Origin of the sequence: Microcoleus sp. AT3-A2, assembly GCF_036705685.1 — a bacterium.
Taxonomy (GTDB): domain Bacteria; phylum Cyanobacteriota; class Cyanobacteriia; order Cyanobacteriales; family Microcoleaceae; genus Microcoleus.
Map to the genome: position 1 here is coordinate 57,672 of NZ_JAUBVF010000018.1, position 47,111 is coordinate 104,782.

A 47,111-nucleotide genomic window follows, 5' to 3' on the forward strand; every position below is an offset into this window, starting at 1 on the left:
CCTCAACCCTAAACTCTCCCTCGACTATCTGTTACAAACCTACTTATGCCTAATAAAAACTCCCTGCAAACAGAGTTTAAATTTAGCCTTCCTAGAGGCTTAGTAGATGACGGCGGAAAAATTCACTCCCAAGGATTTATGCGCCTTGCTACTGCCAAAGATGAAATTTCCGTTCAAAAAAACCCTTTAGTTCAGGATAATCCAGCTTATGGATTTTTAGTGATGCTTTCCCTCGTCATTACCAGTTTTGGCGATTTATCTGAAGTCACGCCTGAAAAGTTAGAAAATCTTTTTACCTACGATCTTGCCTATTTAAGAGAGTTTTATAATCGAATTAACCAACAAGGGCTCGCATCTATTCCTGTTAAATGTCCCAGATGCAGTAACGCCTTTAATGTGGAGCTTGAACTATCGGGGGAGTCCCAGGCTACCCCCTAGACCAAGTTTATGAGGAGGTAGCCTGCATCGCATTTCATTTCCACTGGTCTTTAGAAGACATTTTGAATTTAGAACACGCTAATCGCCGACTTTGGGTAAGACAAATCGGTTTATTGAACCAAAAGGATTGAACGGGAGTTTTATATGCGATCGCTTTGTCTGTAAAGCTTTGCAACAATAAAAGGAAACGGCTCTTTTCTTGCCTGAGCAACCGTGTTTGAAGGTAAATGAATTAGGCTGGCGACTTGCCACCCCTGAAAGAAATGCTGCCACCGCAAAACTTGATAGTTTCATGGGTTAGTATCTTTAGTTTCTAGGAGAATATCATTAATTTAAAGTCGTGAGAGTCAAACTGCTCGCGATCGCCCATTCGTGCCGATCGGACGCTCTGGAGCCTTGATGTAATACAAACCAGTCGGATCTCGCCCCTGTGACAGTGAAGCTGCGGATTAACTCAAACCTTTTATTTCCCAGGCTTTCAGCATAGGGCTGCTTGTAATATGGGTTGGCTTGTTGCGGATTAACTCAAACCTTTTATTTCCCTATGCTTTCAGCTGAACTTCCCCCCTGCAAAAAACTCGAAACTGTCTCACTGTGCGACTCAATAGCATTTCTGAGTCGCGGCACATGGGTACGATCGATGAAACCTTGATGTGGCAATAGTTTCAGTCGATGCTTTTTCTGTTGTCATCAGATGACGATCGCCCGAGCGCGACAAGTCTTACATGGGTACAAAATATAGAGCCAAAAAGCTGAAAATCGCTTGCAGAAAAATAGTTTCAGACGTTTAAACTTCCCTTCGTGAGGGGAAGTTCAGTTTAATTACCGCATTGGGAAACTGACGGAGTATTTTCAATTTCCCAATATCAAACCCATTCTGAATGATTTGTACGGGATGGAAGCTAAGGTACTGAGTGAGATCCATCTGAGTATTCTTAAAGAGTGTTAATGTTCTTCAAATAGGTTCAGGATGGGTGTAGCCAAAATATTTTTGGTTCTCCGGGAGTTGAGTTGATAAGTTTATCGGTATTAAAGAAACCGATCGCTAATTCCGAATTTAGTGCCAGTAAACGAGAGCCTCATTATAAAGCCTGTTCGATCGCCCGCCGCGCCAATTCCACCTGTTCCACAGCATCCAGATAAGCTAGCGCTGCTGCATCCCAAACCACTTTTCTCTGCATCCTGTTCAAGACGATTTTCCCAAACTCGTACACCGTGCCGAAGCTTTGCAGCCTGAGAATTCGCTCAGCTATTGAGCAAAAACTCGGCGTTGGGTTCAATATCGCCACCACATCTGAGTGAAGGAGCGATACCACCTCTGAACCCATATCGACTTTCAAAGTCGCTCCAACTTCCACAATCCGGCCCCAAAATTCATTCCACTTCCTTTCCGCTATTTTTTCTTTAGGAATAAAAGGGATTTTGACAATAACCCATGCCCCCGCGCTGTCTGGACCAAAGCGCGTTTTGACTCCCTCACCCGTAATTGGTTCGCAAGGAGTGCAAGTTTTACGTTCTCCACCGCAATCGCCTTCTTGAACCGGCTCGCTACTACTGCGGCCCTCGGTTTCCTTTGAGGCGGAGGATTTTCTCAAAGCAGCCTTAATCAGAGCTTTAGCTTGTTTGGGGGTTTTCGCTGCTCCCGACGAGAGCGCCGCCAACGCCACTACTCGCTTGTCCTCCTGCATCTTCGCAAGTTGATACCCTACATCTATGCTGTGGTTATTAATAATGTCCAACCACTTTGCAGCCAATTCGGGGCTGTCTCTCTTGAGCTCGTCGGCAGCTTTGACGGCAATGCGCCCTTTCCTGTAGTTCCTGCCGCACCCCAAGCCGACTATAGCCGCCACGATATTTTCCGTCAGTTCCATTTCCCTTGGAGTCAGACCTAAGTCGATAGGGTTCAATGGAAAATTTTCCATCAGCGGTTGCTGGTTGTCCTTTAAGGGCGGCTCTGCTGAGCCAGCAGCTTGGTGGCGAGCTTTCTTAGCAGCGTGTCTGTTCCTCAGCTCTCTAGCTATAGGCTCCACAACAATTCCTTCCCGAATTCTCTGTACTGGACTTTGGTGGCGGTGGCGGTTTTCTGCTACCAAGACGAACAGCTCGTCATCTTCAGTCTGGAAGTGGCAGACAATAACTGGGACAGACTTCCAGCCCAGCGCTGCCAGCGCCCTCCACCGCCGATGGCCGCTGACGATCGTGCCATCTGTTTTGACGGTCAGCGGTTGGACGTAGCGTTTGAGTTGGATCAACTCTACCAGGTCAGCAATACTTTCGGTGCACCCGTAAATTTCCTCATTGCGAGGGTGAGGCTTGAGTTGGTCAAGACCAATATACTGAATCGCGTCGCTGACTGAGAGCGACACAGTTTCATTTTTATTCATTTGGATAGCCCTGGTTGTTTATTTGGGGATTGGGGCTTTGTACCTTTGCCTGCTAAACCCAATAAGGTTTCCTAACAGAAAGCTGGGGTTATTCTCTGTCGGGGCGGCGCGGGCTGTATCGGCAGGTCGCCTTCACTGTCAAAAGGTTCGCTGTCTTTACATTCTTAAGAATAGCATATTTCTTAAACTAGCAATGCGCTACTTAACGATCTAACAAAAGACTATTTTATCTAAAGCTTTTTAAATGTTTATTGATTGTTATGCTTGATTGATTATTACGCTCTACCTTCATATAGCGGTTCTCAGAAAGATTCGCGGACGTTGTTGGGCTTGGGCCCAATAAGTCTGGGTGGTTATGTAAGCTGTCAGTCATACCTCATCTTTTTGAGAAAGGCTATATAAAAAATGTACAAATAATTAAAATAAATTATCCTCTATTAAATAACCGCCATGAAAGTAACAAAGCTGTTTATTAAACCTCTACACGGAGTGCCTGTCAAAGAATGCAATTCGCTTGCCGCTTGTAAAAACCTACCTAAATCTACTCACAAGCAAATTTATAGAGGTATAAGTCGGCGGTGTAACTTTTGGTCAATCGGAGTTAACGCACTAAGCTTGAATAATGTCCGGCATTGCGGCTCGACATTATCCTTAAGATGCGAGTTAATTATTGTGTAGCTGTTCGCTTACCCTCCGGCGCGGTTGGGGGAGCGATTTGGAGTGACCTTAGTTTAATTAAAAAGTTTTATAATGTGTTTGGGTAAAAAATTAAAAAGTTCCCCCGTTTAACTTCTTGCATTAGTTAAACGAGGGAAACGAACACTCGCGTTCGTCCCTACATCGCTTCTACTGAGACTGTTGGCGAATTCGTAGGGAGTGTCACCTAGAATGAAGCATTTGGGCGATCGCCCCCAGTGAGTCAACAGCTATGTGGTCAATTAGAAATTGAGCCAATATCCGCCATTTTTATGGGTGAGGGGTTTAACCCCTTGTTAATTGACCAACACTATCTTCTACATCGCCCCTACATCGCTTCTACTCCGCGCTTCCTTGCTTTCGCAAGGAGAAAACAGTTGGGCGATCGCCAGAATTGCAGGCAACATGGAATCCCCTTTACGCCCAAGCTTCAGCGAACCCTCTAAATCAAGCAGCAGGGACACCGCAGACGAAAGGGATGTTAGAGAAGCAGCAGCTACTTCTTTTCTCAGAAAGTACACTCGCTTCGGGTTGGCAATTTGACAAATCCGGGCAATTTCAGCGTCTTGCTTAACTCCTCCAACTATCGCCGCTTTTACCCACAACCAAGTTCTAAATTGAGCAATCAGCGTCGCACAAATCGCCAGCGGGAAAGTTTCTATTGCCAAAAGGTCAAGCAGCAAGTAGACTGCTCTCTTAGAGTTATTTTCCCTCAGCGCTTCGGCAAGCTGGAGGCTATTTTGAGTGGTTGAAGGAACCAGCGATCGCACAGAGTTTAAAGTGAGGGAAGCGCCACTGCTGTAAGTTGCCAACTTGTGCAGTTCTGATTCAGCGCGAGCCGGATTGTTGCCGATCGCAATCGCCAAGTAATCAATAGCATTTGAGTTCAGCGACAGCCCTATTGCCAAAGCTTGAGTTCGGATCGATCGGGCAACGAGATCCGTTCGCCAGGGGGGAATAAGGTCGAACTCAAACAGCTTAGCTTGAGAAAGCAAGAATTTTGCCACCTTCAGGCGTTTGTCAATGGAAGGCGCTACAAAAACCAGGTGCGTCTTTTCCGGCACCTGCGGGAGCAACTGGAGAACCTCCAGCGCCTCTTCAGTAAACTGTTTGAAATTACACCCTTCTACCACCACTAACTTTGCTTTTTCCGTTCCCAAGGCGGGAGTTAAGGCGCAGTCAACCGCCTCATTCAATGCCGAAGCATCAAAGCGGTGATAATTGAAACTCATCCAAGCGGGGTCGAGGTTCTTTTTAAAGGCAGAAAGCTTTTTGTGAATCGCGTGGAGGTCATCCCCTATCAGCAAGCTAATCATGGGTTCTTCTCCTCGAACAACACTTGATAGCGGACGCCCGTTGCAGCCAGAAATATCTTCTGCACCTTAGCGGAGTTCCGGTTGAACTTGTCCAGGTATTGGGCGGGCACGGCCAGCACCGCTTTCTTTTCCGTCAGTGCTACCAGGGAAGCGGCACAGAGTAAAGCGCGGTTCTTCTCAGAAGTTGCACTTAGCACTTTTTCCCAAATGGCTCGCTCTTTGGAACGGGGCGATCGCAACTTGGAGGAGGTGGGCAGCTTCTGGGTGCGGTCGGGCTGCCTGGGGTTAGCAAGAGCGCCAAGAGCGACGTGGGGTTTTAATTGTGGCACCTTTGCCAATCCCAGCAAGCAGAGTTCCAGCCACAGCGTTGGGTGAGCGCTTTTGCTGAGCTGCCATTCCGAAGCCTGCAACTGTTCGAGCCCAGCAGCGATCGCATTGCAGTCCCAAGCAGAGGCAATTTCCATCAGGGCCGAGTGCGAAATGCCGCTAACTAGCATTAGCGAACAGTCTGGCACGTTCGTTGCAAGCAACAAGTCCCGGTAGCAGGCTAGCAGCGACGCCAGCAGCATTTTAGGGCTTTTCCCGCTGTCAATGAGTTCGCGGGACAGTTGCAGCAGCTTCAGCGCGTCACCGGCGCGGGTCGATTTCAAAATTGCAACTAAATCCGACTCCGGTATCCGCCCCGACAGCTCCAATACGTGAGAGCTGGTAATTTCCTCTCCTAATAAGCTCAACTGATCGAGCAACTGCAAGGCGTCCCTCATCCCGCCATTCGCGGCGCGGGCGATCGCAATTTTAGCTTCTTCGGCAATTGCAATTGACTCTTTCTGGGCTACCATTGTTAGCTGTTTGACAATGGCTGGGATTGGCAGCGATCGAAACAGAAACGTTTGGCAGCGGCTGTTAATTGTTGGCAGCACTTTGTGTTGCTCTGTTGTACACAAGATGAACACTACATGATGCGGAGGTTCTTCCAAACATTTTAGAAGAGCGTTAAAAGCTTGGGAACTTAGGCAGTGAACTTCATCTAAAATAAACACTCGGTAGCGGCTGATAACTGGTGCGAAGTGCGATCGCTCGATCAGGGCGCGAGCGTCATCCACGCCGTTGTGGGAAGCCGCGTCAATTTCAGCAACGTCTAAGCTGCTGCCTTTTTCAATCGAGCGGCAGGATTGGCACTTGCCGCACGGCTTTACTGTGGGTTTGTCTGCACTGGTGCAGTTGAGAGATTTAGCTAAAATACGGGCCGTTGAAGTTTTGCCCGTTCCCCGTTCGCCGGCGAACAAGTAAGCCGGAGCAATTTTATTAGTTTTGACCGCATTGGAAAGTGTCCTTTGGATGTACTCCTGTCCGGCCAGTTCAGACAAGCTACGAGGGCGGTATTTTTGAGGCAATGCTGCGTACATGATTGAATGGTTAGGTGTAATTGTTTGCTGAGAATTAGAGTCATATTTGCGGAGTTTGCACTCAGAACAAGAGAGAAGTAAAAAACTCAATATTTTTACTTCTGCCAAGCGAGCCTTTTATGCAAAAGACATCATTCTTTAAAAATCGGCATTAACAAGTATTTGGCATCCATTAGGATGTTGGGCTTGGAGGGGTTGCCAGCAGGAACTAAAATGGCGGGACCGTCGCGCTGAGTGAGGTGCATTTGGAGTTGGGAACTAGCGATCGCTTTTGCACCTTCCAACAGGTATTTTATGTTGAATGAAATTGACCAATTGCCGTCTGAGTTAACGTGCGCCGCCATCTGTTCCAAACCGTTTCCAAATTCTCTGAAAAGCGACAGTGACACTTGCTGTGCTTCGCTATTAATGCGGATGCTGAGCGTTTTTTCTTTCTTGTCTGCCAGCACAGCAATTCTCTCTATAGCTTTGATGAAAGGTGCTTTTTCCAGCGTTACCTGATGTTGGAAATCCTGCTGCAAGAACTCGTGATAAGCTGGGTATGCGCCTTCTAAACAGCGCGTTACTAAGCGCTGCGCTCCCCACCGGAATTCTATCAAAGCGCTCTCAGTGCTGTAAGAAAGCTCTACTGGGTCAGCGGATGTCCTGCTCGATAAAATTCGCTCTAGTTCGGCCAGCGATTTAGCTGGGACTGTAAGCTCTAGAGGCTGTGCAATTTCCGCTTGTTTCTTCTTAGAAAAACCTTGAATTGAAGTATTGAGGACAACCAAACGGTGGCCGTCTGTGGCAGCAAATTCGAGGCTATCTTGGCAGATTTTGAAGTAAACACCTGTCAGGATGTGCTTGCCTTCATCGGTAGCGGTGGCAAATAGTGACCCTTTCAGCCCTTCTTTCAACGTTTCAGCGGGGATGCAAATTGTTTGCGCTGTTTTTACTTCAGGAATAGCAGGGAATTCTTCACTCGAAATCCCTCGAACTTGATAGCGACCGCAAGCAGCAATTAGGGTAGCAACTGGACTGTTGCTAACAGCCTCTGGCAAGGTGATGTTATTCCCGCTATCTTCGCTATCTTCACCTTCGCGATTCAAGGCTTCGCGACTGACCAAAGTGATATCTCCGGGCGAGAATTTCCCGACAATATCACTGAGAAGTCCGACTGGAATAGTCATGTCGCCGGGAGATTGAACGTTGGCCTCAAAGGAGGTTTGAATAGCCAATCTCATGTCGAAGACGGTAAGTTGGACTCGCTGCGTTTTTTTGCAAGCAACTAAGAGGACATTTCCTAACACGGGGTGGGTGGGTTTTGCTGGGACAGCTTTGCTGACAAGTTCGAGATGGTTGGCTAAATTGTCTTGCGTGCAGACGAGCTTAATTTCTGCTGGCAAAAGCTGGGGAGAATCGCCTGCGCTATTGGAGGAATTGCGAGCGGATTTTTCTTCAATTTTTGGTTCATCTTCGACCAAAGGTTCGGTTTGTTCTAAGGGAACACTTGCCTTGGGTTTTGTTTTGGAAAATCCGCTCTCTTTTTTTCGGTTTTTAGCTGTCGCGGTGCGGGATTTGGTTTGCATCTTTGTGCGTTAAAATAGCTGCTAAGCGGGGGGAGCGTTAGCTGCCCAGAGAATAGCTCGCACGACTCAGCTTGTTACTCAATCTACCAACCATAACCTCAATCACCCTACTAAATCTGTACTATTGAGTGACATCCCAAAGGTGCAAATGAGCAAGCTTGTCAACAACCTGAAAACGGTTAGTAGTCGGTTAATTAGAAAAGAATTTTCCGCCCAAGTTAACAAGTTTTACTACAAACCTGTCTTCTGGACGGGGGCTTACTTTGTCTCTAGTTGTGGTAGCGTTACTTTTGAGAAACGATGAGGCCTATGTCCAAAGCCAAGAGATGCTCCAGAATAATAATGTTGCTAACGCTTTGTTTATTTGGCTTCAATTCCTCTGCCACCAAGCTAACGCTATGGTGGCAGTACCCTTTCAGCATTTTCCGATGGAAACTTGTCATGTGTGGCGTGGTCTTTGAGTGGGTGTAACTTCTCCCCACCTAAATCGGAAATTTAGGTGGAGAGGGTTCAACTCTAAAAGCGCGGTTCACCCAATATAAAATGGGTTCACTTACTAAGAAAAACCCGGTGCTTCGCACGGCTACAACTCACGTACATAAGCTGATTGTGCGCTCGAATGCTGTCGCGGTACTCTTTGAGAAATTGAGCTTTTTGACTAGGACAAACCCGAGCGAGGTACAGCAATTTAGTAGCGACCTTTCTGCCGATATCACTGCTATCAATTCCCACCTCCGTGAAAGTAGAGCCTTGAGAATTGTGTACAGTAATTGCCCAACAATTTCTCATATCTGCAAAGATTTCACAATGGTCGTACCATGCCTTCCATAAGCTCGGATTGCTTTTAGCATTTTGCAGCAACCTAGCATTGTCCTGTTGGAATCGGCAAGCGTCACTTTCGTGGAGGATGTAAATTTGGCGTTGGTCGCCTGCATCGGTTTTAACCTGGAGATTCCAGGCTTTATAGCCAGAGTACCTATCCTCTTGAAATTCGGCAATTTCCACTTCTGCTGATGTGGGCAGGATGACGGTTTTGCCGTCGGGAGCAATAACGGGAGCTTTAGCAATCAACCTCTCTCCAATAATAAATCTGGGAGCATTTTTTCCGTAGATTTTGGCTCTGATTTTGCTATTCCAGTAGGCGACGCGCTCGTTAGTGTAGCAGAGGATGCGAAAGCAATCAGGGTCTTGAGGGAAAGTAGAAGAGAACTTTTTTAAGGCGTATTTCAGCAGCGTTTTTTCTCTGACTAAGAAGGCTCCGTTTTTTTTATCAAGGCTGAATTTGGAGAAGGGTTTGAACGCCTCTTTGCTCTTGACAGCCGTGCGGCAAGCTGTTACGAATTCTAGCAGGGGGCTGCCCGCACCTTGCCGGACGACCTCTGTTAAAACGGCTTTTTCAGGCACGCTGAAGGATTGAGATTTTTTCTCTTCTATTTCGCCCTTATTAACAGGAGGCAATTGTGCGGGATCGCCCATGACGATGAGCTGCCGATTGCTGCCGATGAGTAAAGCGCTAGCAATTCTTTCTTGAATGATATTCCACAGTTCTGCTGTAACCATACTGCACTCATCGAGAAAAATGGTGTCGTACAGGTGAAGGAAAGAAGGAGAAACTTGTTTGAGGATTTTATTTTGCCCCTGTTTGACTGGAGCTAACCCCAATAGCTGGTGGATGGTCATAAAGTCTACTCCTCTCAGTCCTTTTTCAGCAGCCATCCGTCGCAATACGCCTACAGCTTTATTGGTGGGAGCAGTGAAAGCGACTCTCTTTCCGGCGCTGACTAATTGTTCTGCTACCAGGTTGACAAGGGTTGATTTTCCCGTACCTGCATATCCAAATAGCCCGAATACCCGTTTAGAACTTGCTACAAATTGTTCGAGGAGTTGGAGGGCGTTGTTTTGTTGAGAAGTTAATTGAAAATTCGGTTTTACCAGTGTTTGAATCATAGGGTTGGTTTCTTCTACTATCTTTCAAACACTAATCAGCGGTAGCTGAAATTTACACATTGACACTCCGGGCGCCTGAAGGCACGAGGATTCTTAAGACATTTCGATCTTAATATCCCGCGCAAGCGTGCGGGTTCTTGGGCGCAATCCTTTTGCCTTAAAAGGTGGGCTGCTATCCTTGTCTTGCAACAAGCTCCTCAAGCGTTTAGGGATTTAAAAAATCCCTGGTTTCGCGGAGTCCCCGCGTACCATTTTTAAAGCTCTATCTCTGATGGTTTTTGCCGCTCCGATATCTGCGTGCTGGTAATAGCCACATTCCACACAGATGAATTTTTATCCATCTCTGTTTGACTTGTCAATATGGCCGCAATTTCTGCATTCTGTGCTGGAGTGTTTGGGATTGACTTTGATGGTGACTTTGCCTTGCTTTGCAGCCAGATACTCAATCTTTAGAATCAATTCACCCCAACCTGCATCTGATATCGAACGATTTAAACCTTTCTTTCTCGATTGCCCGTTTTTGAGGAACCTCCCTGTCTTTTCGTCAATTTTTACCTGACATCGGTGCTTCATCCCTGAAATATTTAAGTTTTCTATGGCAATCGCATCTACGTTACGAGATACTATCTTGTTAGCTACTTTCCATTGATAAGCGTGACGCCGTTCACCGATCTTTTGATGTAACCGCCCTACTTTTTTAGCTGCTTTATGGCGATTTTTGCTCCCTTTGATTTTGCGGTTAATTCTTTTCTGTCTGATTTTTAGGGTGCGTTTAGCTTTTTTGGATGTGGAAAACTTAGGATTTTCAATTTGACATCCATCAGATAGATGAACTAGCTTGGTAATTCCTAAGTCACATCCAATTACTTTCACCACATCCTTGAGAGATTTTGCTATTGTATAGGGAACAGATTTGTTCTCTATCCTCAGGGACACATACCAACCATTTTGACGCTTCCTGACAGCACAAGCCTTGATAGTAAAACCATCGGGAATTGAACGTGAGTTATAGAATCGCATCCACCCTAGCTTGGGTAAATAGATTTTATTGCCTTTGACTTTGATGCCCATTACAAAAGTAAAGGACGTAAAGTTACTCCGGTTTTTGAATCTAGGGAATCCTCTACCTTCAAAGAAGTTTTTGTAGGCGGTATCTAAGCGTTTAACATTCTGTTGTAAAACTGTTGAGTCAATTCCACTATACCAAGGTCTAGCTGTTTTTAAGTCAGGTAGTGCTGTGATTTGAATGTCGCCAGCACTGCGACGAGGGTTCTTAGTCTTACCTGAAGCATCGGTTTTTGAGGATTTCCAAGGATTTCCTGTTGCACCATTTTTACTGACATAGCAGGTTAATGGGGATACCTCGCTTTGAGTTCTAAGAGCGCAGTAATTTCCTTGGATGAATTGTTGGTTATAGTGGGTAATTCTGTCGTTGAGACACCAATTGTAGTGGCTTCTTAACATATCTACCCAGTGAGACATTTTTGAGTCTTGTGTTCGATTGGGACGCAGTTTGTAAACATAGTTTGTGAGCAAGATTTAGTTACCTGTATTTGAAAAATGAACTGGTTTAATTCTAGTCTAAAAACTTACTTGATTCAAAATATTTCGCAATTTTTAATTTTTTAATAATTTAAATTTTTGCCGACCTACTTGAATTAAAGCCGTCAAGCGAAGGACGGGGTTTTCAACCCAGTTTTCTGATAACTATAACAAAACTTACGCATAACCTCTATATGTAGGGTGAGCCATAAGCACCTTACCGCTACCAATAGTGTATTTAAACACTTGGGGCGTAAGTCTTGTATAATTTGTTCTGTTGATTTGACTGCTACTCAAATTTTACATAGTTAGGACTTATGCACCCATCAAAAACTCTCCCAGTTATCAGTTGGATTGATAACTAGGAGAAATTGTGGAGAAGCGGAGTTATTAATCTAATGCAGGTACTTTGACTAATTCGACTTCAAAATAAGCTTGACCCATCAATCTTGAGGCAAAACTGGCTGTTCTTGACTATCAAAAATAATCACAAATGTGCGATGTTTAACCAACCGTTGCAAAACCCGCAGATGCTCATCTGCATCGTTTCTCTTGCGGAATCGCGCCACAACAATACGCTGGCAATTAGGAAGTAAGCGAATTAAGCACCACGGGTGCAACTTCTCAAAATAGGTCATTTTAACCTCCTGATAACAGTAACAAATTGTGTTTGTGTTTGATTACCTGCCATTACCTTAATTGAAACAATATTGTCAAAGACAGGTCACGGTGATATTGACAATTGACTATATTTGTGCTGAAACCAGCTCAAATTATTTTTTGATGCTGAAAAGGCTTGATGTATATAAAATCAAAAACAATAGTGGCGCGTCTATTTGGAAATGAGGCATTAGAAATCTCCTCAGAAACTCGCAGGGGAGAAGGGGAGAAGGGAGAAGGGGAGAGGGGGAGAAAGAGTTTCTTTGATCCATAACGGGTGCTGGGCCTCCGTGAAACGCTTTGAAGTTTATCAATTTGAGAAAACACGGGCAATTGTTCAATGCACTAATTTCAAGCAGACGCGCCACTACTAATGCACGCTATTATCTTCAGAAAGCCGACATAGCAAGGTTGCCAGTGCCTCTGGAATTTCCTCAAAATGTTCCAGCAGAAAGTCCATTACTGCCAAATGGCGCAAATCAACAGCAGTAGGAAATCTTCGATTTTTTCCCTTTTTAAACCAACCCCGCACTGTAGAATTAGAACGGGAACAAATAAAAGCGATTTCCTCGTAACTCACCGCCCACTTGCCATAAAACTGCTTCGGCGTCATTCCCAATTGGCATTGGCTGTAAGCTGCAATTAAATTGCGCTCTCTATCTGTCAAAGTCTGCGGCTTTTTCATCCTCAAACCCCTCCAAATCTTCCTCCCGCGCCGTATCAAACTGACACCAAGCTGCGCTCTTGGAATTAGCAGCCAGCCAAATTATGTAGCACCACATCCAACAGTACCGGCGCGGTTCGCAGTTGTAAAATTTGCCAATAACTATCCCCCAATCAGCTTCTTCGCCAACACCCGTCCAGCGCACCATCTCCCCGCACTCAAAGCGCGGCCTGTGAATTTTGGCAAAATTAGCAGGCAATTCGATTGAAGGTGGCATCCCCTTCAAATCTCTTAGCAACAGCGCCGAAATCAAATCTCGACTTCCTTTTAAGATTGACATAAGTTCATAGCTGTGAATCGATTGCACCTGACTTTTTTTGACAGGTTTTCAGGCAAATTTATTGATAAAGAAATAGCAGCGCGATCTTCCCCTAAATCAATCAACTGAAATCAAGCTGTGTAAATTCCTTTCTCCGGCATAATTGCCCTGTTTTGAAGTTAAATGCTAAGCCGTGACCCGGGCAGGTTCCTAAATTAGGGTGCTTGGTATTTGGCAAAAGTTTATAACCTTTGTGGGGGCAAATATTACCAGGCAGCAAGGAGCAATTCGAGTAAGCTTCCTCCAAGCGTGGCAAGAAGTTGTAGTCGGCTGAAAGGATTGGTATATTGCGGTAGCACAAGCGCACCACTTGTTTTATTTCGATAACTTCACAAGCTAATTGAACTCGTGCTTGCCAATCTTCAGCAGTTTCCCCATCTGTGAAGAATAAGTTGATAAGTCGGTCATGCCAAAAGCGAAAGTCAAAGTGATAGTGGAGCGGTTCAAACTTGAAAATTTCTGCATCAGAGTGTGGGCGCTCAGGAAGTATAGGAATCCAGAAAGGGATGATTTTCCATGGAAATCTTGATTCAAAACTGGGAGGACACCAGCTTTTAACGCATTGTACAAGCGCTCTTTCTCCAATGGCTACTACTTGATTCTGTGTTTTATTTTTGTTACGGAAATAGGCAGAGTTTTTGGCCATTAATTAGTGTTACTAGGAATTGGCACTAATACCAATCTCTCTCATAGTTACAAGGAAAGATTGCGTTCGCTTAATGGTAATGATTCTGTTGTCAAAAAATTTTAGGGATGCGTTGCAAAAATCTTTGCAGTACAGAAATCGCTGTCCAATTACCTTTATTAGCAGCTTCGAGATATCGCCGGAGCAAATCTTCAGTTACTTGTTGGTCAAGCCAATGCCCCAATTCCACTAGCTCCTGCTTTTGTTGTTGATTGTGCCCTGCCAACAACTCAAACATCCCCAACTTCTGGAACGTGGAAATGTCAAAGTTTGCCAGTTCTTCCTCAATCCTTTGCCGTTGCTGTTCAACCTCTTCTGGTGACAGAGTGGGCAGCGGCGGGTGCTGGATATTGAGAAATTTCTCTACTTCTGGGTAATCTCCGACATACATCTTTTCTTCCAAGCGATCGCACACAATTGCATGGGTGGGAAATTCATCATCGGAACCGAGGTGGTATGGTTCCAGCTCGAGGGCGAGAGCGGGATGTTCAGTAAGTGGCTCGTACACGGCATAGTAACTGAAAGTCCCTAACCCTCTACCATCAGTCCAAGTAGCTTTGCTGCCCATATAAAACATGGCGAAGTATCGGGAATCAGCAACGATACCCACCATTTCTGGCAGCATGGGCGGTAGTGGTACTGGCAGTAAATTCAAGTTTTGTCCGTTCATGGCGAGATAGCCTCCCTCTTTGAATTTTGTGTGGTTAATTGAAAGGGAGCCAGTTAACTGAAATAGAAGTCAATCATAATTCTTAACAGCTAACTGGCTTTTTTGAGGGCGATCGCCCGTGATGAAGGCTTTCCTAGGTGAATGCGTTCGCTATTGTTAAGAATGGATGAAACTTAAATGAGCAGGTCACTCCCAATAGCGGCGATAGCCGCTCTTTGACCAGCCCGCTGGCTGAGTGCGATCCTCTTCTCCGGCTGTGCTAACGACGTATTTACATCATCCTAGGTGCTCGCGATCGATCAGAAACAAGATTTATTGTCGTGAGCGGTTGAAAAAAATCAGATCGAGCGATCCTCTTCTCCGGCTGCGCTAACGTCGTCAACCAAATGGAAGGTGTTTGAGAGCCTTCTTCACGCGCGCGTGACAGGGCTGCCGCTCTTTGACAAGGCCAAACCTGTCTTGTACTGATAAATTTGTCAGTTCAATCTTCTGACTATCAATGAATATCCCTAGATTTTTACAAGGGCTTTTCGCCCGAAAATAGCTTAACTCTTTGAGCTTTTTTTTAGTGATATAGTAGTCGCTACCAATCAAAATTACCCCAAATATCTAACTTTTAAGGGGTAAATATTGGCGGTTTGTGGGTGTAATGACAATCAGGATTCCGGTGTATTTACTGCTGGTGTCGCACTGATAAGTACCTTCGGCTTGTTGATTGGTGGAGTCATTTTTAATGATTTGGGCAGTTCCTAGCATTTGCAGCAGTAAGTATATATCTATCTGCCCTTTGACTGGTTCCGTAAGATAGTTTTTATGGAGTTATGGGGATTACGTCAATTACAACTCAAGAGTCAGGAAAGCTTATTCACACCTCACTCTTGAGCAGGCGGCTCAAACCAGTCAGGATTGTCGCGGATAGCAGTTGCCTTTGTTTTAGCTCAAATACATCCGGGAAGAAATGGGTAGCCATCGCGAGCCTTCGCGAGCCTTGCGTCCAAATATCGCCTGAATTCAAAGAAGACTTACGGGAGAGCCCTTCAACTGTTGAAACAATCTGGCGAACCAAAGTCGCGATAGCTTCACTTCAGAATCCCGAGTGCCTTGACAAGCTGTTCCGGCTGCACTTCTAAATAGCGCTGGAGGCTCGACAAATTTTTGTGACCTGATATCTCCATAATTACCCGCAGTGGCACCCCAGCATTGCTCAAGTTCGTGAGTGCTGTCCGCCTCATCGAATGTGTGGAAGCTCCCTTAATTCTTACCCGTTTGCAAGCTTCTTTAAAAATCAAGTCTGCCTGAGAGCGTGTCAAAGGCTTCGTACCCTCTCGCCCCGGAAACAAAAAACCCGCATCTGGATTGTAAGCCAATAAAAACTTAGCCAACATGGGATGTAGCGGCAGCGTTCGCGTTGCTGACTTGCCCTTAGTTGTCGCTTTCCGCAGCGTCACCACACCGCCAACAATGTCCTGAGTTGTTAAAGCTAACGCCTCTGAAATACGACAGGCACAATAAAAGGTCACAGCAAACAAAAGCCTATCCCTTGCTGTAACAAAACCCCGGTCGAACAGCCTAGATATTTCGGCGGGCGTCAAAATCTTAGCACGCCCGTTGCCTTGAACCTTCACGGCGCAGCCCTCCAAAATGAAAGCTCCCTTATTATTGGACGAAAGTGTCTTTTCGTCAAGTCTGCCGAAAAGCTTTTATCGCTTGATGGGCCACTTGCGGGGCGCTGCGCCGAGGATGCCTCCGCCCGCGTCCTTTATTGCAGTTAGATTGGCTTTTATTGCTACTCAACTGACTTAAATTCTCAGGCAAATTGATAATTGGCAAGGTGGCGATCGCATCTATGAGGTCTAGGAAGGTAACAGGTTTAAGTGCCGCCATAACAGTACGCTCAAATAGAAGTGGCGCTTGTAATAATTTGATTATACTATTTTTTGATTCACTTTGCAAGTTGTTTTGCTAGTTTTGTTCCCCTTTAATAAAAAATTAGGATTTTCTTGGAAAATCGCTTATTCAGGTCAAAAGAACTGCCCAAGCCTTCGTAAGGCTTGGGCATTGTTATAAGTTTCGGAGGGTAAACGAGTACGCTGGTTGGTTGAGAAACTTTTCGTTCGCTGTTAGGACACTGAACGCGCACTTTCACCTAGTTCGGAAGTAGCAGATGCTAGAGTATTTGCAATCACCGCTTTGGGAGCAAGCTTGAGGATGATAGGCATCACAATTAGGGGAGAATTTTCCAGCCGATTTTTGATTTGAGCCTGCAACCATTCAATAGAGGAATCAGAGCCGTTAACTTTTTGCTTGAACCCCAGTTCTGGCGCAGCAGCTTTGATGGCGCTAGCAATTTTGCGAGCTTGCCTAAGTGAAATTATTGAAGTATTAACGGCAGGAACTGAGGTTGTGCTTGCGCCTGAATGTGCGGCAAAATCAATTGGTTTTGCTGGTTTGTTTGGTGTTTTTTTGCCTGTGGTCTGATGGCGAGTGTGATGGGATCTGGCTGGTTTCTCAATTTCAATTGTTGCTCCATTTACGGCACTGCCAATACCATCGGATGGTGTTGCGACTGTTGACACATTTACTTGGGTTCGATTGTCTGTGAGTTCTTCTTGGGCTGCTTCAGGTTTGTGCAGGAATACTGAGGCTAAGCAAAAGAGAGTGGTAAAAAGGAAAGGGGGAAATAGTACATCGTTGATAGTTTGGATAGTCATATTAACAGAAAACTCCAAATCAAAATTTTCGCGGTAAGCATTGCTAACCTTTTTTAGATTGCAACAGTTGACAACATGGTGCAGCATGGCTACACGGGCTGAAAAAACGGATAATTAACTTCAGCCTTTTGGATGATTAACTGAGGAGAAATACACCTCCTCTGATAATTAATTCAACAGTCCCGGCCTGCTGTACGAGGATCTAAGCGGTTTCAGGAAAGCGAAAAGTTGTGTTTTCTTTCTTTGCGATCGCCTCGCGCGTGACGGGCGCCAATGCGAGGGGACAGTGGCGAGTGAGCGTTCAGTCGCCACAATTAGCACTCTCTGCGGAAAGTGGTTTCAGTAGCTCGCTTTGTTTGTAGGCCGGGTGCGGGAATTGTTAGTTCAGCTGTCTTCCACTCCGCGACGGTAGGCGCGGAGATAAAAGTTAATCAAAAATTAATCGGACATTACTGTCATTTCACCCCTAACTTGGCACGCTAGATGGAACCATAAAATTGCACTAATAATGCCTGCAATGCTTAGAACTTCGTACCGCTGCTATAGAGGGAGCAAGCGCATAACTTACGTATACAAAAGCAGTAGCTTGCTGGAAGGATAAAGTGGCTACTGCTTTCGTTATGGGTGAAGTGACAATTACCGAATGAGCAACTTAAAAAGTATGTTGAGCAGCAGGCAACTCCTGAATAAATACTGAGCATCAATCGCGATCGCCATAAGAGACTCATCCTGTCCCCTCTTCTGCAAGCTCTAAGCGGTGTGCGTAAGTGTTGACGAATTGCCCCGAAAACAGGGATTTCACCATTACCTGAGCCCCAGAAACAGCTCTAACGACATATTTCTGAACCTCACCGCAGAACCTCACCACCGAGCCAACTTTCAGCTCAAACGGTGCTATTTGGGGTACTTTTGCCTCATAAGTGGGAATAGCGTGATTTTCGGGTTCTATCGCCTGATATGAAGCTGCAACTCCCATCTCTTCAGTTGTTAATGTCTCCCCAGGTGCAGCTTCCACTCCGAACACTTGAGTAGTGTGAGCCCATTCCTCATCCAGAGGCGACACACCCTCAGATATCTCTATATTATTATCCGACCCTGTGCCAACAGTTCCCACCTCATTATTTTGTTGAGATAAACCAAGAGGCGGCACAACCTCAGATATCCCTATATTATTATCCAACCCTGTGCCAGCAGTTCCCACCTCATTAATCTGTTGAGATAAACCAAGGGGAGGCACACCCGATGACATCTCTATATTATTATCCGACCCTGTGCCACTAGAAACCCCTTCTAAACACTCTCGTGCACCTTCCGCCGACACTGCCTCTTTATCCCGCTGCTGCCAAACCTCAAAAATCGCCTCCCTGCCATCCTGGGGAAACTCAAACTGGTAAACCCTAATACGTTTGGGCCGACCTTTAGCATCTCGTTCCTCCGACCTTTCTTGGCGAACCCGCCGCAAAGTAAAGCCCAGCTTACCCCTTAAAATATACTGCACCACCTCCATTGGTGTCATCTGAGGACTGACACTAATACCCAGAAAATCCTTAATATCAACACTGCACTGCTTCACTTGTTCCGCAAAAGCTATCACATCCGCGTCAGTCCCCCGGTACTCCCGGTTAACATTAAACAACGACTTTATCCCCAACGCCTTCAAAGCTTCCACACTTGCCGTCAGCAAACGCAAATCTTGAGGACACACCTTTCCTTGCCCCCTTTCCAGATGCCCCGCCAAGTGATTTTTATCTCGAAATCTGACCAACTCCGGGTCATAAATTAAATAGTAATGTAAGCGAATTTGAGGCAGCCAGCCAGCATCATCCTTCAACTTAAGTTCAGGTGTGATGGGCACTCCATAAGTCTCTTGTAATTGATACTTGCGCTGCTGGTTTAGTTCATCACGAGTCTTAGCCCGTTTGTCCTTCAATTCTAAGTATTTAGAAAGAGTAATGTCAGAAGCATTATTAACAGCCTGCGCTTCTAACAATTTATTCTCTTCCTTGATAGATGTCGCTTCTGCACGGATGCAAGCTGCTACCGTTTCCCGGCTATCTAACTCCGACTTTAATTTGCGGTCTTGCGACTCTAGTTCTTCCAATAAATCCCAATTTTGAGCATTGTTTGCTGCAAGCTGTCGTAACAGCAAAACTTTGAGTTCTTGTTGTAATTGATTCTCTCGACATAGCGAAACAGAATGCCCTTCAGCTTTTAAAGCTTCCCAAATTGCCTCCCTGTAGTTCCACATCCCAGCATTAATTCTCGCCCCCATTTTAGCCCAAGTCCGCAAGTGAATTGGGTCGTAAGCTTCATCAATGTCAAAATCCACGTTTTGCAACAATTTGAGATTGGTTGTGATGACTTTTTTTTGAGATTTGAGAATTGCTTGGTAACTCGAACTGCCATTGCCAATTTTGCCCACACCAAAGGGCGCAGTCCAGACAAACCAAGGCACTGTTTCATCTCGAACTCGCGCTAGTGCTTGCAAAGCGTCATTGACAGCAATTGCTCCTTTAAAAATGCCGAAAACCGCTGTAAAATGATGGCGAAGGTCAATGCTAACTCCTGTGCCAATTGTGGGGCTAGCGATGATGATATCATAGTTTTGTATGAGCGTATTTAGTTGGTCAATGCAACCGTAAGCGGGATGATTTGGATCTGATACTGATTCGCTATCAATCCTGAGAATTCGCTGATGAGGAAAGCGTTTTTGTAGTTGTGTTTCAAGGTTGCGACAAGACCAATTGCCTGTAACTTTTTGTGAGTCTTCTACAACCATAATGCGTGGGCGATAGCGCTTTAGATGGTGACATTCAGTATGGTTGATAGAGCAACATTCTGTGGGGTCTATAGGGCAAGATTTGGCACGGCTTTGATCATCACATTTAGCATCGCTTATAGGACAAAATTTGGCACGGCTTTCAGAGTCAGATACAGCACAGTTTTGACAAGATTTAATACAGCTTTTAGAAGGACATTTAGTACGCTTTTTATAGGTACATTCAGCACGGCTTTTCCGACAATATTCAACACAGCTTTTAAACTCACCTTCAGCCGGGTTTTCAGGATAATATTTAGCAGGTTTTTTCGGACAATATTCAACACAGCTTTTAGAGTCACATTCAGCCGGGTTTTCAGGATAACATTCACCAGGGTTTTTCGGACAATATTCAGCATTGCTTTTAAAGCTATATTTAGCACGGCTTATAGGACAGCACTCGGCACGGCTTTCAGGATAACATTCAGCAGGCTTTATAGAGCCACATTCAGCACGGCTTATAGGACAGCATTCGGCGCGGCTTTCAGGAGCACATTTAGCAGGCTTTATAGGGCAACATTCAGCATGGCTTATAGGACAACATTCGGCACGACTTTCAAGGTCACAACAAGTGACTTCTTGAGACAGAATTTGCTCCATCTGCACATACAGCGAAGCCGGATTAGAAGTGGCAAAAAAAGTCACATCTCGCCCTCGTTTGGGCTGCCACTCATTGATAACAACCCAAGGGGAAATAGGGATACCTGCTATGGCTATTAGGTAGTCTATGCTGTAATCCGATAAATCTGCATCTTGGGCAACAACTAAGCCTCCACTTGTCAAGACGTTGTGGATGAGCTCTTGCAGAGTTTGCAAGATGGTGACTCGGTTTTCGCGGCAAGTTGAACTGTTTAAGGCGTGCCAGATGACTTGTTCGCACTCATCGATGATGACAATCGCACCGAACCAGTCTTCAGGATTGAATTTAGCTTGAGATAGGGGGTGGAGGCTGTCTATGCACAAGCCGTATCCGAACAGTTTACCCTCGGCTGAGTCTCTGGTTTCGTCGATGTAGTTGATTCCTAAGCTGGCACAGATAGCCCTGCCCAGTTGAATCCTATGGGTAATTATCAGCACGCGGCGATCGCCTGTGGAAAGGGATTGTGAGACTAAGTTGGTGAGGGCTTGGGTTTTGCCGGTGCCTTTGGGGGCTTTGATGCAGGCTAACCCGGACTCTGGATAGGGGAGTTTTCCCAGATAGCGAGAATTTAGCTTTAAAGACGCGGGATAGGTTAAAAGCCATGATTCCCTAGCGAGCCAGAATTGGAAGCCTTGCGCTTCATTTTTGAGGGCGCTGAAGGCATCGGAGCCCTTCGATACCACGAAATCGTCAACGCCTTTTTCTGGTCCTGGCAGGTTGATGACTTTGACGGGGCAATTAGCGGCTGTGAACAGGCGGCCGAGTTTGCCAATTTCCCGGTTGACATTTTGGACGGTTTGGCGTTTGCTGTCGCGGTCAAAGCAGATGTAGATGGAGCGTTCCTCTGTGGCAAAGTGTTGCAGTTCGGGGATGAGGTAGGGGTCGCATTTCTCGCCTTGAGGGGTTTTGGTTCTAACACCGCCGGTGACACCGGGGAGGGCGATGGCGGCGTAGCCCAGTGTGAGTAGGCATCCGGTTTTTTTTACGCCTTCGACGATGATGACGGGGATGTTGTTGTCCCACACCCATTGCCAGAAGCCAAGTTGTCTGTCTGAGTTGTCGATGGGGACACCGTAGCGTTCTGCGACTTTTGCCCAGATGTGGTCTGGGACTTGCAGGAAAAAGGCTCTAGTGGGGGTTTTGGGGGGGTGTTCGTACTTGACGGGTTTGATTTTGCCTTTGGGGTCAAAGGCATTTCGGGGCTGGTGGGGTTTGAAGCAGCCCCAATACATGGGCTGCCAGTTGTTGAGGGGGTCAAGGCCTGAGCACCACCAGCCGCCGTGTTCGATGTGGCTGTAGTGTTTTCTGGCCCACCGCCATTGTGCGTCGGGGTGGACTCTGCCGGAGGCGGCGTTGATTTCGTACAGGAGGTATTGGTACGGGGTGTCGCCTGAGAGGGTTTGGATGTTGAGGGCGATGAGGTCGGGGTCTATGGCCGAAGCCAGCCATTCGGACAGGGGGGAGATGGGTGATGTCATTGGACACCCCCGGTGTTGGTGGAAGGTAGGGGTGTGAGGCTTTGTGGGTTAGGTGGAGTTGAGCGGGCTTTTCGTCTGCACAGGGGTGCTTCTTTGATTTCAGTGAAGCTATGGACACTTCCCGTGCGCTTGGTTTGACGGCGAGCGTTCCAGCACCTCAGATAAATTTCTCTCGTCACGTTTTATATTGGGCAGAATTTGAAATCAATCCTTAGCCTGTCTGACTCGGCTGCTGTGGTTAGTGACACTCCGTTAAACTACTCAAACTACTCAGGAGATTTTTAGGCGCTGAAAGCTATACAGGACAAAGGTTTCAAATTTACAACTTTTCCGAATACCCCCTAAACTTTTCCGAATACCCCCTAAACTTTTCCGAATACCCCCAAAGTGTTTAGGCGCTGAAACCATTTTCAGATAAGAGATTCAAGCAAATTTGCCAATTTTTTAGGTGTTTAGCGGTTTAAACACTCTGCTGCTCAAAAAGCTAAAAAGACCCCCTGAATTGGGAGTCTTTCCGCTGGATGCAAGATGCCTTTTGGTTGGCTAGTTACTCATTTAAGCCAAGGTGACGAATTATCTTGGTTTTCAGGCTGGGCTTGATGGTATGTGGATAGCAGCCGTTTTCAATCTGAGATAGCTGGGATGCTGAAATCCCCAGCTCTTTTGCCATTGTTCTCAGGCTTTCTTCCATAGTTTTCCGAGCTTCTCTCACCCATTGACCAAAAGCTATGGGTTCGGTTAGGTTGGCTGCTGGCTGAGCTGACTTCTGCTTGTGGGCGGGTCTTTTGGGCGGTTGCGGTTGCTCTGGTTTTGGTTCGGGTTGTTGTGGGTGTTTGGGTAGCGCTTCTGGCTGGCGTAAAGTCCCGTTAAGTTGTAGCCAGGTTTCAAACCAGTGATGGGGCTTTTTAACTTGGCTGTTTGGATACGCCCAGTCAGGGACATCGGACTCGTAGTCAAAGAGGTAGGGGTATTCAAAATTTCCCAGTGTTTTCAGCCCTCGATCGAAGCTGCGCTTTAAATTCGAGGCAGTAACTCCGTTTCTCTTTGCTGTCTCTATGTCGTTCTTATACCCGATTCGCGTCAGCAGTGTTTCTATTTGATACCGACCGCTTTTGTGCTGTTGCAGGGCAAATAGGGCAAAATAAGCCAGTCTGAGAGCCATTTTTTCCTGGTAATAATCTAGTTTTAGCGCCTCGCTGGTAATGTAGCCAAATTCCCGCAAGTATTCGTGACCTGCAAATTTGTCAAACCATTTGCCAGGGCGATAAGTGATTTCAATATCGATCAAGGTGTTTTTTTCTTGATGAAACACCTCGGTAATTTGAAAAATCTCCCAGAGATTGGAGTGTTCAATAGTAAATATTTTATTGCGTATCCGCCAAGCTTTAACGGAAACTTCTAATCGTTTTAGCAGATATCCATGATAGGCTAAGGCTCTTAGTTTTTCTTCTTTAGAAAGGTATCGGGCTGGCTGGCTATTGGCGTCTCGTTCGGCTTTTGGGATGTAGTGTTTCTTTTTGTTATTCTCACCAAAGTCAGCTAGGAGTTTAGATGCTGATACTGTAATTTGCTCTCTCCCGACTTCGGGCTTGCGGAAGGCAATCATTGCCAGTGCATAGTGCAGTTTGAGGGTTTCTTCTCCGAAGTTCTGGGCGATAATTTCCTTGGCTTGATAGGCAATTTCAGCAAAGTCTGTTAGGTCAAAGCGATCTCGGATTTGCAGTTCAACTCGACCTTTGGAAAAATCTTTGCGACCATTCAAACTGGTTTCGCTTATTTCCCAGAAATCCATACCAGTGACTCCAGCCGTATAGATCGTATCTGTGATTGCACTACTGGGGCATTCTTCGTAGAATTTTCTTTGGCATAGCCGGGGTTCTGTAGATGACTTATGTGACCGTTGCGATTGCTTTGGCTCCGCGTAGGAGCTGTTGCTAAGGTTATTAGAGTCTATATTAACCTCAAGGTTTTGATTATCGCAGATTTTCTTGCCAGACATGGGGGCGATCTGTCTCCACCTGTTATGGTCGGTCCATCGTGCTTGTCAGGTTGATGGGTTTGCTAATTACAAAGTTTTATCGTCGCATCACGAAGTAAATCGCTCTTCTGTGGGGCCGTTGCGATCGCTCACCCAGTAGCGGCGGTGGCAGGGCTGGGGGTAAATGTCAGCGATCGCTATCAACTCTCCTCCGTCTTCGCGGTTTCTGAGTTCTTTTGCTTTTGCCAGTCTTTGATTGCCCTAATGACTACGTAAGCAGCGCCGTTGGCGGCAATTGGCGTACCGGTGATCAGTCCGTAGCCTTTGGGGTAGCAGCGGTATTGAGTGCCATCGGCTTTGTCTACCGTCCAGCCGTTGGTTACGGCTTCTTTCATTTTGGCGGGAGTCAGTGGCTTTTGCTGCCAGCCCGTGCCTTGAGGGACTTTCTTGCCGTCGAGCAAGCAGAGTTGCCAGTCTTGAGGAATCCGCGACAAGCCCTGGTACAGGCGGGTGCTTAGGTCGTTGTAGTGCATTTTGGCTCCTATTCCAAAGGGTAGAGGAAGCCGAATGTTGGAGCAGTAAATGTCTTAAATACTAGAAATTCTAAGACATACCTATTGATTCAGTGCTTCTAATGGTTTAATATGGAAAAACCATCAAGGCAGCTTTAACAAGTCAGCCAGAGATGTACCATCATCAAAAGCTGGTTTCAACAAGTCGGCCAGAGATGTACCATCATCAAGAGTCGGCTCCAACAAGTCGGCCGATAGATGTGATGTACCGCCATCAAGAGTCGGTTAAGTCCGGCCGATGGAAGTACAGTCAAGAGTCTGCCCGGTCTGGCAGTTAACTCTTAGTCAGATGACAACTTCAGTAGCTCCGGTGGCTATCGCTGTCAAACAGCCGTCGGTGTTTAATGTCTGGGAAGAGTCCAGTTCAGAAAAAAATCAGAATGGGGATTCTAAGGTTGTTTTTCTGTACAACTGTATCTCTTCCACTGGTAGAATAGCCTCACTTGCGATTCCGACTAGGATTAGGGTGAGGCAAAATTTTTTGAGGGTCTGATAAAAGTATTTATCATTTAACTAGCATATAGCCGAGTAGAAGTTTGATCAAGTAAAGAATTGTTACGTTTTGGGTCAAAGTATTAGTGGCTATCATTATCCCGTCTAAGGCTAGCGATTGGAGCTTAGATTAAGTTAGGCGAATCATACTATTGACTGTAAAACGAGTTATTCTGGTATAATACAGGCGATACAATTATGCCTGCGGCAACTCCTTAGCTATTAGAAAACAGGAATGTCAACGAAAGTAGAGGAAAATTTAGCGCTCGATAGTGGAATCCAGAAACGTCTCGGTCAGTTAATAGAGGCGTTGGTGGAGGATGAGCGCGTTGGTAGTTCTAGGGAACTAGGAAGGATTACAGGAGTTTCATTCAACACCCTGGTGAACTGGAGCGAGGGCAAAGCCGATCCCAGATTGCAAAAGTTAGTCCAGTTTGCCTATGCGATCGGTTGGTCTATGACAGAGTTGATGCAATATGCGGAAGGGGATGAAGATCCCTATGAGGCGATCGCTCGTAAAAAAAAAGCACGACAGCAGAAGTATCGGAAAGTATCTTAACAAGAGAAAAATATCCATTTATTCAATATTTCAATGCCACGCTAACTGCCGAACAAATTCAGAAGCGCGACTTATTTTTACAGCGTATTAAAGCTGATTTATTACCGGATATAACATCCCGCAAAAGGCTTTATGTCTTGTTAATAGACAGCATGGCAGTTAAGGGTATTTCAGAATTAGATATCTTTGAAAAACTTTCCATTTCAGAGAAATTACTGTCGAAGATTCGGAATCTCAACATGGAATTTCAGTTCGGTCGTTCCTACTTAGAACAGTTAGCGCCCTATCTTTTTCAAGTGGAGGATTGGGAAGAGTTAAGACCTGTTTTTAAGGTGCCATACATCTCTTATCAGGGGTGGGTTGATAATCTGATTGAAGACTTACAAGTGGCTGAACCCCTATCTATAGCTATAGCTTCAATGAAATAGTTCCTAAAAAATGACCGATAAATTTGAGATGGGAAAGTAAGAACTGAGGTCAAACTTAGAGTAAAATAACCAAGTTTCTACTCTAGCAAGGCAGAAATAACCTACCAGTTCTTCAAAATCATGCAACAGTAGCAACAGTAGGTTGATTGTAGGAGCTCAACCCAACGATGTAGATTATTGGAAATATTTAGGTCAAGTCCTACAACTCCTGAAGTGACAAAATTAGCAGGTTTTTGATAAGGAAACCCTTTATTGATGAGTTGAGCATACCAGCAAGGATTTCAGGCTGTGAGCTAAAAACTGTCCGGACTGTTGCTTGATACGAAGTTGAAATTTCTGGTTGAGCAAACGGATTTAATTTCCTGGAGTTCGAGTTAAAGGAGGGAGCGAAGGAGATGGCGTTTTTGGAATTTCATACAAAGGTTCGCGACTCAACCCTAGCTGCCCTAGTGAAATAACAACAGACATTGATAGATTACTTTTCTCAGCAGCTTTAGCAATAGCTGTGCCATTTCGAGCTAGAGCGATGAACTCTCGAACTTTGAAGACAACGGAGTCATTGGGAGGCGTGTAACCTCTTCGGATGGCAATGTCTAATCCCCGTTCGATGTCGCTGAGCGCCGCCGTTCGATTGTCTGCTAAAGTTACGCTTGGCTCTTGCCCAGGCACTACCGTAGAGATGGCAATGCCATTATTAGTAGGTTGCCCGTCCCGGTGAACGACATTAAAGGTATAAAGGCGTTCAATTCCTTCAGGAGAGCGAGTTTTAACGAACAGGTTAGTAATGTTTGCTGTTGTAGCGCCAGGAAATTGTAAGGGTTGAATCGGTTGGACAAATATGGTTCTAGCTTGGTTAGTTTTTAATTCAGCATCAGTGTTAAAGACAGCCCTGGACGGATCTGCCAACCGGATGTACATAATGACTTCACCAGTCTGGCTAAAGTCAATAACGCTGGAACGGCCAGACCATACTTGAAGGTTGGTAGTTGTATTTGTTGCTGCATCTCTTCCTACAATTTTTAGCGCCGATGTTTGAGCTTGCCCAATATTGACATTGCTGAATGCAGTGGCAATTATTAAGGCAGGAGAAAGTAAAGCCAGACGAATTTTTCGAGTTAGTTTTTTCACGGTTATATTACCTCCAAGATTTTTGTATAAAGCCCCATCTGAGTAAGCCGAGTCGTGGAAAGAGGAAGCCCAAGAAGTGATTTTTGGAATCTCCGTTCCTTTAGGGCGGGGAGGATGTCAACTCCGTTATCTCTGCACTGTGACAAACGCATTGACAAATACCGAAACTTGAGTTCCTTCTGGTACGATCGCCACGTTGCTGCGCTTCAAAAGTTCTTGCGCGTCGCGATCCGATCTTTCTCGCAGCCGTTGGGCAGTAGGTGTAAAGAATCCCTCTAAAGCGGCTGCTAAAATGTTGGGTTCAGGCGAGGTTGTTGTTTTAACAGCCGTACTTCCAAAAAAGCCGCTCTGCTGGCTGAAAGTCTCTTGGGCGGGTCGATTAATTATTTCTCCTACCCGCCCCAAGCTGCCGAGAATTCCCACTAAAATATCAGCCTTGGCTATTTCAGAACCTCTGTCAAATAAACTGTCGGCAATGAGAGGTTGGTTATCGGTTCCGCGAACGATCAAGTTTCCCGGAGGAATGGGTACTTGTTGGATGCGGCCAGCAGAATCGGGGTAAACAAGCGCCACCACGCTTTGAGAAACCAGCCGATTTCCGCGCGTGACATTTTCTACTTGAGTGATTAAGACGGTGCCAGATGGTAAGGCGATCGCCCCGTCAGTTGCTATCACGTCCTCGGTCAATTGGACGGCAAACCTTCCGGCTGTTGGGCTTTGGCCTGCTTCGTCCCAAATCATCGGCACGATTACCTTGGCTTGAGCAGATGACCCGATGGCTATCTCTCTCATTGCTGTGCTGCTTTCAGTGTTTTCGCCGGCGGCCGTGCGGTTGAGAATTCCAGCTTCTCCAGGGCTCATGACCTTGGCGTTTACAGCCGAGCCAGGATCTCCAATTGCGATCGCGGGTATCTCTTGCATTGGTGCAGCCGATTGTGGGCTTTTTGGCGAACTGACTAGCACTGGCTGCGGGTTTTGAGAAATCGACGGCACCGGCTGCTGTTGGGGCAATGGTACCGGTGCAATTGCTACTGCACTGGGGGGCGGTGCCTGTGCTGCTGTAGGCGCAATTGCTACTGCACTGGGGGGCGGTGCCGGTACTGGCATTGCTGGCGGCACGGCAGGGTAGTTTGCCACTGTCATCCCCGGCGCGATTGCGCTAGGAAAAGTTGCGGAACTGGCAGAAATACCTTCAGTATTTAGCTCTTTAACTGCTTGACCTCTGCTTTGCCCCAGAGAAGCTAATTGCGCCCAGCGCTCGTAAGGATCTACTTTTTCTGGTGAGGGCGACGGGGGTGGTGGCGCAGGTCGAAGTGCCAGCGGTGCGGGCGGCGGCACAGGGCGCGGTAATGGCGTCGGACTCCGGCGAGGCGGGGGCGGTGCAGGCGGCAGTGCAGGGCGCGGTGCAGGGCGCAGTACGGGCGGCTGTGGAGGCGGAATGGTTTGTACCGTCCTTGGTGGTGGCGGATTAAAGTTTTGAACCGGCCTCGGGGTTTGAGACCTTCTAGCGGCTGGTGCAGGTTTTGGTGCAGGTGTCGGTTTGGGAGCAGGGGTCGATCGATTTTTAGGTTCAGGTGGCTGAACTTCTAGCGTCCGCTGCTGATCTTGAAATGCCAGTCGGCTTTTTAGTTCTCCTGACTCGTCTTCAGAAACTTGAACAGGTTTAGGGTTCGTCGTTTTTGCCTGTTGGCGGACGGGTTTAGGAGCAAAGAAGACAAACCAAAAGAATCCCAAGATTCCGAGAACTGCGCCAGTACCCATTAATACTGAAAACGTCCGAACTTCGGGCTTCTCAGAAACAGGATGAGTTTCTGCTCCTTCGTTGTCCTGTTTAATTCTGTGTTCAGAGGTCAATAATTCATCGGTTTCTCCGTCATGTCCAGCTAATTCTCTTTCCTCCTCACGGCTCAACGGCTCAACTGAGCGCAAGCCGAACGTCTTTTTACCATTGCTGCCAGCGCCATCAGGAGCGTTAGCTGCCTGAAAACTGTTAGAACTGTGGGAAAAGTTATTGGCTTCATTAGAGGAGTTGTTGCCATTAAAACTGTGGGAAAAGTTATTGGCTTCATTAGAGGAATTGTTGCCATTAAAAGGATGGCTAGTTGTGCTGTTAGGTGGCGTATTGTAGGAAACTTCTTCAATTTCATCGGGTTCGCCATCAAATTCGTGTCCATTTTGAAGTTCTTTTTCACTCATGTTTTTATCTCCTATTATTTCGATTGTTATCCTATTATTTGGGTTGGAATTCGGTAATTTTGTTGATTTCTAAGCCGGCCGAGCGAAGCTCATAAACTTTCTGTTCAAAAGCTGAGGCTTGACTACCTAGCGGCGGGGTTTGGATTTCTACTGCTTTGATTCGGAAAGTGCGATTGAAAGGAATTCTTTGATCGATTCCTGACGTGCGATCTACAAGCAACCGGGTGGCAATCATGTCAATTTCCCATTCGCCGGGACGGACTTCTCTGGGTTCAGATAAAAAAGAAATGATGACAGTTGCTCGCAATTGACCCGTAAAAACTTTATTGGGGACGAGTTCAGCGATGTCAGGGAGAGAAGCTTTGCCAAAATTGGGTTCTAGGAGTAACGAAGCAAAATAAGTGCTGGTAGGAACTCGTTTGGAATTGACTTTAATCCCTGAATCTGTATCGTTAGTTCCTGGTATTTTATTGTCCCAGTTGAAGGTTAACTCGGCCCAAATTTTGACAAAATTTTGGATGACTGAGGGATACCGAAAAAACCGATCTCGTTCTGCTACGTAGTAAGTTTGACCGTTGATTAGCTGGACTTGCGTTGTCTTCATAGCAGCTACCGAGTTGATTCGGTACGCGACGAAGAGGTGCAGAATTAGGGCGAGGATATTTACTCCAGTTAGGATGAGGAAGCACAATGCCAGTAGATTTTTAGCTTCTGGCAACAATGCAGTTTGTGAAAATCTTTGTAGCTTCATAAAATCTTTTGGTAATTAGTGACATTACTTAAATCCTTTGTTCATCGCCAAATTAGCGGCTGCTCCTATGGCATTGCTCAAAACATCGACGAGTTGTTTAGCATTGCTAGCAATGCCGTTGTATAGGGCAATTCCGCCGCCGCCGGCGATTAATAGGGCTAAGCCGGGTGCGAAAATGCTGATGAAAAAGAGGAAGGCGACATCGCTGGCTAATTCGGCTCCAGAATTGACTAGCACGGTGGCTGCTAGCCCGACAACGATGTTGTATCCAAGTTGGACACCAAATAAGCTCAGAAATCCAGTTGCCCAAGCCCAAATGGGCCTGCCCTGCAAGGGAAGTAGCGACAGCCCCATCGCGATCGGCGAAAAGAATGCTGTTAGTAAAAGCGCTGCTTCAAGGATGTTGACAAACGCCCACTGGATGCTATAAAGAATGAATCGGATGATTGGTATTGCTTTTTCTCGAAACACTGAACCGGGGTCAGTTATAAAAGTTGTGGCATCTTGAGCAGCACCGAGCAAGCTATTATTCCAGAGGGTTTCACCAAAAGCCCGCAGCGCTTGCAGAGGGGCAGAACCGGCGGCTTGCCTTTCAGCTTCGCTAACGATTTTCTGAGCAGCTTCTTGCTTGGAATTCCAGCAGGTTACCAGTTCTTGTCCGACTTTATTTCGGCATTCACCGTAGAGATTTTCTAGTTGTTGGCGACCGATGTTACTGATAGTGACGTTGGCGATCGCGTCCCTAAATGTCATTTCTCCTAGTTGCGCTTCTAGGACACTTTGGACTTGTCTGTAGGCAAAACTTCTAGTAAAAATGACGGTATTGGCTAGCAATTTGCCGTTAGCGCCGAGGAACAGCATGATGACGAGCGGCCAGACGAACAGTGCTGCCAGTTCTGACCATGACTGCTTTTCGATAATGTCTTTCCCGCTGCTTAGAGTTAAGAACAGGATGCTGATGGCTGCTAGGGTGATGCCGAGGGATACTAGACCGACCCATAGCCCAGAAGCGATTGGGTCAATCGTGCTAATCCAAACTTTGTCCCAAGATTCTGAGGTAGTCTTAGCCAGGTTAATTGACTCGCTAACGATGTCTAAGGATGACCCTTCTGCACCACTCGTTGGGGGTGTAATTTGTGCTATAAATTCTTTCATTTTTCCTCGGAAAAAACTTCAACTTTGTATTCGACAAAACTGTCAGTCTGTACCTAAACTAGGCAGATAATCGCGGATTCAATTTAACGGCTCGGAGCATTAATTGGGAGCGACAAACCTGTTAGTTGAAATCGGGGTTGTGCTGCTGTCATTCGGTTTTCCCAAGTAGCCGCCGCCGGGGAGCATCAGCATTCCCGCCTGATAGCTGGCTTGGTTTCCAGACGCAGTGCTGCCTCGGCGCTCTCCCGTATTGAGCGCGGATATTTCCTTAGCAGCTTGCGATAGCAGCACGTTATTAATGGCTCGATCTGTGCGAGCTTGCTGAGCTTCCTGTAAATTTCGCATCTGGACTTGTGCGCTCAATGCGGTCTGTTGGGATAGGTTTTGGAGAATTTGTTGAGTAACGTCGAGGCTCTGCGATTCTTCGCCCAATTGGACGTTTTGTTCGGTATCTTGGCGAGTGGCTTCTAACACTTGGAAGCTGTTGGTTTGAGCTTCTTTGCTGAGGGTTGCTCCGTCAGCTATGCCGATAGCGGCGCTGCGCTGAGCTTGAGCGTCTAAGTCAGACATGATGTTATATGAACCTTTGCCGTCTAATTTGCTCGATTTAGTTTCGAGTAAATCTGATAGTTTTGTTCCTTCTGTCTGGGATGTTGGAGCTTTAATAATTTGGCTGCTGACTTGGCTCAAATCAGGAATTTGGATAGCTCCGAGAGAAGAGGAAAGGAGTTCGTTTAAGGAGCCAAATAGCTCGTTTTGCACGAACCCTTGGATGTCGCCGATAAAATCGTTGACTTGTTTGAAAACATCTTGAATGGGTGCTAAGAAACTTCCCGCAGTTGGGGCTGGAGCTTTCACAGCCGCTTCTTGTGTACTTGGCAGGAAAATGTTTTGGGCTGGAGATTTCACAGTCGCTTCTTGTGTACCGGGTACGAAAACGCTTGGGGCTGGAGTTTTTACAGTCGTTTCTTGTGTACCGGGTACGAAAGGAGGAGTTGTTTGAGCTAAACTTGGCCTGACTTGAACGATTAATTCCCAACTGGCTAACAGGGAAACTGCTGCTAGTTTTGTAGCAGGTTGCTGCATTAATTGAAGTTGATATTTCATGGCAGTTATTTGGGGATTTTTGCAAAAAGTTGAGACTTGTTACTGCGAACGTCGGATGCTACTTTTGGCTGAGGATTGGCAGCTAGGGTGGCAATTTCTAAATTTTGACCAATGCGGTCGAAGCCTTTTCCTTCTTTCACCGCTGCAATGTATTCTTGGGTGAAATGCTTTAGCCCTTGAAGCTGCCCTTTGAGAGTAGGAGGATATTGAGCCATGATGCGATCTCGGGCTTCTTTTTCATTTTGATTGTTAGCAACTGATGCCAACATCATCTCTCCGGGGTAGAATCGCGATCGCCAAAATCTTCCTCCTTTCTCAATTAGCCAGCACGAGTAGAGGTCAGCAGCTCTAGGTAGAAAAGATTCTGTGGCATTGGAACTAATAATTTGCGGGTCGTACCCTAAATATTTGTGAGCGGCTGCCACCCCAGAATTGGTTATTCTTCCGGTAATTCGGTAGACCATATTTTGCAGAATTTGTGCTCCTGCGGAACATTCGCAGATAGCATCAAAATCTTGGCTTAATAGCAAGACAGCTATGCCATCTTTTCTGCCAGTGGCGCAAAGTTCGCCGACAACTGATGCAAAACCATCTTTTTTGAGTAGGACGCTCAATTCATCTCCAATAAATAAGCTTTTGGGGTGAGAAAGAGCGTTGCGGATGCAAGCAGCATGGGCGTTAATTGCCATTAAATAGGCATCTTGTTCGTTAGAGAGTCCCGATAGGGCGAAGAATTTAACAGCCGGCTCTGGGGAAAATGTGCTGGGCTGACCGATCGCTTTTCCTAAGCGGGATGTTAGCAAAGCATTTCCTTGGCTGAGGATTTGATTGATGGCTAGTCTGTCTAACTCCTCAAAAGACTTAAGATTGAGCCTTTCTTTGCTACAAAACCTCAGTAAGTCTTGGAGAGTTGGTATTTGCTGCCATTCGGGAGATTGCCAACCTTTTTCAAATGCTTTGTTGTACCGAGCGATGATTTCTGGATCTCTAAGGTACATATCGAGAATTCGCAGGATAATCGAATCGACCCGCTGGGCTAAGTGGGGGTTGTGAATTTTGCCCATTGCGATCGCCACCACAGCTTTGCGGATAAATTCTTTCCAAGATTCCATCCGTCGCTCTCTTTCAGCTTTGTCGAACTTGCGGAGGTCTGGCGGTTCTACTAAATTGCTAGACCCTTGGCTGATGTCGTAATATGCGCCTTGGTCGCCCAAAAGTTCGATCGCGGTTTTGAAGGTACTGTTACCCCCGCTGCTGATGTCCATCCCGACAACAGGGATATTATTCGCCAGAGCTTCAATGGCAAAACGCCACCCCAAAACGCTCTTGCCTGAACCAGATTCGCCAGTAATTAAAGCGCGGCTAATTTGGCTGTAGAACAAGTCAATAAAAATTGGCTTTCCGCCTCGATGGGTAATAAATTCAACTCCTTTTTTATCCAAATCGCGGGGAACTGTTAGCGGCAGAATTCCAGCGGCAGTTTCAGTGTCGAGAGTGAGACGCCGCTCGCTCAAAAATGAACCGCTATGCAGCAACCATTTCCAAGTAACGGGCAGGCATTGCAGCCAAATATCCCAGGCAACGTTCCGCTCGCGGATGACTTTCGCAGTTCCAAAACTATTAGAGAGTACGTTGCAGGCTTGGCTCAATTCTTCGGCAGTATTTCTGTACACTAAAAAGGCAACGGCTGCATTTAGGGGTACGGCTCCTTGGTAAAGCCTTCGCTGGGCATCGAAAGATTCCTCCTGTTTAATTTCAGCGCCAATATCGCGCCCTTGCCCTTTAGTTATAGCTCTGCTACTAGCGGCTTTTGCTCCTTTAGCTTGTCGGGCTAAGTTATCATTAATTACGAGAGAATTTCCGGCGCTAATTTCTATCCAAGCTTCTGTATCGCGGACGTAGCTTGAGGACATCACCTCCCAAATCCATTTCAATTGCTGGCGGGTATTAATCCAGCCTGCGGGCGCGTCATACATTGTCAGGACAGCGCATTCTTTTCCCTTTCCGGTGAGATAGACGCGATTGTTGGTCTTGCGGTGTTCGGGGCAGGAGGATATGCCATTCGTTCCTTCAATTAAAACTGTACAAATGTGTTTGTCAGTTGTCTTAATTTCGCTGAGTTGATAGCCAGAATGGGTTTCTTCAAGTTTAACAATTTGAGGGATTTGCGGTGGTTTACTGCTGTTAAATCGCAGCCACAGCCACTCCCAAAGTTCTGAGGAATTCATAGGACTAATTTCTAGCCCCATTTTGGTGTTCAGGAGAATTTCCCAGCGGAGGAATCCTTGTTCAAAAGAGTTGAGGAGCAGCTTGGTGTAAAATTGCTCTCTGTAAATTCTGGTGTTGCCTGCAATGGTTTCCACAATGGAATCGCACAATTTTTTGACTCCATCAATGGCTTTACCAATGAAATCCCTGGAGATGGTTTCGCCTTCGTTATCGGCTGTCCAAGTACAGAAAGCAATTTGCTCCCATACTTGTCTAGTGCCTTGATTAGTTTGTTGGCGGAGGCGGTACTGTTCGTTTCGGAGCAGTACAGATACGGGTTGGAGTTCAGCGGTGTCAGCCAATTGCTCTAACTCTTTTTGCCTCGCAGCATCACTGCTGTAACAACCGGTGCAGAAAGTGATTTTTTCACTGGGTGGGATGTCTTTCATTCCTTCTTCAAGAGAAGCTGCAAATGCCGACACTTCGTTCCTAAACAGTAGGTTGTGAAGCCCTCGGAGGCGGAATCCAAATACCAGTTGGTAGCTAGTCCCGTTATTGAGGAGCATCCCAGACACTTGTCTGCCATCTTTTTCAATTTCCACCAAACAGCAGAGGTTAATTTCATTTTGGAAAGGCATAAATTTGCTCCTTCCACCATATTGATTGGGTACAATTTTGGGCTTCAATTTGATTCGGATTTGCGAATCGTAAGGTTTGCCTTGGATGCTAGGAGGGCGCAGGGAAGAGATGGGAGAAATATAGAAGCTGTCGCCGCTACACCACTCATCTCCGGGGGGCTTGCGGAATTTGTCAGTAAAGAGGTGGGGTTGATTTCCTGTGAGGAGCCACCAGCTTACAATCAGCCAAAGCGAGACAGTGAAGAACCAACCCAATCCCAGGCTAAATAGACCCATTGTTAAGGTGTAGGCAATGGCGGTTAAGAAGCACCAAGGTAGAATTTGATTGGCAGGGATGAACCCGATACTTGCTTGTTTGCCCAGGATTTTATTGACTCTGATAAAGTCTTTTTCTGGATCTCGTAAAGCCATTGGTGACTCCTTTTTTTTAGTTCTAAAAGGTCAAAGTTGTAATTACTCCCAGCGGTGGCAGGTTGGGAACCAAGCCGGCTGTAGTACCGCTGCCGTCGCCGACGAATAAGAACGTTACTACGTCTATGGCAATTACAATGCCGAAGGCGAGGGCAATTTGGGTGACAATTGGCCGCCAATCGTTGCCTTGCTGCGCTTGGTTGTAAGCGAATAAAGCTGCTGCGGCTACTAGCAAGAGAAATATGCCTCGAATGGCATTGAAAATTAAAGCGATTGTTGATTCGTCAATGGCTGTTCCTCCTCCGGCTGCTCCAGCTTCGGTTGCTAGATTGGTCATAAATGCTTGGAGACCGCTTAGAAAAACGGCTTGGGCTGGGGTCTGAAAGTTATTCAGGAACATTGTTACTGTTATGACAGCGACAGCTAAATGCCAGAAGCGAATTTTGCTGCCCAGCAGTTTTTCGAGGATGGGAACGCTGCGGGTAATTTGCCATAGTCCGAAGAACACCAGAGATGCACAGCTAAATACGCTGACAAATAAGGGCTGGACAAGAGTTAGATAAATGGCTGCAATTAGGCAAATTGCAATGAAGGCTAAATCGGCGTTATTGAGTTTGAATTTACGCATGAATTTGCTAAAATGGCTGCGGCGTTTGTGGATAATGCTTTGGTTAGCAACGCTGGTGCGATCGGCATGAGAGCGGTAGTTGTCGTTCAAGTAATCGTTTTGCATTGGATTTCTCCTCAAAGTAGTTTAAGCTTGCAATTCGTTGCTGTCTTCTTGCGATTGTTCTTTGCGTTCTGGCGAGGTATAGTTGTAGTTTTTAGATGCTTGAGAATCTCTAAATTGAGTTTTTTGTTTCTCTGGCGAGCCGACTACAGCCTCCATTTCTTCAACAGCAATGTGGCACTGCCGAACGTCTGGTGGCTTTCCTTTGACCAGAACGGCATCGAACACTTGTGCGTCACCTTGGCGGGGGTCAGTTCCTATCAGTTGTTTTGACCCGTCCGGCAGATCCAGGATTTCAAATTCGTATTTGACTGCCCCGGTCGTGCCGTCTTCGCGACGCGATTCTTTCCAAGGAAACACTGGATCTTTTTCCCCGCTAAAGCGTTTGGGGAAGGTGTCCTGAAACTTTTCAACTAAAGCCTGGGCAGTTGCTAGCTTGTTGTATTCTTCTTCCGACTGAGGCAATTTGAAAATGGCTTCTCTTTCTTCTGGAGTTAGCTTGTCCCGATCCGGCTCAAATTTCCAGCGTTCGCCATTCTTGGTTCCGGCAAAAATTTCGGTATTATCGCTGCCTTTGACGGCAACTTTTACTTCGTTGTTTTCAGCAGTTACATTCAAGCTGCCGCCACCATCAAAAGCAATACCCGATTGGGGAGACTGCCCCGTAGCGAAAGCATAATTGACTAAGCAATCTGCTACAGTTTCTCGCTGCTGCTGTACTTTTGTTTGAGCTACCATTTTGCTAAGAAGATCCTCTGGTTCGCCTTCCTCCTTGTCGATACTGTTAGGTGCAGTAACTGTGGGCTGAACTTTTTGACGAGTTTCTGGCCCTTGTGAATTAGGATTAAATTCTGATTCAACAGGCATCTGAACGGTCATTTTATGTTCCAGTTTGTCAACGATACTTTCAAGGCGATCCAACCTCTTTGAGAGGTTGCCTAGATAGTCTTGAATTTGGTCTAACTGTTCGCTGATGCTGGTATCTTTATCGAGCTGTAAAGGCCTAGATTTCTGGGATTTTGGGTTGAGCTTGCTCTCTAGATCGCCAATCTTTTCGCCAATTTTAGCTGCCTTGGTTTCGGGATTGCTGATTTTAATTCCCTCGGTGACCTTGGCTTCAATGTCGCGATTGCTTCTCTGAGGCTGGCTCGTTTCCAATTCCTCTGGTTCAGTTGCAGCAGGCGGTTCTAATACCTGCTTAGCCCGTTCAGCAAGTTTTTCAGTGCGTGTATCTATCGCCTCTATGCCGGAAATGACATCAGCGTGTTTAGCACGAGTCGCAACTCGGTCGGCGCGATCGTTTAATGAGTCAATTTGTTCGAGAATTTTTTCGAGTTTTTCTGCCTGTTCCTTTTCCCTCGCTTGTTCGATGTAATCAATTAGCTCCCCAATACTCTTTGCTCCAAGTAGACCCATTAAAGAGGCAGTTTGAACGGTTAAGCCACTTACGGTTAATCCGTTAATTTCGCTTCCCATAGAAGCGACACTTGCACCTTGGCGTTCGGTTTCTTTTAAAACAGTTTCAAGGGTGTCGAGTAAGGGATATTTTGCTTCGGGCTGTTCAGCCACTTTTTGCTTGATTTGTCCGTTATCATTCTGATTTAGAACGCTGCGATTTTTAGCTATCTTGCCCAATACACCATTGGGGATAGGAGCATCCTCATCATCAGAAAGTAGTTCTTCAATATTATCTTCTTCCTCCTTTTTTTGCGTTCTGCTGGTAGCATTTTTAGAAGCTACTGACTTTCCTAGCTGCCGTTTGGACTGCGATGACTTGCGAGTTTGCGTATTGTGGCTGGGAAGGTCTGCATCTTCTTCTAGATCGCTTAAATCATCCTCCAATTCATCATCTAGTTCTTCATCAAATTCTTCGGAAATGCTGTCTTCCTCTAATTCATCACTGGCCTCCAGCCTGATTAAGTCCATAATTTGGGATGGAGTATAGTAATTGTTATTGTCTTTGGTTTCAACGTCAGCTTGTTTCAAATTTTTAACTAAATAGACACCGCTGGTTCTCTGGCTGGGGTCTTTAGTTAAATAGAAAACAAAGCCAGACACCTCACTTCCTTTTCCTTCAGTAACTAAATCCATGCTGACACTAGCTTTGTGATTGCCAGATTCATTGATTCTGTCGGGTCGTTTGTTGAAGGATTCAACGAAGTTTTTGAAATCTTCCCAGTCCTCAATGCCACCTTCTTCTTGGATTGTTTCTATGGCAGCATCAAGGGTTTCCTGAATGTGTTCCAGTTTTTTGACGTGTTTTGGATCTGTGGCTGTTAGGACAGACCAAGTACGCTTTGGGGCAGAAAATTGTCTTTTGGAGTTGGGCTTAGTTGAGAGTTTTGCAGCCATCTTTTCTCACCTCCTACGAGGAAATTAGATGCGATTGTTAGGTTCGATATTGAACTTTCAGCAGTGCTTTAGATTGTCAAACAGGACTATTGGCTAGTTGCGCGATTGTTTGATTGGGTATTTGTTCGCCGGTTTCGCTCAAAAGTTCTTTTCTGACTTTCCCTCTTAGTTCTTGGTGATACTCGCCTAGCATTCTGCTGAATTCTTGCAGAACTTCTAGGTTTTGTTTGGGTAACTGTCCTGCTTTTACTGCTGTCTCTACACCCTTGGTCATTTGGCAAATGTGCGTGCTCATTTTTCGCAGTTGGGCACAAGTTCCTTCATTGATAGCGGGGACTGTGCGGTCAAGGCTAAAAGCGCGTTTACGCAAGTAGTCAGACAGGCTTTTTTCACCTGCTTCTGCGGCACGTTTCACTAAATCTGCCTTTTCAAAGGTGGTTAGACGCACTCGGACGACTTCAGTTTTTCCAGTCGGTTTGGAAAGTTGGTTTTTGGGGAGAGTGGCAGTTGTAAGCACATCAATTCTCTAGGGCTAACTAATGGTTTATTAAGGCTAAGTTGAACAGCAAGGGATTAGGTCAGAGCAGTTGTTGGCATTAAGTTAATTTAATGCTGAGCAACCGATGTTCGCTACAATTTCCTGAACCTTGATGGCAAGGTTTGAGCGGTGATTTATCCATTGCTTTCATTAATTCAATTGTCAGCAATTATGTGGGAGATGAGGCTGTTTCTTTCGGTTTATGTTTTGTTCGGTCACAGGTCGCATTAGTGAGAAGCTACTAGAGTATTTTTTATCATCCAGATGGCCGATTCGAGGGTGGATACTGCTGTCTGGATTGCTTGTAGCTTTTGACTGTGATGTTTTAAGCCTGTAAATTGCATCATTGTTGAGCATGGTTTACAGCCAATCGTGCTTTGTTGTTGAGGACGGCTCTTAGTTTGCGATCGCCGTCGCTCAACACAGTCTTAATATTTCGTGCTGGTAGTTCAAGCAAGTCTGAGCTGATATTCCCAGAAGAATCGCTCTGTGTTATCGCGGCTGCGACACAGGTATTTCCAAAGGTCCAAGTCTGTGTCCATTACTAGGCCCATAACGATATAAGATTCGTCGTTGGTTTTCACCGTATCCCCAAATTTGAAATCGGGTTGCACCCAATAGTCAGGCAGGGCGATCGCAGTCGGTTCAGGGGCGGTAGCATTGGTTGGATGCGCGATTTCAGTCGGCGCGTAGTGTTTTTGTGGCATTTGGTCGATTTTAAGGGTAAGTGATCGCCTTGCTTGCTGGCGGTAGCCAGAGGAGAGGTATTCGTCAGCCACTTCTGTTAAAGCGAATATATGTCGTTGCCCTTTGCACAAATTCTGACAAGTGGACGATTTGGGCGATTTACTCGTTTTTACCCCCCTCTTACGTCTATTTGACATGGCTTGCTATGCGACTAGCGCACTAATTAGGAGGATTCAAGAGGTGTCGGAGTACAAAAAATCTGTTAAAAAGCAGCGATAGTTAATTTAACTTAATTAAAATTTGTAAAAATTGGAGGAAATATTAGGATTTTTTAGGGACAAGTAGGAGATATTAGGAAATAAGAGGGAATAAGAGGAAATAGAAGGGTAAAAATATAAAGCTTTTTGTGGCTTTCACTAACTATCGGGAATTAGTGAGGCAACAGAGCGGATTAAGATAGCGATCGCTCCCTGATGTTCGGTTTCTTTTAGGAAAGCTTCTAGTGAGTCTAAATATCTTCTAATTTTATCTCAATACGCCATAAATTTTCGTTAGTAAATTTTGTTTTGTGTCAAATTAATTCCGTCAAATTAATTCCACTGTTAAATAAATCCTCAATAGTTGCTGAATCTCTAATAATAACGCCTAACTCATCTCTATATGTTAAATTAGGATCTGCTCTAAATGACAAAAAATTAAAGCTGGTAACTATCCCAAACTCAGCATCACAAACTAAAATTTTACGATGAGTATTTTTAACTTTTTCAAATCTTAAATTCTTGTACTGAGTAGATAATTCTTCTAATCTTTGAATTGATATAGGATTATTTTGTTGGCTTGAGCTTTTGATTCCATAAAAAATATACACCTGTATTTTTCTCTTTAAAGTTTCTTTCAACATCTCAATAAAATTTTGATCTACAACATATCCTGTAATCCAAGGCGAAACAATCATTAGTCTTTGTTGGGCTTCTTTTAAAGCCTTAAATAAATAGTTGCGATGTTCATAGGTATGAATAATTTCTGAGATTTTGCTTTGTGTTTTAAGTTGGTCAAGTTGTTGTTTTAGCTTTCTACGTTCTTCTTTTTTAATTGATTGATTTTTCGAGTCAGTAAAAGAGTCAGCATCATCATCAAGAGAATGAAGTTTCACACTAAGCTTTTCTACAGCTTTTATATGTTCATCATTAATAGGACTCAAAAATTTTCCTTCTGCTAAGTTATCATGGCTCAATTTATCTTGTTCAATTTCTTTAAAAATTGGATCGAGTATCTTGTTACCCCCTGCATATAGTTGTTCTATAGTTGTTCTATATTCAACTTGAATATTGCCTCTCGAAAAAATTTCATATTCAATTTCTTTATCATCAGGATTTCTTTGATACAAAACCAAGAAAAGTTCATGCCATTGAGTATAGACTTTTTCTATATTGTTCACCTGAATCAACTCAATACGATTAGAGCTATTAAAATTTTGCAATAATTTTTCAATCTGTTCATAATAGTCAACTATATCTTCGATATGACCTTTTCTGGGCTTTTTTATAATCTTGTTTAAGCCAAAATTATTATTTTTTGAATCAAAGGATTTTAAGAGGGATTTCTCTCTCATCTCTCTCAATTTACCATTTAAAGCATCGATATAAAAAGTTTTTGTTTCTGATATGGGAGCTAATATCGTTTGCTTTTCTAAACCATCTAAACCTAACTCTGTTAGCTTGAAAAAATCTTCTCTTTTGATTAAATCTTTAGATAGTAATTCTGATAAAACTTTCTCTATCAAATTTTCATCCATTCCTAAGAAAAAAGCTATTTCTCTTTGGTTATTTAATTCCTGGCTAATACACTTCATAACAAATTCTTCAGCGAGTTGTAGCTGTCTATCGGCCAAGTAAGTTAAATCAACATTTAGCACATGAAAAGGATATCCAATTGGTTGACAGTCAATAACTAGGGCTTCTGGCAGTGAATGATATTTACGAATCTTATTTTCAAAATCTTCATCTTTAACTTGAGTGTTCATAATTAAATCTCCTAAAATTTACAGAAATTTTCCAGAAGTGATTCGAGAACAGAAAGCACTTTTTTCATCGATATATTCTATTAATGGCTTAAAAGGATTAGGGATTCCATTCGGAGTTCGTCCCTCATAAGCCATGTTATCATTACCAACGATAATAAGTAACTGTCTAGTACGAGATAAAGCGACATTAAGCCGTCTATCATCGGCAGTAAAACCCAGTTTTTTCTCAGGGTTATTTCTAACTAAATCATAGATAATAATATCACATTCACCCCCTTGAAAAGCATCAACTGTGTGGATAGAGATATGAAGATTTTTCCAGAGTTGTTTATTATTAGGAGCAATAGACGATTCTAAAATGCCAATTTGCGAACGATAAGCCGCAATAACACCCACTTCTTTAGACAAATCATGATCTTCACAATCCTGTTGAATTTTTAAAAGAACGGCTTTAATCACTTTTGCTTCATAGGGATTACTACGACTTTTGTTATTTTCCCTCTCTTGAGACTCTTTTATTGGAACATCGCTAGTTGAAATCCAATAAACATTTTTATCAAATTGCTTCAATTGATGTTGTTTCTCGTCTTGATTTACTCGTTGACTAGAAACTTGATCTTCATAAAATAAATGACTGACTAAATTTCCGATGTCAGGGTGCATTCTATATTGATGATTAAGAGTAATTTTATTAGTCTTTGGAAGATTTTCATAAAGATATTCAAACAAGCTAATTTCAAGAGATTTTTTTTGAATTTCTTTTTCATTCAAGGCTTTTTCTTGTAATTCCTGATCTATAATTGGTGGAAGTTGTTTATGATCCCCTACCAGTATAATTTTCTTCCCTTTTGAAATGGGAACGAAAGTTTCAGGAGCAGTTGAACGTCCAGCTTCATCGACAATTACCCAATCAAAGTTACGATCTTTGAAATTAGCGACACCTAAACAAGTTGCCCCAACTACATTTACACCCTCTATAAAAAAGGAAATTAGATCCTGTTGCTTCTTTTTAAGCCTTTCATTCCAATCTTCATTTAATTTTTTCAACTTGATATATCTTTCATGATTTTCTCGGTTGTCGCCAAGAATATCTTGTAATCCTTTGTATTCCTCATTAATCCAATCATTAAGCTGTTTTTGCTCAGGATATTCGATCCCAAATTTAGCCACATATTTTTCAATTGATTCTAAAATTTTCTGCTCTAACAATAGTTTTTCATAGATCATTTCTAATGAAATATCAGAAAACTCTTGAGAAGCCGAATTATCTTTGGAAATAACTAATTCAGAATTTAATCTTTCAATTACTTGTGTTAGCTTCTTGGTTAAACCTTGTAATTCTTGATTTTGTTCTTTAATTTGTTCTATATTAGCAATCTTTTTCACACCTGATAACAGTTGCTCATTTTGTTGCTGATAATTTTCCCAATACGCTAATGATTTAGACTGAATTAACTTTTGCCAATTCAAAATAGCTTTTTCTATTTCAAATTGTCTAGCATCTTCTTCAATTTTTTCTTCCCGCCCAATTCTTACACATTTAATTTCCTTACTAGCAACGCGGGACAATCTGGTTAATACATTATCTACAGCTACATTAGATTGAGATGAAATTAAAATTTTATCGTTGGGGTATTTATCAAGAATTTGCAAAATGATTTCAGTAATAACAGAAGTTTTTCCTGTCCCTGGTGGTCCTTGAATGAGAAAAATATCTTCAGTTGCAAGTGCTTTACATACGGCAAGTTGTTGTGATTCATCAAGTTTTTCATTGAAAAATCGACGAATCAATAAAGGTTCAATTTGTTTAACATTTGTTGGATCAACTATGACTTTAGATAATTCGGCATTTTCAGAATCACCATATCGAATTTCTCTCAAAGCTTTACGTCTGCGCTCTACCTCAGACTCTTGAGCTTTGAAATTGGTTTCTATTGTTCCCTTATCTAGTATAGATGCTAAAACTTCAGGATCGCAAAAGTCCCCAATACTGATATGAAGTTTTGCAATTGATTCACCCTGACTTCCTTTCTCCCCATTAATAATATCTCCAATCCCTTTATGTCTTGGTTTTGGGGAGGTTGATTTAACGGAAATTGTAACAGGTAACGGTGGCGATGTAACTCGATCAAATTGTTCAAGAGATATTGGTTCTTTTAAGGTTAGAATAAGAATTTGCCTTTCGCTATCATAATATTTTTGTTGATATTGAAAAATTTGTTTTTTATCGCTAATAATTTTCTTTTCAAGTTCAATAACATCTTGCCATTGCTCAAAAGTTAATTTGAGAGCTTGACTATTTGACTTTTCATTTTGTACTTCTTGCTCTTTCTCTAAAATTAGATTAACTAACTCACTCAGATCGGTTTTTCTTTTGGGACTATCACCAAGATTAACTATTGGATCTACTTTAACAGCAACTCCCTTTTCTATAATGATTTCCTGTGTTTTAGGATTAGTAAAATCAGGTGCATTATATAAAACTATTTCATTAGGAGAGTTATAGTTAATAAAACCATAATAAACATTAGATAAAGATTCTATGAATATTTCAACAGTTAATCTATCTTCTTTCCTGTCTTGCTTGGGACTCTTGTTTATATATAAAACTCCTGAATCTGCTTTGAATTCATCTTCAATGTGTTTCTTAATTTTGACCGATTGTTGCTGAAGGTTATATTTGCTTGATATTTGCTCTTTAAGTTTAGGTGTTATACTAAATAATACCACCATTCTTTCAGACAACTCTTCTTTTAAATTAGCAATTGCTTTTCTGATTTCATCAATCTTAGGTCGTTTTTCTCTATCTCTATCTTTATCTGTAGCTTTTTTGAGAATGTCGATTAGAGATGAAGCATTAAAATTACCTAATGTCTCCTCAGCCGAATTGTAAAGTACAGGCTTACCTCCTCCTTCTTGAAACTCCATTCTTCTTTGTTGAGAGGAGAGCAGATACAAAAATGTCATTCCCAGAGAGTAAATATCAGAATCTCTGGAAACTCTTTCAAGATAAATTTGTTCGGGTGATGAAAATAGAGGAGTATGGTAGCTTCTAATTGTATTAGTAAGAATAGTGGTAGTAATGATTGCTATACCAAAATCTAGAATTTTTGCTACTGGTTTCTCACCTGTATCAACAATTTTAATGTTGTCTGGTTTGATATCTCTATGTATAACATCCTTTGAATGAGCGTGACTAATACCATCAATAATTTGCAAAAATATATCTAGTTGAGTTTTTAAGTCAATACCACTATCAAAATAGTCTTTTATATTTTGACCTTCTAAATACTCCAATACTAAATAAACGAGTTTATGACGAGCTTCATAACCTTCTTCTATAAACTTTACAATATTTGGATGATTTAAACGCTTTAAGGTTTTGGTTTCTCTCTCTAAAAGTTTAATGGCATCTTCTTCTTCAGTAGAAAGGGTTTTAATGGCGTAGCGTTCTGTAGAATTTAACTTTTTAGCTAAATACACAACACAACTGCCACCTTCTCCAAGTTTTGCTTTAATATCATATTTTCCACCCAATATTTCGTCGCCATTGAGAGAGATAGACATGATTAATTTTCCTTTATTTGTATTTGAAATTAGGATTCCCCTAAAATAACCATTAAGCCATTAACTGTTACTCCCCAATATGCTGCTGCCACAAATCTGCACCTTGATGGCCTATACCCTGCAACTTTGCTTCAATCTGCTTCGTCGCTAGGGGTGACAGCTTGGCACGTCTGTTTTCCCAACGGTTTACCGTTAGATAGGTTACGCCCAAGCTGTCCGCCAACTGGTTTTGAGTTAGCCACAACCCCCGCTGCATTTCCTTGAGCAAGCGATGCGTTAGTTTAGGATGAGGGCAATAAAGTAATTTAAGTATAACCCAGAACATACTTTTAGTTGTGCGTACAAAAAAAAGCCAATGGAAAATTTTCCATTGGAGCTTGCGCGATCGCGTTCGCTTGCGCGGCGCGGATGCGCTTTTCGTGCCGGAGGCATATCGCGCCCAGTTCCCCAACCCCCTGCACTCGACTAAACCATTTCCAACTCCCTCGGTTTCGATTCAGGCGCAGGCGTGAAAGTAATTCGGGACTGAGACAAAGCTTTTTCCCGTTCTACAATCATCTCTTGGAAACGAGCCGCTGCTTGCTCTGTCAGGGGAATTTGAACGTCCCCAGTGTGAACGTTGGCTTTAAACACGGTGCGCTTGGACTCGTTTCTGACAAAGCAATCCCCATTAGGCTGCACGTAAGCCGTCCATTGGTTGTCGCCAAACTTGAAGTGTTGGGTACTATCCGAAGGAAGCTGCGATCGCGTAGCCGTCTGTGGGCACCGCCGTTGCTTGTAGGTTTCCGAAACGACGCTAAAGAGGGTGTCTTGCAGAGAAAGCCGCCAGTTGTCAGCTTTAGCGTTGGTGGTGTCCCGCTTTCCGTTCACTGCTGTTTCTGGTTTTGAAGCCGGTTCTTGTGGGAGTTTTTGGGATTGGGGCGTACTATCATTTTGTGCGATCGCACTACGCCCAGTTTTCCCCAACTCAGAACTTTGAGATACTTCAGGTGAATCGATCGATGGCAATTGAATTTCAGGCAACCGAATCGATTCGCGATCGACTTTCAGCATAATTGACCTGCCGCCTTTGTCGGGGGAAAGCGTCGCCTCAAAAGTGGTTCCAGGGGGAAATTTAGGACTTTCAGGGGAAAATGTACCCAAGTTTTTCCCGTCCAACTGGATAATGGGAGTGCCTTGAAATCGGTAATATTTCTCGTGAGTGGGAGGTAAATCGATCGTTCCCACTTGCAAAGTAACTTTCCGCTCCTTCCATTTTGACTTGGAGAAATCTTCCTCTGAGTAATCGTTATCGGGATGTTTGACATTGACCACTTCTATTTGATTTACCCGATAATTTGACAAAGCATCGGAGATTTCATCCATGAATAATTTGTAGACAAGTGCGCCTCTACCTGCTTTATCTTGAGACTCAATCCACCGACAATCGACGGGAGGGACGATGAGGAGTCGGGTTTCATTGCCGGAGTAGTTTGTTACCTTCAAAGAGTCGGTGTCGATATGGTCGTTGGAATTATAGTCATTTCAAATAAATGTGAGACAGAGGCAAGATCATGATAAAATCGATAAAAATAGTTAATTAAAAAAAA

General features: G+C 44.4%; 35 protein-coding genes and 1 pseudogene. 5 read left to right on the forward strand and 31 right to left on the reverse strand.

Annotation, left to right across the window (positions count from 1 at the left end; genetic code table 11):
* Positions 1 to 45 precede the first annotated feature (45 nt).
* Together QUB37_RS13005 and QUB37_RS13010 are read left to right on the forward strand one after the other, a co-directional pair.
* A complete protein-coding gene (locus QUB37_RS13005; RefSeq protein ID WP_333162526.1) occupies positions 46 to 438 on the forward strand; it encodes a phage tail assembly protein in 393 nt (130 codons plus the stop codon).
* The gene (locus tag QUB37_RS13010; protein WP_333162580.1) at positions 411 to 569 is read left to right on the forward strand and encodes a DUF6760 family protein; all 159 of its coding nucleotides are present in this window, start codon (positions 411 to 413) and stop codon (positions 567 to 569) included. Before QUB37_RS13005 ends, QUB37_RS13010 begins: the two co-directional genes overlap by 28 nt.
* Positions 570 to 1,520: 951 nt before the next feature.
* Here QUB37_RS13010 and QUB37_RS13015 read toward each other — a convergent pair.
* The 4 genes from QUB37_RS13015 to dnaN form a co-directional block, all read right to left on the reverse strand.
* Positions 1,521 to 2,822: a ParB/RepB/Spo0J family partition protein gene (locus QUB37_RS13015; RefSeq protein WP_333162528.1), complete on the reverse strand. Its 1,302-nt coding sequence runs from the start codon at positions 2,820 to 2,822 to the stop codon at positions 1,521 to 1,523.
* Between the two features lie 1,013 nt (positions 2,823 to 3,835).
* Positions 3,836 to 4,834 carry a DNA polymerase III subunit delta gene (holA, locus tag QUB37_RS13020; protein ID WP_333162529.1) on the reverse strand — a complete coding sequence of 333 codons (999 nt, stop codon included), beginning with the start codon at positions 4,832 to 4,834 and terminating at the stop codon, positions 3,836 to 3,838.
* Positions 4,831 to 6,240 carry a DNA polymerase III subunit gamma/tau gene (dnaX, locus tag QUB37_RS13025; RefSeq protein ID WP_333162531.1) on the reverse strand — a complete coding sequence of 470 codons (1,410 nt, stop codon included), beginning with the start codon at positions 6,238 to 6,240 and terminating at the stop codon, positions 4,831 to 4,833. The genes holA and dnaX overlap by 4 nt, the downstream gene beginning before the upstream one ends.
* A 131-nt stretch (positions 6,241 to 6,371) precedes the next feature.
* Positions 6,372 to 7,808, reverse strand: a complete 1,437-nt coding sequence (gene dnaN / locus QUB37_RS13030) for a DNA polymerase III subunit beta (protein WP_333162533.1) — start codon at positions 7,806 to 7,808, stop codon at positions 6,372 to 6,374.
* Between the two features lie 118 nt (positions 7,809 to 7,926).
* On the opposite strand from dnaN, the pseudogene QUB37_RS13035 reads away from it, so the two are divergent.
* A pseudogene (locus tag QUB37_RS13035) lies at positions 7,927 to 8,112 on the forward strand (IS200/IS605 family transposase); the annotation flags it as partial.
* Positions 8,113 to 8,357: 245 nt separating this feature from the next.
* Here the strand turns inward: QUB37_RS13035 and QUB37_RS13040 are convergent.
* The 13 genes from QUB37_RS13040 to QUB37_RS13100 all read right to left on the reverse strand — a co-directional run bounded on the left by QUB37_RS13040 (position 8,358) and on the right by QUB37_RS13100 (position 24,513).
* Positions 8,358 to 9,755, reverse strand: coding sequence for an AAA family ATPase (locus tag QUB37_RS13040; RefSeq protein ID WP_333162535.1), 1,398 nt, complete (start codon positions 9,753 to 9,755; stop codon positions 8,358 to 8,360).
* A 333-nt stretch (positions 9,756 to 10,088) separates the two neighbouring features.
* Positions 10,089 to 11,291: a transposase gene (locus QUB37_RS13045; protein WP_333162537.1), complete on the reverse strand. Its 1,203-nt coding sequence runs from the start codon at positions 11,289 to 11,291 to the stop codon at positions 10,089 to 10,091.
* Positions 11,292 to 11,740: 449 nt separating this feature from the next.
* Positions 11,741 to 11,935, reverse strand: coding sequence for a hypothetical protein (locus tag QUB37_RS13050; RefSeq protein ID WP_015211718.1), 195 nt, complete (start codon positions 11,933 to 11,935; stop codon positions 11,741 to 11,743).
* 392 nt (positions 11,936 to 12,327) lie between these two features.
* Complete coding sequence (locus tag QUB37_RS13055; protein WP_333162539.1) at positions 12,328 to 12,642, reverse strand: helix-turn-helix domain-containing protein; 315 nt, start codon at positions 12,640 to 12,642, stop codon at positions 12,328 to 12,330.
* On the reverse strand, positions 12,614 to 12,961 hold the full coding sequence (locus tag QUB37_RS13060) for a hypothetical protein (protein ID WP_333162541.1): 348 nt from the start codon (positions 12,959 to 12,961) through the stop codon (positions 12,614 to 12,616). The genes QUB37_RS13055 and QUB37_RS13060 overlap by 29 nt, the downstream gene beginning before the upstream one ends.
* Before the next feature lie 100 nt (positions 12,962 to 13,061).
* Positions 13,062 to 13,646: a hypothetical protein gene (locus QUB37_RS13065; RefSeq protein WP_333162543.1), complete on the reverse strand. Its 585-nt coding sequence runs from the start codon at positions 13,644 to 13,646 to the stop codon at positions 13,062 to 13,064.
* 91 nt (positions 13,647 to 13,737) lie between these two features.
* On the reverse strand, positions 13,738 to 14,355 hold the full coding sequence (locus QUB37_RS13070) for a hypothetical protein (protein WP_333162545.1): 618 nt from the start codon (positions 14,353 to 14,355) through the stop codon (positions 13,738 to 13,740).
* A gap of 1,079 nt (positions 14,356 to 15,434) precedes the next feature.
* Positions 15,435 to 15,980: a tyrosine-type recombinase/integrase gene (locus QUB37_RS13075; RefSeq protein ID WP_015211723.1), complete on the reverse strand. Its 546-nt coding sequence runs from the start codon at positions 15,978 to 15,980 to the stop codon at positions 15,435 to 15,437.
* Positions 15,981 to 16,035: 55 nt separating this feature from the next.
* Positions 16,036 to 16,239 carry a hypothetical protein gene (locus tag QUB37_RS13080; RefSeq protein WP_333162547.1) on the reverse strand — a complete coding sequence of 68 codons (204 nt, stop codon included), beginning with the start codon at positions 16,237 to 16,239 and terminating at the stop codon, positions 16,036 to 16,038.
* Positions 16,240 to 16,475: 236 nt separating this feature from the next.
* Positions 16,476 to 17,066, reverse strand: a complete 591-nt coding sequence (locus tag QUB37_RS13085) for a hypothetical protein (protein WP_333150574.1) — start codon at positions 17,064 to 17,066, stop codon at positions 16,476 to 16,478.
* A 724-nt stretch (positions 17,067 to 17,790) separates the two neighbouring features.
* Positions 17,791 to 22,002, reverse strand: a complete 4,212-nt coding sequence (locus QUB37_RS13090) for a plasmid replication protein, CyRepA1 family (protein WP_333162549.1) — start codon at positions 22,000 to 22,002, stop codon at positions 17,791 to 17,793.
* Between the two features lie 547 nt (positions 22,003 to 22,549).
* A complete protein-coding gene (locus QUB37_RS13095) occupies positions 22,550 to 23,794 on the reverse strand; it encodes a helix-turn-helix transcriptional regulator (protein ID WP_333046227.1) in 1,245 nt (414 codons plus the stop codon).
* A 386-nt stretch (positions 23,795 to 24,180) separates the two neighbouring features.
* On the reverse strand, positions 24,181 to 24,513 hold the full coding sequence (locus QUB37_RS13100) for a DNA primase (protein WP_333162551.1): 333 nt from the start codon (positions 24,511 to 24,513) through the stop codon (positions 24,181 to 24,183).
* Positions 24,514 to 25,279: 766 nt separating this feature from the next.
* On the opposite strand from QUB37_RS13100, the gene QUB37_RS13105 reads away from it, so the two are divergent.
* Both QUB37_RS13105 and QUB37_RS13110 read left to right on the forward strand, forming a co-directional pair.
* Complete coding sequence (locus QUB37_RS13105) at positions 25,280 to 25,603, forward strand: transcriptional regulator (protein ID WP_333046225.1); 324 nt, start codon at positions 25,280 to 25,282, stop codon at positions 25,601 to 25,603.
* 152 nt (positions 25,604 to 25,755) lie between these two features.
* Complete coding sequence (locus QUB37_RS13110; RefSeq protein WP_333046224.1) at positions 25,756 to 26,031, forward strand: lipase; 276 nt, start codon at positions 25,756 to 25,758, stop codon at positions 26,029 to 26,031.
* 354 nt (positions 26,032 to 26,385) lie between these two features.
* Here the strand turns inward: QUB37_RS13110 and QUB37_RS13115 are convergent, their stop codons facing one another.
* From QUB37_RS13115 to QUB37_RS13180, 14 genes are all read right to left on the reverse strand, one after another.
* Complete coding sequence (locus QUB37_RS13115; protein ID WP_333150561.1) at positions 26,386 to 27,159, reverse strand: hypothetical protein; 774 nt, start codon at positions 27,157 to 27,159, stop codon at positions 26,386 to 26,388.
* 126 nt (positions 27,160 to 27,285) lie between these two features.
* Entirely contained in the window at positions 27,286 to 29,355 is a 2,070-nt protein-coding gene (locus tag QUB37_RS13120; protein ID WP_333162553.1) for a hypothetical protein, read from the reverse strand.
* A 34-nt stretch (positions 29,356 to 29,389) separates the two neighbouring features.
* Positions 29,390 to 30,106, reverse strand: coding sequence for a hypothetical protein (locus QUB37_RS13125; protein ID WP_333162555.1), 717 nt, complete (start codon positions 30,104 to 30,106; stop codon positions 29,390 to 29,392).
* Positions 30,107 to 30,130: 24 nt separating this feature from the next.
* Positions 30,131 to 31,261: a hypothetical protein gene (locus tag QUB37_RS13130; RefSeq protein WP_333162557.1), complete on the reverse strand. Its 1,131-nt coding sequence runs from the start codon at positions 31,259 to 31,261 to the stop codon at positions 30,131 to 30,133.
* Between the two features lie 99 nt (positions 31,262 to 31,360).
* Positions 31,361 to 32,368 (reverse strand): hypothetical protein, encoded by a 1,008-nt coding sequence (locus tag QUB37_RS13135; RefSeq protein ID WP_333162559.1) that lies wholly within the window; start codon positions 32,366 to 32,368, stop codon positions 31,361 to 31,363.
* A 5-nt stretch (positions 32,369 to 32,373) separates the two neighbouring features.
* Positions 32,374 to 35,625 carry a hypothetical protein gene (locus tag QUB37_RS13140; protein WP_333162561.1) on the reverse strand — a complete coding sequence of 1,084 codons (3,252 nt, stop codon included), beginning with the start codon at positions 35,623 to 35,625 and terminating at the stop codon, positions 32,374 to 32,376.
* Between the two features lie 22 nt (positions 35,626 to 35,647).
* The gene (locus QUB37_RS13145) at positions 35,648 to 36,358 is read right to left on the reverse strand and encodes a hypothetical protein (protein WP_333162563.1); all 711 of its coding nucleotides are present in this window, start codon (positions 36,356 to 36,358) and stop codon (positions 35,648 to 35,650) included.
* A 21-nt stretch (positions 36,359 to 36,379) separates the two neighbouring features.
* Positions 36,380 to 38,707, reverse strand: a complete 2,328-nt coding sequence (locus tag QUB37_RS13150; protein WP_333162565.1) for a hypothetical protein — start codon at positions 38,705 to 38,707, stop codon at positions 36,380 to 36,382.
* A 76-nt stretch (positions 38,708 to 38,783) separates the two neighbouring features.
* Positions 38,784 to 39,224 (reverse strand): plasmid mobilization protein, encoded by a 441-nt coding sequence (locus QUB37_RS13155; protein ID WP_333162567.1) that lies wholly within the window; start codon positions 39,222 to 39,224, stop codon positions 38,784 to 38,786.
* A gap of 470 nt (positions 39,225 to 39,694) precedes the next feature.
* Positions 39,695 to 40,024, reverse strand: coding sequence for a hypothetical protein (locus QUB37_RS13160; protein ID WP_333162569.1), 330 nt, complete (start codon positions 40,022 to 40,024; stop codon positions 39,695 to 39,697).
* A gap of 479 nt (positions 40,025 to 40,503) precedes the next feature.
* On the reverse strand, positions 40,504 to 41,955 hold the full coding sequence (locus QUB37_RS13165; protein ID WP_333162571.1) for a phospholipase D-like domain-containing protein: 1,452 nt from the start codon (positions 41,953 to 41,955) through the stop codon (positions 40,504 to 40,506).
* An 18-nt stretch (positions 41,956 to 41,973) separates the two neighbouring features.
* Positions 41,974 to 45,522, reverse strand: a complete 3,549-nt coding sequence (locus QUB37_RS13170; protein WP_333162573.1) for an AAA domain-containing protein — start codon at positions 45,520 to 45,522, stop codon at positions 41,974 to 41,976.
* A 67-nt stretch (positions 45,523 to 45,589) separates the two neighbouring features.
* Complete coding sequence (locus tag QUB37_RS13175; protein WP_333162575.1) at positions 45,590 to 45,847, reverse strand: helix-turn-helix domain-containing protein; 258 nt, start codon at positions 45,845 to 45,847, stop codon at positions 45,590 to 45,592.
* A gap of 140 nt (positions 45,848 to 45,987) precedes the next feature.
* Entirely contained in the window at positions 45,988 to 47,007 is a 1,020-nt protein-coding gene (locus tag QUB37_RS13180; RefSeq protein ID WP_333162578.1) for a hypothetical protein, read from the reverse strand.
* Between the last annotated feature and the right edge of the window lie 104 nt (positions 47,008 to 47,111).

What these genes read in the sequence shown, in the direction of transcription:
- QUB37_RS13005 (WP_333162526.1), top strand. Translation starts at nt 46, where the DNA reads ATGCCTAATAAAAACTCCCTGCAAACAGAGTTTAAATTTAGCCTTCCT.
- QUB37_RS13015 (WP_333162528.1), bottom strand. Translation starts at nt 2,822, where the DNA reads ATGAATAAAAATGAAACTGTGTCGCTCTCAGTCAGCGACGCGATTCAG.
- holA (WP_333162529.1), bottom strand. Translation starts at nt 4,834, where the DNA reads ATGATTAGCTTGCTGATAGGGGATGACCTCCACGCGATTCACAAAAAG.
- dnaX (WP_333162531.1), bottom strand. Translation starts at nt 6,240, where the DNA reads ATGTACGCAGCATTGCCTCAAAAATACCGCCCTCGTAGCTTGTCTGAA.
- dnaN (WP_333162533.1), bottom strand. Translation starts at nt 7,808, where the DNA reads ATGCAAACCAAATCCCGCACCGCGACAGCTAAAAACCGAAAAAAAGAG.
- QUB37_RS13040 (WP_333162535.1), bottom strand. Translation starts at nt 9,755, where the DNA reads ATGATTCAAACACTGGTAAAACCGAATTTTCAATTAACTTCTCAACAA.
- QUB37_RS13050 (WP_015211718.1), bottom strand. Translation starts at nt 11,935, where the DNA reads ATGACCTATTTTGAGAAGTTGCACCCGTGGTGCTTAATTCGCTTACTT.
- QUB37_RS13055 (WP_333162539.1), bottom strand. Translation starts at nt 12,642, where the DNA reads ATGAAAAAGCCGCAGACTTTGACAGATAGAGAGCGCAATTTAATTGCA.
- QUB37_RS13060 (WP_333162541.1), bottom strand. Translation starts at nt 12,961, where the DNA reads ATGTCAATCTTAAAAGGAAGTCGAGATTTGATTTCGGCGCTGTTGCTA.
- QUB37_RS13065 (WP_333162543.1), bottom strand. Translation starts at nt 13,646, where the DNA reads ATGGCCAAAAACTCTGCCTATTTCCGTAACAAAAATAAAACACAGAAT.
- QUB37_RS13070 (WP_333162545.1), bottom strand. Translation starts at nt 14,355, where the DNA reads ATGAACGGACAAAACTTGAATTTACTGCCAGTACCACTACCGCCCATG.
- QUB37_RS13080 (WP_333162547.1), bottom strand. Translation starts at nt 16,239, where the DNA reads ATGGCGGCACTTAAACCTGTTACCTTCCTAGACCTCATAGATGCGATC.
- QUB37_RS13085 (WP_333150574.1), bottom strand. Translation starts at nt 17,066, where the DNA reads ATGACTATCCAAACTATCAACGATGTACTATTTCCCCCTTTCCTTTTT.
- QUB37_RS13090 (WP_333162549.1), bottom strand. Translation starts at nt 22,002, where the DNA reads ATGACATCACCCATCTCCCCCCTGTCCGAATGGCTGGCTTCGGCCATA.
- QUB37_RS13095 (WP_333046227.1), bottom strand. Translation starts at nt 23,794, where the DNA reads ATGGATTTCTGGGAAATAAGCGAAACCAGTTTGAATGGTCGCAAAGAT.
- QUB37_RS13100 (WP_333162551.1), bottom strand. Translation starts at nt 24,513, where the DNA reads ATGCACTACAACGACCTAAGCACCCGCCTGTACCAGGGCTTGTCGCGG.
- QUB37_RS13105 (WP_333046225.1), top strand. Translation starts at nt 25,280, where the DNA reads ATGTCAACGAAAGTAGAGGAAAATTTAGCGCTCGATAGTGGAATCCAG.
- QUB37_RS13110 (WP_333046224.1), top strand. Translation starts at nt 25,756, where the DNA reads ATGGCAGTTAAGGGTATTTCAGAATTAGATATCTTTGAAAAACTTTCC.
- QUB37_RS13120 (WP_333162553.1), bottom strand. Translation starts at nt 29,355, where the DNA reads ATGAGTGAAAAAGAACTTCAAAATGGACACGAATTTGATGGCGAACCC.
- QUB37_RS13125 (WP_333162555.1), bottom strand. Translation starts at nt 30,106, where the DNA reads ATGAAGCTACAAAGATTTTCACAAACTGCATTGTTGCCAGAAGCTAAA.
- QUB37_RS13130 (WP_333162557.1), bottom strand. Translation starts at nt 31,261, where the DNA reads ATGAAAGAATTTATAGCACAAATTACACCCCCAACGAGTGGTGCAGAA.
- QUB37_RS13135 (WP_333162559.1), bottom strand. Translation starts at nt 32,368, where the DNA reads ATGAAATATCAACTTCAATTAATGCAGCAACCTGCTACAAAACTAGCA.
- QUB37_RS13140 (WP_333162561.1), bottom strand. Translation starts at nt 35,625, where the DNA reads ATGGCTTTACGAGATCCAGAAAAAGACTTTATCAGAGTCAATAAAATC.
- QUB37_RS13145 (WP_333162563.1), bottom strand. Translation starts at nt 36,358, where the DNA reads ATGCAAAACGATTACTTGAACGACAACTACCGCTCTCATGCCGATCGC.
- QUB37_RS13150 (WP_333162565.1), bottom strand. Translation starts at nt 38,707, where the DNA reads ATGGCTGCAAAACTCTCAACTAAGCCCAACTCCAAAAGACAATTTTCT.
- QUB37_RS13165 (WP_333162571.1), bottom strand. Translation starts at nt 41,955, where the DNA reads ATGAACACTCAAGTTAAAGATGAAGATTTTGAAAATAAGATTCGTAAA.
- QUB37_RS13170 (WP_333162573.1), bottom strand. Translation starts at nt 45,522, where the DNA reads ATGTCTATCTCTCTCAATGGCGACGAAATATTGGGTGGAAAATATGAT.
- QUB37_RS13175 (WP_333162575.1), bottom strand. Translation starts at nt 45,847, where the DNA reads ATGTTCTGGGTTATACTTAAATTACTTTATTGCCCTCATCCTAAACTA.